Genomic DNA, 56,281 nt, shown 5'->3' on the forward strand with positions numbered 1-56,281 from the left:
CACGCGACGCGCGAAGCGAGTTCGCAAATGCAACTTGACACCTCAGATAGTCGCTCATTGCCCTGCCGGGCATTTCTCCCCGCATAGGGGCGGGGAGAAAGACGCCGTCATCGATGGTTTCGCCAATCGCCAGCGTTGCAGAATGGGCGCCGGCTTTGGGTCCAGCTCCCTTCTCCCCGTCACTATACAGTACAGTGACGGGGAGAAGGGAGCTGGCCGCAAACGCTGGCGATCCCCCTCTCCCCGTTCTTCACGGGGAGAGGGTAAGGGTGAGGGGCAGCGCCGACGGTGGCGATCGGCCTGAACAGAACTCCTCAGGCCAGCTCGACGGTCCGTTTCTCCGCGATGCTCTGCTCGGCGGCTAAAACGATGCGCAGGCTGTTGACCGCGGCATCCATCTGCTCGGTCAAATCAAGGTCCTCGCGGATGGCGCGCAGGAAGAAGGCCTGCTCGCGGTCACAAAGCTCCTGATGGCCGGGCTCGTCCTCCATGCTGACGATCTCGTCGGGCTTCGAAAAATTCTTGTCGCCGTCGACCTCAGCGTAATGGATCTTCAGCGCGTCGGTCTTGGTGTGGCGGTCGATGTCGGCGGAATCGGAAACATCCTCGGCCTCCTTGGCGCTGCTTCCCGACTGGCCGGCGACGATCGAGACGGCGCCTTTCGGGCCAACCACGTCCTTCACGAAATAAGCCGTCTCGCTCATCATCGGGCCCCAGCCGGCCTCGTACCAGCCGACGGAGCCGTCATCGAAGGTGACATGCAGGTGGCCGTAATTCTGCTTGTCGGCTTCCGCCCAGAGTTTTGCGCCGATGCCGTGCACGCGCACCGGCCTAGCGCCGGTCAGCTGGCACATGACGTCGACATAATGCACGCCGCAATCGACGATCGGGATCAGCGAGTCGATCAGGTTCTTGTGCCAGTGCCAGGCGCTGCCGCTGCTCTGCTGGTTGAGGTTGAGACGCATCACCAGCGGCTTGCCGAGCGTCTTGCCGACCTCGATGAATTTGATCCAGGACGGGTGGACGCGCAGGATGTAGCCGAGCACCAGCTTGCGGTTTTTCGCGCGCGCGGCCGCCACCACTTTCTCGGCGTCCTCGATGTTGGTGGCGAGAGGCTTTTCCATGAACACATGGCAGTTGGCGGCGATCGCTTTCAGCGCGTATTCGGCATGCGTGTTCGGCCAGCTGTTGATCGAGACGGCATCCGGCTTCGTTTCCCTCAGCGCCAGGTCGAAATCCTCGTAGAGCGGGTAACCGGCGAGTTCCTTGGGGATCTTCTTGTTGCTCTTGATGGTGCGGCTCATGATGCCGACGATCTCGAAACCGTCGGAGCGGTGATAGGCGCTGGCATGCGAGGCACCCATATTGCCCAGACCAGCCACCAGGATCCTTACTTTGTCGGCCATCTCAGCCTCCCCAATGCTCTTTGAACGGAACTGCGGGCGGCGTCCTGCGCCGCCCGATGGTCACGGCGCTCGCCTCACTTGACGGCGGAATCGAACAGGTGGGCCTTGATCTTCTCGATGTCGAGCGCGGCAAAGCCTTCCGACAATTTGGCGCCGTCGGCATCTGCCTTGACCTTGGCTTTGTCGAAGTCGTTGGCCGGGCCGATCAGATCGTTGGTGCAGACGTCCTCGGCCTTCACCGGCACGGTGATCTGGCCGATCTTCAGGATCTCGTCGAAGAAGCCCTGCCAGGACGCCATGTCATGCGAACCCCAGCCGCCGCGCTTGTCCATGTCGCCGCGGAAGACGTTGATCTGCTGCAGGATCGAGGTGGTGCCGAGCTCAGGACCAAGGTTCTTGGCCAGAGTCGGGAACTGATCGAACACGGCTTCGACCGCCGCGCGCGGATTCTGGTAGCCGAATTCGAGGCCCATCGCCCAGCCGCGTAGGTACTTTTCCAGGAAGGCTTTCTTGTCGGCATCCTCGAGATCGGCGGTGCGGACCACGAAGGTGTTGGCCGGCAACTTGGAGTTCTGCACGCCGAGCCAGTATTCGAAGTCGAGGCCCTTGGCGATCCATTCGGCGCGCAGGCCTTCCCAGGAGAGTGCTGCGTCGCCCTGGCCGCCGGCAAGCGCGGTGCCCCAGGTCGGCCAGCCGGCCTCGACATATTTCACCTTCTTGATGTCGACGCCTTGTGCTGCAAGCAGCGGATCGGTGATCGCCTGCCAGGCGGCGGAGCCGAGCAGGATGGTCTTGCCTTCGAGGTCCTTGAGGTTCTTGGTGCCTTGACCCTTGCGGAAGGCGATGCTGAACGTGTCACGCGCGCCCATGTGGAAGACGGACTTCAGCTTCATGCCGTTCTGAATGGCGAAGGAGAAGACGCCGGGCGAGGGAAAGCCCATGTCGGCCTGGCCGACATCGACGAACTTCACCGTCGCGGTTCCGTCCGACGGACCAGGCTGCATGTCGGTGGCTAGGTCGCCGAAATAGCCGGCCTTCTTCGCCGACCAATAGGGATAGTCGTCCAGCACCTCGAGCGTGCCGCGCGGCGAGATCCAGGTGAATTTTTCATAGGCCGCCGCCCTGGCTCTCAGGCCTGATGCGCCGAGCGCTGTGGCGGTCACCACGCCGGCCGCCGTCACGTGCAGGAAGTAGCGGCGGCTGATGCCCGCTCTTGCTGCTGTGTCGAATGAGCTTTCGTTGGTCATGGCATTCCCCTTTGTTGATTGCCCTTTATTGATTGCTCGCCTTCGCCCGCCTCCCGGGCGGCATCATCCTTCCGCGCTTACGTCTCCCAGCTCGCCCATTTCTTGCCGATCAGGAAGAACAGCACGTAGATCAGGATGCCGAGCGTCGACAGGATCAGCACCACCGCGAAAAACTGCGGCATCTGGATCATCGACGAATAGGAGGTGAGCCGGTTGCCGAGGCCGAAGCCGCCGCCGACCATTTCGGCGCCGACGGCGGTCAGCAGTCCGAAGATCGCGCCGATCATCAGGCCGACCAGGATCATCGGCAGCGCCATCGGCGCGCGGATCTTCCAGAACATCTGCAAGGTGCTCGCGCCATAGGAGCGGGCGAGCGCGATCTTGGCGCTATCGACGCGGCGGAAGCCGGTGGCGGCATTGATCATCACCATCGGGCCGGCAGCCAGAGCCACCGCGATGATGCGCGGCGTATAGCCGAAACCGAAGCGCAGGATGAGCAGCGGCACCAGCGCCAGCATCGGCGTGGTGACAAGGATAAGGATGTAAGGCGCGACGATCTTCTCGGCGAAGGGAAACTGCGTGATCACCGCCGCCATCACCAGGCCGACGATGGCGCCGATGGCGAAGCCTGAGACGAGCTCGACCAGCGTGTAGCCGAGATGCGGGGCTATCAGCGGGAACTCGTCGAACAGCGCGTAGACGATCGAGCTCGGCGGCGGCATGATGTATTGCGGGACGTGGAAGATGCGCAGCGCCAGCTCGATGCCGCCTATGATCACCGCGGCGACAGCGAGAATCGCCGCCACCCCGGCGCCGGACTTGATGCCGGGACCGCTGGAAAAAGCGGAAAGATTGGTGAGGCTGACATCTTGGCCGTCGCCTGATTTGGCCCCCGACTTCGTCTTTGCGAATTCCGGAATGGCGTCGCCCCCGCTCACGGCCTGATCCTCACGATTTCAGCGCTCTTGTGTTCCGGCTGTTCCGACCCCTTCGGCCGGCGCTCGCCGACGATGTCCATCTTGATGCGGTTGGTGAGGTCGAAGACTTCCCTGGTCGCCATGATCTCCAGCGAACGCGGGCGCGGGAACGGCACGCTGTATTCCTTGGCGACGCGGCCCGGCCGCGCGCTCAGCACCACCACCCGGTCGGAAAGGAAGATCGCTTCCTCTATGCTGTGGGTGATGAAGACGATGGTGGTTTTGGTGTCGAGCCAGATCTCCTCGACGAGGCGGTTCATCTCCTCGCGCGTGAAACTGTCGAGCGCGCCGAATGGCTCGTCCATCAAAAGCACGGATGGCTTCAGCGCCAGCGCACGAACGATCGCTGCGCGCTGCTGCATGCCGCCGGAGAGCTCGCGCGGGAACTTGCCGCCAAAACCGTCGAGGCCGACGCGGTGGAGCAGATGCGCGATCCAGGCGCGATCGGGCTTCTCGCCCTTGATCTCGAAGGGGAAGTTGATGTTGGCGTCGAGGTTGCGCCAGGGCAGCAGGTTCGCTTCCTGGAAGACGATGCCGATCTCGGGCCGCGGGCCGGTGATCTCCTTGCCGTCAAGCAGGATCGCGCCGCTGGTCAGGCGGTGCAGGCCTGACATCGACCATAAGAGCGTGGTCTTGCCACAGCCGGATGGGCCGACGATGGAGACGATCTCGTTGGCGCGCACATCAAGGCTGCAGCGGTCCAGGGCGAGGAGATCGCCGGAGGCCGTGTTGTAAACCTTGCTCGCTGCCTGCACGCCGAGCTTCGGCGTTCTTGCGCTGCCCGTATTCATGCTCCCCCTCGGAGACTGCGCGATGGGTTGCCGGAGGCCCCATCTGTCCGCCAAATCAGTCTGTAACTATCCTACTTTACTGTCAAGCGGCGACAAAGGGCTGACGCAATCAGGTTCAATCAGTCCTTATCTAAGCGTCTGATTTTCCGGCATTTTCTACCGGCTTGCAGTATGTGTTGCTTTCCTACATACTCACCCCGGTTGATTGTCTATGGCCAGCGGGCGGATAATCGCAAATATGGTGGGTCCAGAAACGGGCAGGGAAGGACTGGCCAATGACCGAAGCTGACAGCCAGGCGTTGCGAATTCCGGACGAGGATGACGACCGGCACGATCATGTGAGGCGCATCCCGGACATCATTTCGCAGGTGAAGGACAGCTATGCGGAGCTGCGCCCGGCCGAGCGCCGCGTCGCCGATGTCGTGCTCGATGACGTCAAATATGCCGTCGACGCTTCCAACGCCGCGCTTGCCCAGCGCGCCGGGGTCAGCGAGCCGACAGTGACCCGCTTCTGCCGCGCCATCGGCTGCGAGGGCGTTCGCGACTTCAAGCTGAAGCTGGCGCAGAGCCTGGTCGTCGGCGCGCTCTATCTCAGCACCAAGCCCCAACCCGCGAACGGCGACAGCGGCATGCCGTTCTGGAGCGCTGTGTTCGGCGAGGCGCGGCGCGCGCTGCAGGAGGCCGAACGGCAGATCGATCCAGGGCAGCTGCAGAAGGCGGCGGAGCTGATCGCCAAGGCGCGGCAGGTGACGGTGTTCGGGCTCGGCGGCAGCTCATCGGCGCTGGCTCAGGAGACGCAATATCGCCTGTTCCGCTATGGCATCACGATCAGCGCGCAATGCGATCCGTATCTGATGCGCATGACCGCTTCGACGCTGAAGCCAGGCGATCTTGTGATCGCGATCTCGGCAACTGGCCGTACCCGGGAAGTGATCGAGGCGGTGGAGCTTGCCAAGCACTACCGCGCCGACGCGATCTGCGTGACGGCGCCGGACACCGAGCTGACGCGCGTTTGCGATGTCCGGCTGACCATGGCGGTTCCGGAATATCCCGACACGCTGAAGCCGACCGCTTCGCGCTACGCTTTCCTAGCGGCGATCGACCTTTTGGCGGTGGCGACCGCATATAGGATCGACGGCCCCGCGCGCGAGACGGTGCGCCGCATAAAGTACAACGCCCAGATCCATCGGACAGGGAAGGAGATGGAGCCGCTGGGGGATTAGCAAAGTCCCTTCTGCCCTTGTGGGAGAAGGTGTCGCCGAAGGCGACGGATGAGGGGTGCTCCAGGGAACACCAACGTCTCACTCCGCTGGAACACCCCTCATCCGTCTCGGTGCTGTCGCGCCGATCTACCGCCCGGGGGCGAGCCACGGGTCTCGCCCCGTCCTTCGGACCCCACAAGGGGAGAAGGAGAAGGCGGCGCCGCGGCTTCGATAAGGAATTCGAACTAAAAAAGGGAACGGAGAAGAATGCTCGACATCGCACCATCGCAACAGGCGGCAACCTGGCTCGGCTCCTTCGGGCGGAAACTCGAGGCGGGCGACATCGAGGCGGCGGCCAACCTTTTCGTCGAGGATTGCTACTGGCGCGATCTGCTCACCTTCACATGGAACATAAAAACCATGGAGGGCCAGGCAGCGGTCCGCGAGATGCTGAAGGCGACGCTGCCCTTGGCACAGCCGTCCCATTGGCGTCTGTCCGGGGAGGCGAGCGTCGACGACGGCATCGTCGAAGCCTGGTTCGGCTTCGAGACGGCCGTGGCACGAGGCGAGGGTATCCTGCGCCTCAAGGACGGCCGCTGCCGGACGCTGTTCACGGCGATGACCGAGCTCAAGGGTTTCGAAGAGCGGAAAGGTCCAGGCCGGCCGCTCGGCATTCGCCACAAGGCCGATCCCGAGCGCGAGACCTGGGCGGAGAAAAGAGCCCGCGAGACGCACGACCTCGGCGTGCACGAGCAGCCCTATTGCCTGGTGATCGGCGGCGGCCAGGGCGGCATCATGCTCGGCGCCCGGCTGCGGCAGCTCGGCGTTCCAACTGTTATCGTCGAGAAGAACGCGCGCGCCGGCGATTCCTGGCGCAACCGCTATCGTTCGCTCGTGCTGCATGATCCGGTCTGGTACGACCATCTGCCCTACATTCCGTTCCCGGAAAACTGGCCGGTCTTCACGCCCAAGGACAAGATGGGCGACTGGCTGGAAATGTATGCCCGCGTCATGGAGTTGAACTATTGGGGCGCCACCAAATGCATCAGCGCCGCCTATGACGAGGCGGAAAAGGTCTGGACGGTGGTGGTCGACCGGGTCGGCCAACGCATCACGCTGAAGCCCAAGCACATCGTCTTTGCAACCGGCGCCTACGGACCACCGCGGCAGATTGAGCTGCCAGGCGCCGAAAGCTTCAAGGGTGAGCTACTGCATTCCAGCCAGTATTCCACCGGCGAGAAATTCCGCGGCAAACGCGTCGCGGTGATCGGCGCGGCAAGCTCGGGCCATGACGTCAGCGTCGATCTATGGGAGGCGGGCGCCAAGGTCACCATGGTGCAGCGTTCGCCTACGACGGTGGTGAGGTCCGACACGCTGATGGAGGTCGGCTTCGAGATTTTTTCCGAGAAGGCGCTGGCGCGCGGCATCACCACCGACAAGGCCGACATGATCGTCGCCTCGACGCCGTTCGCGCTGGTGCCGAAGGGCCAGCGGGCTCTCTACGATGTCATCCGCGAACGCGACGCGGATTTCTACAAGAGGCTCGGCGACAGCGGCTTTGCCATCGATTTCGGCGAGGACGAGACCGGGCTTTTGATGAAAGCCTACCGCACGGGCTCCGGCTACTACATCGATGTCGGCGCCTGCGAGCTGATCCTGAACGGCGAGATCGCGGTGAAGAGCGGCGTCGGCGTCAAGTCGCTGACAGCGAACGGCATTCTCTTCGAGGACGGCAGCGAATTGGATGTCGACGCGATCGTCTGCTGCACCGGCTACCAGTCGATGAACGAGACGGTGGCGGGAATCGTTTCCCGTGAAGTCGCCGACAAGGTCGGTCCGTGCTGGGGGCTCGGCTCCGGCGTGAAGGGCGACCCGGGTCCGTGGCAGGGCGAATTGCGCAACATGTGGAAGCCGACGGCGCAGCAGGCGCTGTGGTTCCACGGCGGCAACCTCGCGCTGTCGCGCTTCTACTCGAAACATGTGGCGCTGCAGCTCAAGGCGCGGATGGAAGGCATTGCGACGCCGGTTTACGGCGAGCCGAGCAATGCGAGACGGTGACGTTCGATCTCCCCCCCGGGGGGGAGATCGCCGGCAGGACAGAGGGAGGCGCTGTCCCGCCGGCGTCTCAAAGCTTGGGTTCCTCGCCTCCGCCAGAGCCGGGGGAGAGGTGTCCGCGAAGCGGACGGAGAGGGGGCCTTCGTAGGGCGCTCCCCTCTCCGTCTCGGCTTCGCCGAGCCACCTCTCCCCCACATTCGTGCGGGCGAGGAACCAGATCCTCAGACGTCCCGTTCCTTCGCACCCCCTCTGCCCTGCCGGGCATCTCCCCCACAAAGGGGGAGATCATCACCTCCCAAAATGCCTGGCCGCAACCTCGACATGAGTATGATGCGCATGCGCCTCGAAGCGCTCCGTCTCATTGTGGTCAGGCACCTCGTTCGGCCACCATTTGCCGCCGATAGCAATACCCTCCGACACCAGTCTCTGATCCGCAACCAGCGCAGCGCCGACCGCGTCGACAAAGGTGAAGCGGCCCGGCTTCAGCCTCAACACTGCAACATCGCCGATGCCGCCAACTTTCAGCGTGCCGAGCTCGCGCCTCGCGATCGCCTCAGCCGGGCGCTGCGTCGCCGCGCGCAGCACCTCGACCAGCGGCATGCCAAGCGCCATGAGCTTCGACATGCAGACGAGGATATCGAAGGCGGGGCCGTCGACGCAGTAGAGATGCACGTCGCTCGAGATGACGTCGGGCGCCAAGCCCTCGGCGAGCATCGCCTTCGCCACCTCGAAGTCGAAGGAGCCCATGCCGTGGCCGATGTCGAAGATGACGCCGCGCTCGCGGGCCAACCGCATGTCCGGCCGCACGGCGCCGGAGGCGAAGACCGGCGCGTTGGGAAACGGCCGGAAGCAGTGGGTGAGGATGTCGCCGCGGCGCAGTCGCGGCAGCACTTCCGAGCGGCCGGGCGGCGGCTCGTCGATATGCGCCATCAGCGGCAGGCCGACCTTGTCGGCGGCTTCGAGCGCGAGGTCGACCGGCGCGATGCCGCTGGCGCCGCCGGCATGGCGGCCGGAGCGCACCTTGACGCCGACAACGATATCGGCGTGCTCGCGCACCGCGGCCACCGTCTCGCGCGGCTCACAGAGCCGCAGGTCACTGCATTCGCCGACCGACACGGTCTTGGCGAAGCCGAATATGCCGGCGAAGGAGATGTTGACATAGGCGAGGATGCGGACTTTCGAGCGCTCGATGACATGGCGGCGAAAGCCCAGGAAATTGCCGGCGCCGGCGCTGCCGGCATCGACGAAAGTGGTGGTGCCGCTCTTGGCGGCGAGCCTGTCGGCGTCGACGCCGAGCGAGGTGCCGCCCCAATAGACGTGGCTGTGCAGGTCGACGAGGCCCGGCGTGACGATGCAGTCCCTCGCGTCGACGATCTTAGCGGCGGCCCCGGCATCGATGGCGGCGTCGATCGCGGCGATGCGGCCATCGGCGATGGCCACGTCGCGCGGCGCATCCAACCCGGAGGCCGGCTCGATCACACGGCCGCCCTTGATCAGCAGATCGAACTGCATCGGCGCCTCCCTTGTTCGTTGTGTCGCGATCAAACTGGCCGGTAGGCGACCGCTTCGATCTCGATCTTGATGTCGATCATCAGGCGGGATTCGACGGTGGTGCGAGCCGGCGGGTCATTCGGGAAATGCTTTGCATAGACCGTATTGAAGGCGCCGAAGTCGCGGGCGTCCTCGAGCCAGACGGTGGTCTTGACCACATCGTCCATGGTGCAGCCGGCCAGCGCCAGCGCGGCCTTGACGTTCTGCAGCACCTGCTCGGTCTGCTCGGCGATACCGCCCTTGACCACCAGCCCGTCGCTGCCCACCGGCACCTGGCCGGAGACATAGATGAAATCGCCGGCACGCACGGCGGGCGAGAGCGGGACATGCGATTTTCCGAAACATTGCTTGGGCAAGTGCGTCTCCTGTTGTCGACCGGACGGGACCGTTCTTATAGCCGTCTACGCGTGTCGGCGTGATCCTCATAGAGCATCTGTTGGAAAGCAACATTTTTTCGAAAATCCATGTTGCTTTATTACAAAGGCCTGAGCATCCTGCGCCTCGAAGTCGGGTCGGCAACTCGTGGCCGCCGGCGTCACCAATGAGAGAGGGAAGAACCAGCATGACCTTCGACAGGAATCCGTTTCCGCAAGGCGATGCCGACCGCCATGCGCTGTGGGAAATGCTGGTGCGGCGCGACATCGATGCCTTCCTCGGCCAGGACTGGTCGATGGTCGAGGACGACTTCATCGCCGAAGGCTTCTTCGGCATGCATGCGCATTTCCTTGCCAATGCCGATGCCTGGCGGCTGCAATTCCCGAGGCTGGAGGTCTATCGCGACGAATGGCTGCGCCAGGCCAAGGAAACCGCGGCGACGACATTCGCTGAGCCGCTGCGCGAAGCGCTGTTTCGCGTCACCAACATGCGCGACATCGACGTCGATGGCGATCGCGCGGTGCTGCACAAGAAGTTCGATGGTTCCGTCGCCAAGGCCGACGGCGGTGTCGACCGCCTCAAATGGCAGACGCTCTATTTCTGCCGCAAGGTCGGCGGCCGCTGGAAGATCGCCGGTTTCGTCGGTTATATGCCGCATCCGCTGGGAAGCTAATGCATGTCGCCAAAAAGTGCGCAGCGGTTTTGGGAGAACGACGTGCATCAAAACAAAGACTTAAAGCGCGTCGCTTGAATCCGTTTCCGCGCGACGCGCTTTAGAAACGCGAGCAAAAAAGCCTGCGGGTAATCGCTTCGGATATGCCTCCTAAGACAGGCGCGGCAACCGCTCGTCGGGCGAGCGGTGGTCGAACACGACGCCCATGGTCTTACCAACCGCGGCCATGACGATCAGTTCGATCAGATGGTCGTCGCTGTCCTCGCAGGCGGGGTCGGATCGGCGGATGGTATCGAGCATCGCCCGGGTCGAGACGGTATCGCCGGCGCGGAATTTCGAAAGCGCAGATGAAACAAGATCTTGCGCCGTCAGGTCCATGACGGGCACTTCCGAAGCGACGTTCATTGGCTTCCTCATGCCATGAACCCTCCCCAAAAGAATGATACGCCAATGGTTGGATTGCGCCAGCAAAATGGTGGTCCGACCAGTGGGATTGGCGACAGCCTGCCGCCATTGCCCCTTAAAGCGCGTCGCGCTGAAACGGAGTCGGGCGACGCGCTTTAAATCCTTGTACTACGCATGTCGTTTTGCCAAAACCGCTGCGCACTTTTGGGCGACATGCGTTAGGTGTGGAACATCGCGCCGACGGCGAAGACCCATGCTCGACGCACCGCGCTCCGGTTGCTAAGCCCCTCTCGCGCGGGGAGACTAGTCGAGTCGAGAGATGACGGTTGCAATCGAGATGGGGCAGACGACGGCAGGCGCGTCGGCGGCCCTCGACCTTGAGGAACTGCTGGCGACCCGCCTGCTGGTGCAGGGCAATTCGGGCTCCGGCAAGTCGCATCTTTTGCGGCGGCTGCTCGAACAGAGCGCGCCCTGGGTGCAGCAGACCATTATCGACCCGGAAGGCGACTTCGTCTCGCTCGGCGAACGCTACGGCCATCTGGTGATCGATGCCGAGGAGCACACCGAGCGCGGCCTGCAGGCGGCCGGCGAGCGGGCGCGTATCCACCGCGTCTCGACGGTGCTCAATCTCGAGGGACTCGACGCCGAAAACCAGATGCGGCGCGCCGCCGCCTTCCTCGGCGGCCTGTTCGAGGTCGCGCGCGACCATTGGTACCCGATGCTGGTGGTGGTGGACGAGGCGCAGCTCTTCGCGCCGGCCGCCGCCGGCGAGGTTTCGGACGAGGCGCGCAAGCTTTCGCTGGGCGCCATGACCAATCTGATGTGCCGCGGCCGCAAGCGCGGGCTTGCCGGCATCATCGCCACGCAGCGGCTGGCCAAGCTCGCCAAGAACGTCGCGGCGGAAGCCTCCAACTTCCTGATGGGCCGGACTTTCCTCGACATCGACATGGCGCGCGCTGCCGACCTGCTCGGCATGGAGCGCCGGCAGGCGGAAGCGTTTCGCGACCTGGAGCGGGGGCATTTCATGGCGCTCGGGCCGGCATTGTCGCGCCGCCCGCTAAGCCTGCGGATCGGGTCGACGGAAACGAGCCCACGCAACGGCACGCCACGGCTGATGCCGCTGCCGGAAGCGGCGCTCGAGAACGCTCGCTCGATCATCCTGGCGGCGCCGCCGCCGGAGACGGTGCGGCCGCAGCGCCGGCCCTCGCCCGATCTCCTCGATCAATTGATGGCGGCCAAGGCCGCACCACTGGACATCCGCCCGGAGCCGGCAGAGCCGCAGCCGAGCGCCGAGGATCTCGCCGAGCGGCGCGAGCGGATGGACCGCATCCTGCGCGCCATCCTGGCCGAGCCCGACGCCGGCTTCCGCGTCATCGGCGTGCTCTACCAGGAGTTCGTCGTCCGTTGCCGGATCGAAGGGCTCGCTTCGGTCGTGCCCGACCTTTCGGAGTTCCGCCGCATGCTGACGCGCGCCCGCGCCGGTGTCGGCTCCGACATGGCGGAGGATGACGCGTGGCGGGACGTTTCGGTGCGCGCCTCGCTGCTGCCTGAGGACATGCAGGGCGTGTTCATGATGATCGCGAGAGCGGCAAAGGAAGGCTGGCCCTGCCCGAGCGACGCGGCGATAGCGCGGGCCTATGGCTCGCATTCGCTGCGCCGCGCGCGGCGGCTGCTCGACTATATCGAGGAGCAAGGCCTCATCGTCTGCCAGATCGACGGCGCCGGCCGGCGCACGGTGACGCTGGTGGAACTCGCCTGGGCGACGGCGCCGGGCGATCCGAATGCAGTCGAGGACGAACAGGGCAGCTCGGCCGCCTGATGGACCTGCCAGTAGCGGACGCCGGACAGATGCGTTGACTGCCCCGATACTTTGGCTCAAACGCCCGCGATCGCCAGAAGCCAGGCCAGGATATCGAGCAACAGAAAGAGCAGCGCTATCTGCAACGCCATACGGAGCCGCTGGATAATTCGCCAGTTGCCGGCCATGTCCGCCTTGATGCGAAGGGCAAGCGCGCGATGCATGGCCGACATCGTTGCCAGCCTGTCGCCATCGACATATTGATTGAGCAGCTCCTCCGGATCGAAGCGGAATGCGTATTGGTGGTAGGGCCAAAGCATGAAGACGATCAGCCCGCCGATGCCGAACAGGAGAGCCACCGCGGTCCAGTCCCACAGCCCAAGCCCGTTGGAAAGGGCCGCACCGCCGAGCAGCGAGTTTGCGAATGCGGTGGCAAAGATAAGGCTGCCGGCGCGAGTATTCATGTTCTCCACGACGGTCTGCTGATGGGTGAGACCTCTCACCGCCTCCTGATAAATGAACGCGAGACGAGGATCGTCGTCGGCAAGATCGCTTGCGACGGTTCTGTCGGTTTCTCCGGCACTCGAACGTTTGGCCATCGGGGCTTCTCCCATGGGATTGGGACGGTTCAGATCCCTTGAGCCCAAAAGCGCCGCTTCCGCGCTTCCGCCTACCGGTCCTCGATGATCCTCAAATAGGCCGCGGTCACGAACAGTACGATAAAGCCGAAGAGAATGCGGCGGCCGCCTTCGGGCATATGCAGGATGGTGAGCAGCGTCGTCAGCACGGTGAGGATCAGCGCGCCGACGATGGTGCCGGTATAGCCGCCGCGGCCGCCGAAGATCGAGGTGCCGCCGATGACGGCCGCCGCCACCGAAGGCAGCACCAGCGGCTCGGCGAGCGACAGCGAGGGCGCTTTGATCAAGCCGATATAGAGCAGGCCGGTGATGCCGGCGAGCAGGCTGGAGATGATGTAGAGCGCCGTGATCACCTGCCAGTAGCGGACGCCGGAGAGGCGTGCCGCGCGCTCATTGTCGCCGACGGCATAGAGCAGGCGGCCGAAACCGGTGCGGTTGAGCGTGAAGACGATCAGCACCGCCACCGGCACGAACAGGAAGAGCGCGTTGGGAAAGCCGTAGGTAAGGCCAGTGCCCAGCCAGTTGAGGAAATCCGGGATCCTGGCGCCGGAGGCGATGACGGTGCGCTGATAGACCTGCAGGAAGCCGGTGCCGATCAGGCTGGTGCCGAGCGTCATGATCAGCGGATGGACGCGGAAGACGCCGACGCCGACGCCGTTGACGAGGCCGATCAGCACCGCCGGCAACATGGCGAGCAGAAAGGCTACCGCCGGATTCTGGCTGACAATCTGCGTCGCCATGATGAAGGCGCTCATCGTCGCCACCGTTCCGACCGACAGGTCGATGCCACCGGTGAGCATCGTCATGGTCTGGCAGCCGGCGAGGATCGCCAGCGGGATGGCGAACTTTGCGGTGTTGGCGATCCAGCGCTCGTTGACGATGCCGGGGCGCAGGACCTGCAGGATCGCCACCAGGATGACGAGCAGGATGATCAGCGGAATGAGCGGCCGGTCCGCCATGAAGCGCTTCAGGCGGCGGCCGAACGAGGCAGGCTGGGGCATGGTCGCGCTGCTCGTCATGGCGTTGCTCCTGCCGGGCGGCCCCGGATGGTGATGAAGGCGCCGAACATCACCACGGCGACCATGATTGCGCCCTCGATGATGGCGGTGACATTGGGGTCGATGGCGAGAAGCGTCAGGTCTGTGCGCACCAGCCTGAGCACGAAGACGGCGATGATCGGCCCGAGCAGTCCGCCCTTGCCGCCGCCGAGCGCGACGCCGCCAAGCACCACCGCCGCGACGCTGGCGAGCAGATAGGGGCCGGGGATCGGCGCGCCGATGCCGGTGCTGATGGTGAGCGAAAGTCCGCCAAGTGCTGCGAACAGGCCGGAGAGCGCGTAGGCGACGATCCTGGTGCGCGCCACCGGCACGCCGCTGCGGAAGGCGGCGAGCTCGTCGCTGCCGATGGCGTAGATGGAGAGGCCAAGCCGCGAGCTTCTCAGCGGAATCCATATGACGAAGAGGCAGACGAGGAGCAGCACCAGCGCCTTCGGAACCCAGGCGTCGGCCCAATCCGGCAGGCCGGCGATCGGCATGGTGCCGACGACGGTTGCCTTCAGCCACTCGGCGGCGGCGCCGCCGGGCGCGTCGAGCACCAGAAGCGCCGCCCCCTGCAGCACGAACAGCGTGGCCAAGGTGACGACGATATCCGGCACGCGGGTGACGACGATGAGGAGGCCGTTCAGCGCGCCAAGCACGAAGCCCATGGCGAGCACGAAGGGCACGACGAAAAATGCATATTCCTCGCTGGCGCCGTTCATCATCGAGGCGGCTGTGACGCTTGTCAGCGCCATCATGGCGGCGACCGAGAGGTCGATGCCGCCCGCGATGACGACGACGGTCTGGGCAGCCACCGCAAAACCGTAGGGCAAAACTGCCCGCGCGAGCGAGCCGAAGTCGCCGCTGCCATAACCCGGCTGGATCAGCTTGGTGATAACAAACAGGAAGATGAGCAGGGCGAGCAGGCCGGCGACCCAGCCCTGGCGGCGCAGGAAACGCATCATGACGCGGCCTCCGCATCGGGGGTGGGCCTGACATCGGCCAGAATGCCCACATCCTCCCTGGCGCCGCGCGGCAAGCCGTAGGCAGCCCGCATCAGCGCCGGCTCGTCGGCAAGCTCGACCGGGAAAGTGTCGACGACACGGCCGCCGAAGATGACGATGACGCGGTCGCAGACACGCTGCACCTCCTCCAGCTCGGATGTATAGAACAGCACCGATTTGCCGAGGCCGGCGAGCTCGCGCAGCAATTTGTAGATTTCCTGCTTGGTGCCGACATCGATGCCGCGCGTCGGGTCGAAGCAGAGGATGGTGCGGGCGTCCGCCGCGATCCAGCGGGCGATGGTCACCTTCTGCTGGTTGCCGCCGGAAAGGCGCTGCACTTCGCCCTGCGCGCGGGTATCGATCTGCAGCCGGGCAATGGCGCTGGAAACCACCATGCGTTCCCGCTGCACCCGGATCGGCCCCCATTTGCGCAGTGCCGCGCTGAAGGGCAGCGCGATGTTCTCGCGCACCGAGCGCTGCATGGCGAGCGCCTCGGTGCGGTCGCCGGGCACATAGGCAAACCCGGCGCGGATCGCGTCGCTCGGATGCGAAAATTTCACCGGCGCACCGTCGACAGCGATCGTGCCGGCGGCCGGCCGGATCGAGCCGGCAAGGGCGGCAAAAAGCTCGTCCTGGCCCTGGCCCTCGAGCGCGACGACGCCGGCCACCTCGCCATTGGCGAGATCGAAGGAGACGTCATGCAGCTTGGTGCCGAGCTGCAGGTTGCGCACCGAAAGCCGAGGATGGCTGTCCGTTCCGGCCGAAGCCTCGCCTGCCACGCGGGCCGCGGCGACGCTGGTCTTCTCGATGCGGGCGCCAAGCATCATCTCGACGATCTTTTCCTCGACGCCCGGCTCGATGTCGACGACGCCGACGGTGGCACCGTCGCGCAGCACCGTGGCGCGGTCGCAGAGCGCGGAGATCTCGACGAAACGGTGTGAGATGAAGATGACTGAGCGGCCGCTGTCGCCCTGGCGGCGCACGACCTCCAGCACCTTTTCGGCGAGGTTGGCGGGCAGCGCCGCCGTCATCTCGTCGAGCAGCAGCACATCGGGCTCGACAGCGAGCGCGCGCGCCAGGTCGAGCACGCGCAAAATAGCCAGCGGAATGTCGCGCGCGGTCTCGCGTATATCGAGGTTCGGAATGCCGAGCTCCCGCACCCAGGCGCGGAAAGGCTCGACCGGCGTGCCGGTGAGCCTGAGGTTGGAAAGGACATCGAGATCGGGAATCAGCGCCGGTTCCTGGTAGACCGGGAGCAGGCCGGCGCGGCGCGCGGCGGCCGGCGAGCGCACGTCGCGGGCCTCGCCGCGGATCAGGACGCGGCCGGCGTCGGCCCGGATGGCGCCGGTCAGGATCTTCACCAGCGTCGACTTGCCCGCGCCGTTGGCGCCCATCAGCGCATGGACCTCGCCCGGCAGCACCGACAGCGAGGCGTTGCGCAGCGCGGCGACAGCGCCGTAATTCTTCGCCACGCCGGTGGCGTCGAGGAGGGGATTGGTAGTCAAAGCGTTCTCGATCCAACGGCTCAAATTATGCGCGCCAAACCAAATGGCAAGGACGCCAGACCTTAGTCCGGCGTCCTCGCGCTCCCGTTTCAGATCAGGCGATTATTCTCCAGGGCCCTTGCAGGCGACGATCTGGTCCTTGGTGTAGGTGGTCCAGTCCGGGATCGCGATCGAGACCGGCCATTCCGGGCTGAGCGACGGATCGGCGGCCGACTTCAGCTTGGCCTTGCCTTCGTCGGTGGCGTTTTCCCAGAGCTGCGGCTCGACGAGCACGGTCTGCTGAGGCGGCTTCTTGCCGTCGAGGATCTGCAGCGCCAGCGTGACACCGGCGCCGCCGATCGAGCCGGGGTTGGTGACGGCCGCGCCGACCAGATCCTTGACCGTGTTGAGCTGGCCGACGAAGCCGGCGTTATCGGCGCCGACAACCGGCACCATCGGCGCCTGCTGCTCGACCAGCGCGTCGACGATGACGTTGTCGATGCCGGAGGTCCAGATGCCGTTGATCGGCGTGCCGGTGGCGAGGAAGGAGAGTATCTGCTGCTTGGCCTGGTCCTGCTGCCAGCCGGTGAAGACTTCCTGCGCGACCTTCACGTCGGGGAATTCGGCCAGCGCCTTCTTGAAGCCTTTGTCGCGGTCGCTGTCGGCCGAGGCGCCGGCGGCGCCGCGCATGTAGAGCACTTCGCCCTTGCCGCCCATCTGCTGGAACAGCCACTTGGCGCCGAGATAGGCATATTGTTCCTGGTTGTTGGAGATGATGTAGGCGGACGGCTCGGTCACCGCCTGGTCGACGGCGACCACGACGATGCCGGCCTTGGTGGCTTCCTCGAGGCCGGCCTTGATGCCGGCCGGATCGGCCGGGTTGACGACGATGGCGTTTACCTTGGCGCTGATCAGGTTGCGGATGTCCTCGAGCTGGCCGGCTGCGTCGGTGTTGCGGTGCGCGATATTGAGCTTCGCCACTTCGCCGGAAGCGAGGGCCTGCGCCTTCATCGCGCAGATCATCTCCTCGCGCCAGCCATTGCCCTGCACGGTGTTGGAGATGCCGATCGTGTACTTGCCCTCGGCGGACGAGACGCCCGCCGAGGCAAGCAGGGCGGCACCGGCAAGAAGCGGCGCCATGGTCAGGTATTTCTTCATTTCTGTACTCCTCCACATTGATTGTCAGTTGCAGTTCAGTTTGCAGTTCCGGGGGACCCCGATCGCGCCGGAGCCAAGCCGTTGTTGCTTCATTTGACGAAGGGGCGCAGCACATCGCGGGCCAGCAGGAAACCGCGCTTCACCTTTTCGTCGCTCCCCTCGAAGCGGCGGTCCTCATGCTCGATGATGACCGGCCCGTCATATCCGGCCCGGTAAAGGCCCGAAAAGATGCTGCTCCAGTTGATGTCGCCCAGCCCCGGCATGCGCGGCACTTGCCAGCCTATGCCAGCCGAAAGGATTCCGCGCTCGTACAAACCATCATGATCGATCATCAGGTCCTTGGCATGCACATGCAGCATGTGCGGGCCGAACTCGCGGATGAAGCGCTCCTTGTCGATCATCTGCCAGACGAGGTGCGAGGGATCGAAATTCATGCCGACGTCGCCGCCCCAGGCCTCCAGGATGCGGCGCCAGACGTAAGGCGAGTAGGCGATGTTGTGCCCGCCCGGCCATTCGTCATAGCTGAAGATCATCGGGCAGTTCTCGAAAGCGAGCTTGACGCCATGCTCGCGCGCATGAGCGATGATGGCGGGCCAGACTTTTTGCGCGGTTTCCCAGTTCGCATCCACAGTCCTCGAGGCATCGCCGCCGCAAAAAGTGTTGACGAGCGGGACACCCATGCGGCTTGCCAGCACGATCACCTTCTTCAGGTGATCGATGACCTCCTCCCGGTGCGCTTGATCGTGATGCAGGGGATTGGGGTAGAAGCCGAGGCCGGAGATGGTCAGGCTCTTGCCGGCAAGCTCGGCGGCAATGTCCTTGGCTTGCGCGGCCGAGGTGCCGGCGGCGTCGATATGGCTGGTGCCGGCATAGCGGCGGCTGGCGCCCGAAGCCTTCGGCCAGCAGGCGATCTCCAGGGCCTCGAAGCCGGCCGAGCGCGCCCATTCGGCGACTTCGCCGAGCGGCGTATCCGGAAATGGCGCCGTGAGCAGTCCAAGCTTCATGATCCCTCCCGGTTCCTAACTATGCAGATCGCGCCGGCTGCTTCAACCGCGCATCCGTTGGCCCAGCACAGACTTGTCTGACAAAGCCCATCGGGTCGTTCGAAAGCAGACCATCAAGGCCGGCGATGACATGCGCGCGGAATGTGGCGTTGGCGGCTAAAGCCGGATCGAAAATGGCGTCGATGGCGAGGATCGCGTCGGCGAGGGCTTTGCTGTCCAAACCGGCGCGGTCGGCAAGAGCAGCGATCTTTTCCGCAAACGGATCCGACACCTGCCAGGTGCGACCGAAGCGTGCGGAGGCCTTGACCAGATAGGCCATCCAGCCGGCAACGGGAACGGAGAGAAGCGCGATGCTCTTACCCTTGGCCAGGCGGTCGCGGATCGGGTTGAGCAGGCGCTGCACGATCTTCTGCGAGCCATCGGTGGCGATCTGGTGGTTGCGATGGCGGATCGCCGTGTTGGTGAGGCGCGAAAGGCTCTGCTCGACATAGGCTGCCGGCGAGATGCCGGGCACCGGCATCAGCGTCGGCAGCGTCTCTTCCATCAGCATGCGGCGGACGAAGGTTGCCAAAGACGGATCGGCAATCGCTTCGAAGCTATGCTCGAAGCCGCCGAGAACCCCAAGATAGCAAAGGGTCGTCTGGGCGCCGTTCAACACCCGCATCTTGAGAAGCTCGAAAGGGGTGACGTCATCGACGAAGGTCGCGCCGACACGATCCCAGCGCGGCACGCGGCCGGCGAAACGGTCCTCGATCACCCACTGACGGAAGCGCTCGCCGACGACGACGGCGCCGTCGCGATAGCCGAAGCGTTTTTCCACCGTGTCGATATCGGCCTCGGTCGTGGCCGGCGCGATGCGGTCGACCATGGCGGAGGGGAAGGCGACGTTGGCGGCGATCCAGTCCGCCAGCCGGTTGCCACGCCGTTCGGCGAACGCTCGCACGACATTGCCGAGGATGGTGCCATTGGTCGGGATGTTGTCGCAGGACAGCAGCGTGACCGGCCGGCCATGCGAGGCCATGCGCAACTCCAGCGCCCTTGCCAGGATGCTGGGCACACTGCGCGGCGCCTCAGGGTTGGCGAGGTCGTGGACGATGTCGGGATGATCGAGGTCGAGCGCGCCGCTCGACGGGATGTGGCAATAGCCTTTTTCGGTCACCGTCATGGTAACCATCTCGATGTCGGGCGAAGAAAGCACCTCGAGCGCCGGCGCCGCACTTTCCTGGCTGTCGACGACACGTACGATGCTGCCGATGACGCGCGCCTCGACTTCGTCGTTGTGGCGGATCAGGCGCGTGTAGAGACCGTCCTGTTGGCCGAGCGTCTGGCCAAGCAGGGGCGGGCGGATGTTGATGCCGACCAGTCCCCAATGGTCGAAATTCTTGGCCAGAAGATCGTCAGTGTACTCGGCCTGATGACAGCGGTGGAAAGCGCCGACGCCGATATGGGCGATGCCAGGCTTGAGCGCGGCACGATCGTAAGCGGGTTTGCGGACCTCGGACGGTAGGTGGTCGAGCAGGGCAGGGCGTAGGCTCCTGGCGGCACTCACCGATTTGCTCCGACCACCCACTGCTCCTGGTCAATCAGCGCGCCGGTCATCGGGCCGGCCGCGTCGGAGAGCAGGAAGACGGCGAGGTTCGCGATGTCGTCCACCGAGAACAGCCGGCCGAAGGGCTGCGCGGAATTGGCCGCGTCGAGCCAGCCTTGCCCCTGGCCGAGCGTTTCGGCCTGCATGACGCGTTCGGCCGGCGTGTCGGTCCAGCCGACATTGATGCCGTTGACCCTGATGCGGTCGAAGCGATGCGCGTTGGCGGCGTTCTTGGTCAGCGTCGCCAGCGCGCCCTTGGTGGCGGAATAGACGGCAAGCTCCGGCGAGCCGCAATGGGCATTGATCGACAGGATGTTGACGATGGCGCCGCCTTCACCGCGCTTCTTCATGTCGGCGATGGCCGCCTGCATCAGGAAGAAAGGCGCGCGGGCGTTGGCGGCGAACAATGGTTCCCAGTCGTCAAGGCTTGCGCTGACGAAAGAGGCGCGGTCGGTCAGAGCCCCTGCATTGACCAGCCCGTCGATGCGGCCGAAGCGCTCGATGCATGCCGCGGCAAGCAGCGCCGGAGTCTCCGGGTCGCCGAGATCGGCGGCGACGAAAGCGGCAGGCGTACCGATCGCCGCCAGTTCCGCCGCGACAGCGTCGCCGCGTTGCCGGTTGCGGCCAGTGATCAGCAGCCCTTCGGCGCCGGAGCGTGCGACCGTCTCGGCGATCGCACGGCCGATGCCTTGCGTCGCGCCGGTGACCAGCACCACCTTGCTGTCGAGCCGAACCTCCATTCCTCCTCCCGGAACAAAGTTTCTATTTTTTCAAATATGGAACGACAGTTCCCTTTAGTCAACCGTGCCGGTCAGCCTGTCCGGCGCGCGACGACGCCGTGGACCAAAGCCATGCCGACGGCCAGCGAGGCGGCCAGAGAGCGGAAGCCGGCGAAGTCGGACTCGACCACCTCCAGCCAGGTGTCGGAAAGTTTCACCAGCGGCGAAAAGGTGCTGTCGGTGATGGCGACGATGCATGCCCCACGCTCATGCGCGACGGCGACGAGATCGGGCGTGATCGAATTGTAGGGGCTGAAGGAGACGGCGAGCACCGCGTCGCGCGGGCTTATGCAGCCGACCTGGTCGAACGCGGTCGAGCCGACATTGTCGACCAGCACATTGCGCACGCCCTGTTGCGACAGCGTCAGCGACAGATAGGTGGTGACGGGGAAGGCACGCTTGCTGCCGATGACATAGATCAGCTCGGCTACTGCCAGCAGCTCCACCATTTTCTCGAAGCTGCCGATGTCGAAGCCGTTGCCGATGCGGCTGAGCGAGGCCTGCGAGGCGCCGACCATGCCGTTGAGGAAATGCAAGTTGCTGCTCTGTTCCTTGGCCGGCTCCTGGCCGCCTTGAGAACGACCCTCCGGCCAGGAGCCCTTGATATGCTCCTTGAACAAGCCTTGGAAATCGGAAAATCCGGCATATCCGAAGATCTGCGCGAAGCGCACCAGGGTCGAAGGCTGCACGCCGGCCTGGTCTGCCACCTGGGCGATTGTGCCGAGCGCAACGTCGCTCGGATGCTGCCATAGGAAGATGGCGACCTGCCGCAGCCGCTTCGGGAAATGCACGGTGCCGGACGAGAGCACGGCGCGCAGCTCTTCGTAGGTTTGTGGTTTCGTGTAGCCAAGTGCCGCCAGCGAACGGCTCCGTTTGCGGGGGACGCTGTCGCCGGCGCCGGCTCGGCCGGGTGAAGTTCGCGCGTTGCTCATGGAACGGGCCGGGTTTGAACTGTCGCGTATGAAGCGATCCAACATTGCGGTGGAGACCGCCAATTGTCCAAGTCGGCGCCGCCCCTCATCCGCCTGCCGGCACCTTCTCCCCGTATAGTGACGGGGAGAAGGGGGCTGGCCGAAACGCTGGCTCTCATCTTGCAACGCTGGCGATTGGCGAAACCGCTGATGAGAGCGCCCCTCTCCCCGTCCCTATACGGGGAGAGGATGCCGGCAGGCAGGGGAGGGGCAGCGCCAGCGCTAGGAAAATCGCGCAAACTCATCGAACCCTCCTTCGACAATGCCGCGCAAGGCTAGCGCGGTGTGGTCGTTTCACAAAACAAAATTTGGAAAAGCTGTTCGAAATTGGCGGAGCGCACTCTATAGTCCTGCGCGGCCAATGACAGCCATCCGGAGGAATCTAGATATGGTCTATGCAACCGCTGACGGAACCGCGCGAAAACGCCTGACGGTCGGCATGGTCGGCGGCGGCCGCAGCGCCTTCATCGGCGCGGTGCATCGGCTGGCAATGCGGCTCGACGACCAGATCTCTCTGGTGGCGGGAGCGCTGTCCTCGGATCCGGAGAATGCAGCCGCCTCGGCCGCCGAGATCGGTATCGCGCCCGAGCGCAGCTACACCGATTACCATGCCATGGCGAAAGCCGAAGCGGCGCGGCCGGACGGCATCGAGGCGGTGGTCATCGTCACGCCCAACCATCTGCATGCGCCGATCGCCACCGCCTTCCTCGAGGCCGGCATCGACGTCATCTGCGACAAGCCGCTGTCGACGACGCTAGCCGAGGCGGAAGCCCTGGTGTCGCTGACGAAAGCCAAGAAGCGCCGCTTCGTCGTGACGCTCAACAACACCGGTTACGCCATGGTGCGCCAGGCACGCGAGATGGTGGCGGCGGGCGCGCTCGGCCGCGTGGTTTCCGTGCATGGCGCCTATATCCAGGACTGGCTGACGCAGCTGATCGACGCGCAAGGGCAGAAGCAGGCCGAGTGGCGCACCGACCCGGCGCGCGCCGGGCAGTCGGCGGTCCTTGCCGACATCGGCGTGCACGCCTTCAACCTGGCGAGCTTCATCTCCGGCTTCGAGGCGGAGGCGGTCTCGGCCGACCTCTTCACCGCCGTTCCCGGACGGCGGCTCGATGACAATGCGCATGTCTTGGTGCGCTGGGCGGGCGGGGCGCGCGGCACGATCCTCGCCAGCCAGACCTCGCCAGGCCATTACAACGACCTTTCGGTGCGCATCTATGGCGAAAAGGCCGGACTCGAATGGTCGGGCACGCGGCCGGAGGAACTGCGCTTCTCGCCCTATGGCGAGGAGACCCGCACGCTGGTGCGCGGCGGCCACGGCTCGACGGCGGAAGCCCGGCGCGTCTCGCGCATGCCGGCCGCGCATCCCGAGGGCTATATCGAGGCCTTCGCCAATTTCTACCGCGACGCCGCCGACATCATCCGCGCGCATCGCTCGGGCGGAACGATCGATGCCGCGCGGGCGGCGCAGGTGCCCGACGTGGTCGACGGCGCGCGCGGCGTGAAGTTCGTGGCGGCGGCGGTGGAGTCGAATGCGGCAGGCGGCGCGTGGACGGCTGCGCGATTTGAGTGAGGGACAGTCGCACTCTTGACGGCTTGCCGAACTCGGCCTCCGATGGCCGCAAACGCAGATGAAGCTGCTTGGGTGAACCATGAAGCGCGCGCAGATCGAAGAGCAGAACCGTTACCTCCTGCGGCGCCAGCGCGAATTCCGCCAGGCCGCCGATGTCGTCACGCAGTCCTGGATGGCGTTCCCCGAGATCGAGGCGATCGCTGTCATAGGGTCAGTGGCAAAACCGCTCTGGAAGGAGGTCCCCCGGTTCAGCGAATTCCGCCGCGCGCGCGTCGAGGTCTGGCACGAGCGGCGATCTCGATCTGGCGGTGTGGATCGACTCGCAACATCGGCTCGGCGAGTTGCGCCGCGCGGGAGCCGCCTCACTGCGAAAGGCCTTCGAGGCAGGCGTGGGCATCAGCGTCGCCAACCATCAGCTCGACGTATTCCTGTTCGAGCCCGGCAGCGACCGCTACTTTGGCCGGCTCTGTTCCTTCAGCCAATGTCCGAAAGGAAAGGGAGACTGTCTGGTTCCCGGTTGCGGAGCGATACCCTTCAACAAGCGTATTTCGGATTTCCAACCTTACGCCGACCTCCTGGCACCCGTCCGCTATTCGACGCTCTACCGGCGGGATGCCGGCTTGCTGCGTTCCGCGCTCGACTTGCCGAATGTCGATGATGTCGATGGGCAAGCATACGGCGCGACAGCTCTCTCTGATCGGCTCTTACGGACGAGGCCTGGCCCTTCGGATTGATCACTCAGCATGCCCATTTGCGGCAGGGGGATCCGTCCGTCCGCGCTCGTCGCCGATCAGGGGTGAAAGCCCGTCGAGCACCAGGCTCCGGAACATGGCGTCGACCTCAGACGGCAGCAGTCCGGGCTTCCGCTCGAACCACCAGTTCAGTGCCGTAAGGAAGGCGCCGACGATGAATTGCACGACGAAGTCGCGCGGCATCGTATCGTCGTGGAGGGTGGAGGACAGTTCCTGCCGCACCATTTCCGACAGGATCAGGCGGATCTCGTTCTCCGTCACGGCGCCGCCTCGCCCGCCGATCATCGTCCGGTAGTGATCGGCATACCGGGCCGCATGCTCGAACATGGCCGTGCTGAAGCCAAGCGGATCGTCGTGTAACGCCCCGGCTCTTGCGCGCATCGCGGATTGCGCCTCCTTGAGCTCCTCCCGAAGCAGCTGGAAGCCGCTGCGCAGCAGGTCCTCCTTGCCGGTATAGTGCGCATAGAAGGTCGAGCGGCCGACATCGGCTTCATCGATGATGTCCTGCACAGAGAGCGCCTCGTAGCCCTTGCGCAGCATGAGCGTCAGAAGCGCCTGATGAAGGGCGTTGCGGGTCCGGGCGGCCCGCCGATCGATTCCGCGCGGCATGGATCACTCCTCCCTTTGCGCACCCAACCGTTTGAGCGCCTCTCCCGGTACCCTTTCCAGGACGGCAAGCCCGGATTGTCCGTTAACGGACAATCCGCCCGCATCGTCTGTCGAAAGTTCCGAACAGGATGTCCATTATCATACTTACTGTTTCGAAGCTTCACCAGTTGGGCAATCGATGTGCCGGCATTCGCCGGCTCTCGCGCTGTCGAAGAAAGGACGTGACGAACATGCACCATATGCGAAGCGAAGCGCATACCGCTGGCGCTGCAATCGGCCCGAACGCGAACAAGGGCATTGGCTTCCCGCGTCTTTATGACCTGCTCGTTCTCGTGCTGACGCGTGGGCGGGACCTGGCCTATCGCGAGGCTCTGCTCGATCTGGCCGGCCTTGGGCCGGGCTTCCAACTGCTGGACGTCGGATGCGGCACCGGCACGCAGGCGATTTCCGCCTGGCGCCGCGTGCAGCCCGGCGGATCGGTGGTCGGTGTCGACGTCTCCGAAAAGATGCTTGCCGCCGCTCGCCGCAAGGCGAGCCGGGCTGGCCTCGATATCGCGTTTCATCATGCCGATGCGGCCGAATTGCCGTTCGCGGACGGACGCTTCGATGCAGTCACTTTCACCACGGTGCTGCACATGGTGCCGGAAGCGCGACGCAGCCTTTGCCTGCGCGAGGCTGCGCGCGTTCTGCCGCCCGGCGGACGGCTGTTGCTGATCGACTATGCCGGCCCCGTCAGCGAGCGCGGACACATGTCGGCAAAGCACGGCCTGCATGGCCAGTTCGACCTGCACCGCCTCCGCGAACCGCTGGCGGCAGCCGGCTTCGAGCGCATCGAAGGCGGTCCGCTCAACTGGCTTGGCCTGCATTTCCTGCGCGGTATCAAGGTGTGAGGATTGCGGCAGCGCCGTTGGTGGCTGCAGGCATCCGACGTGAAGCTATGGCCGAACGACCTACCCCTTGATCGCCGAGCCCATGATCGAGTCGACGAAGAAGCGCTGCAGGAAGACGAATAGGATCAGCGGCGGCAGCACCGCGAGCGTTGCGCCGGCCATCACCAGGCCGGTGTTGACGGCGCCGCGGTTGTAGCTCAGCAGCCGGCTCAGGCTGATCACGATCGGATAGGCGTCGGCATTGCCCTGCAGCACGGTGAGCGGCCAGAGATAGCTGTTCCAGTGATAGACGAATGCGAACAGCGCCAGCGCCGCGATCGCCGGTGCCACGCTCGGCGCCACGATCTTGAACAGGATGAGCAACTCGGAGGCGCCGTCCATGCGCGCGGCGTCGATCAGATCGTCCGGCACGCCGGCAATGAACTGGCGCATCAGGAAGATGCCGAAGGCATTGGCGAGATTGGGCACGATGATGCCGGCGAGGCTGGCGTTCAGCCCGATCGAGCCGACCATGCGGTAGAGCGGGATCAGCGTGACGATCGGCGGCAGGAACATGGTGGCGATCAGCAGCGAAAACAGCAGCGAGCGGCCTGGAAACGAGTATTTGGCGAAGGCGTAGCCGGCCATCATGCTGGTCACCAGAATGCCGGCGGTGGTGACAGAGGCGATGACCAAGGAATTCCACATCGAGCGGCCGACATTGATGACGCCGGCGACCTTTTCGTAAGCCTCGAGCGTCGGCGTGCGCGGGATCCAGACCGGCGGCACTTGCATGGTCTCGGCCGGCGTCTTCAAGCTGGACAGCACCATCCACGCAAGCGGGAAGGCAGAGGCCACGGCGACTAGGAGCATCAGTGTTGCAAGCAGCGCTGTGCGCCCCGAGGGACGCTTGCGGGTGAGCGAATGGGTTGCCGCGCTCATTCGCTGTCCTTCCGGTTGACAAGTGAGAACAGCGCCGAGACGCAGACGATCAGCGACAGCATCAGCATCACCGCCATGGCCGAGCCCAGCCCGCCTTGCGCGCGTTCGATCCCGACGCGGCGGATATGGTAGGTCAGCACATTGGTCGAGCCGACCGGCCCGCCTTGCGTGATCAGCGCGACCGGCTCGAACACCTGCACCGCGTTGATGATGGCGATGACGGCGCTGAAGAGAAGCGTGCGCCGAAGCAAGGGCAGCGTGATGAAACGAAACTGCTCGCGTCGGTTGGCGCCGTCGAGCGTGGCCGCCTCATAGAGGCTGCCCGGGATTTGCGTCAGTCCTGCAATCGCCAGCACGGTGAAATAGCCGACCTGCTGCCAGACATTGAGGAAGACGATCGAGATCAGCGCCGAGCGCGGCGAGGAGAGCCAGGGCTGCGGGCCGATGCCGATAAGGCCGAGCAGCTGATTGAATGGGCCTTCGCTCGGCGAATAGAGTTTCGACCAGACCAGCGCCACCGCGATCATCGGCACCATGTAGGTGGAAAACAACACCGTCCTCAACGCGGTGCCGCCGGCGACGTCACGCTGATAGACCATCAGGCCGAAGACGACCGAGAGCGGCAGGATGAGGACGACCGAGAGAGCGGTGTAGACCGCGGTGTTGAACAGCGCGGTCTTGAAGTCGCGCCCGATCGAGGTCGGGCCAAAGATCTCGTGGAAATTACCAAGCCCGACGAAGCTCGCGTCGGAAAAGGGCGTCTGCGTCGACCAGTCCTGGAAGGAGAGCCAGATGGTGAGCAGCATCGGCACGAGCACGAAGACGCCGATCAATGTCACGGCGGGCGCAAGCATGATGCCCGCCGAGGCACGAAAAGTTTTGGCCATTCATCAGACCCAAAACACGCCAGGCCGGAGGGCCTGAGCTTACTTCGCCGCGCGCTCCAGGATCGACGTGGCGTCGGCCTCAGCGCTCGCCTGCGCATCCTTGGCCGAGACCTGGCCATACTGCAACGCCTCGAGCGTCTGCTGCAGGGATTCCGAGAACTCCTGGCCGCCGGGCACGACGGGGAAGGGCCGAGCGTCAGCCAGCACGCTGACATAGCCGGAGAGGAATTCGGAGCCGAGCTTGTCCTTGTGCGCCTCGATGTCGGAACTGCGCGAGGGCAGGATGCCCATCGACATCAAAATGTCGGACATGGCCGAAGCGCCGTTCTTGCCCGACTTCGGGCTGTTCAGCCAGGCGAGGAATTCCCAGGCCGCCTTCTGCTCGGCCTCGCCGGCCTTGGCGTTGACGACAGTCATCCAGGAATAGGAGATCGAATGCGGCTTGTCGCCGCTCGGGCCGACCGGGATCGGCGCGGTGGCGACGTTTGCGAACTTGTCGCCCATGCCGGTCTTGAGCGCGCTTTCCCACCAGTTGGCCATGATGATCATGCCGGTCTTGCCGGAGACGAAATTGTCGAGGAACGGACCGGTGGTGTTGGCGTCGGCCGTCGCCATCGCCGGATTGCTGGCGCCGGACTTTATCAGGTGTTCGTAGAGCGCGAAGGTCTCGCCGGCCTGGGCGCTGTCTAGCGCCGGCTTGCCATCCTTGACAAGGTTGCCGCCATTGGAGACGAGCAGCGAGGCGAAGGGATGGACCACGCCCGCCGCCCAGGAGTTGATCATGCCGAAGCCCTGCTGGCCCTTATCCTTGTCGGTCAGTTTTGCCGCGGCATCCTTGAATTCGGCCCAGGTCTTGGGCGGCGCGGCAATGCCGGCCTCCTTGAACAGTTCCTTGTTGTAGTTCAGCGCGTAGACGTCGATCTCGTTCGGAATGCCGTAGAGCGTGCCGCCGACCGAGGCGGCGCTGACGACGCCCGCCGGCCAGGCGTTCTTTACCTCATTGGCTATCGCTTCGGGCGCAGGGGCGACGAGTTTGTCCCTTGCCAGTTCCGGCAGCCACAGATCATAGATGCCGGCGATCGTTGGCCCGTCGGAGGAGCCGCCCTGTGAGCGCAGCGTGGTGAGCAAGTCGCCGAAGGGAACGGCGCGCACGGTGATGCCGACATCGGGATTGGTCTTGGAAAAATCCTTGGCCGCCGCTTCGAGCAGGGCCACCGTCTCCGGCGACCAGTGGGTCAGATAGGAGATGTTGACCGATTGCGCCCAGCCGGCGGCGGGAAGCGCAACGAGACCCGCGGCAAACGCCAGTTTCGAGATCCAGGCAGACGACATCGGCATTCCTCCACATAAGCCGCGATAAGAGCAATGACGTTATGACAAGTTTGAGCCGAGGCGCAAGCGGTTACCTTCGAACGCGCGGTCAGCGCTTGTGGATCAAGAAGCCTCGATTGTGACTCTTCGGGAAAATTTACATTTGAAATTCAAATAGATAACCTTATTCTTCCCTCTTCATTCGAGACTGCCAGATGGCCTCCATGGTTTTTGGCTCTTGCGACAAGCATCATGTCGTTATAATGACTTTATGAAAAAGCAGATGACTCTCCCGCGGCTTCGCTGCCGCGCGAGCCTCAGAAACAGAAAAAATGGGAGAACTGGCAATGAGCATGCTTTCAATCCACCGGCGCGCCGCGCTCAGCCTGATCGGCGGCCTCGCCGCCGCCTGCGCCGGCGTTTTCACGACGCTTCCGGCCCGCGCGGACAGCACGGTGACGCTGTGGAGCTGGCGCACCGAGGACGAGGCCGCGATGCGCCGCATCTTCGATGTCTTCGAGAAGAACAATCCGAGCATCGAGGTGGATATCCAGTTCACGCCTGACGCCGACTACCAGAACCGTCTGAGCACGGCGCTGCGCGGCGGCCGCGGACCCGACATCGCGCAGCTCAAGGCCTATGGCGAATTGCAGCCCTTTGTCGAAGGCGGCTATCTCGACGCGCTCGACGACAGCGTGGCGGAATTGAAGAACATGCCGGACGCAGCGCTTGGCGGCGCGCGCGGCCGTGCCGACGGCAAGCTCTATGGCGTGCCCTATTCGGTGCCGATGATGGGCGTCTTCTACAATGAGGACATTTTTGCCGCGCAAGGCATCGAGATCCCGAAGACCTACAAGGACTTCGTCGCAGCCTGCGAAAAACTCAAGGCGGCGGGCATCACGCCGATCGCCAATGGCGGTGCCAACGGCTCGGCGTGGGAGTTGGAGATCGGCGTCGGCGTCATCGGCCCGACGATCTACGGACCTGGCTTCTATGACGAGATGATGAGCGGCAAGGCGACGTTCGAGGATCCTCGCTACGTTGCGGCGCTGAAGCGTTTCGCCGAACTGAAGCCCTATTATTCCGACGGCTTCGCCGGCATCGACTACACCACCGCCACGCAGCAATTCATCGGCGGCAAGGCGGCGATGTTCTTCGGCGGCTCGTTCGAGAACGGCAGCTTCAAGTCGCAGAACCCGAAGCTGAAATTCTCGATCTTCCCGTTCCCCGCCGATGACGCCTCGACCAAACTCTACACGTCGGCCTTCTCCGACGGCTCCTATGGTCTCGTCTCGGAGAGCCAGAACAAGGAGGCGGCGACCAGGGTGCTCAACTTCATGGCCTCGGCCGAGTTCGCGCAACTCTTTGCCGACGAGCTCGGCTGGCCGCCGGCACGCACCGACGTCACCGTCAAGGATCCGGTGCTCGCCAAAATGATGGAGATGTCGAAGAATTCGACGCCCTATCTCACGCTTGTCGGCTTCCGCTGGCAGACGCCAACGGCGTCCTCGGTGATGCAGTCCGAGATCATCGACATGGTCGAGGGCAATGTCGCGCCGGAGAAGCTGGCGGCCGACATGCAGGCCGCCGTTGCCACCTGGTTCAAGCCAAAGCAGTAAGGCATTCAGCCGGCCGCGACGCGGCCGGCGCTCCATCCCGACAGAAAACAGCCGATGATCAAGCTTCGCCGCATGACCAGCCTCCAGCGCACGCAGCAGCGCATGGCCGTGCTGTTCATCCTGCCGGCTTTGGCCGTCTACGGGCTGTTCGTGCTTTACCCGCTGCTGATGTCGCTATGGGGCAGCTTCTTTGCCTGGAAGGGGCTGCGCATGCAGGAGTTCGCGGGCCTGGCGAACTTCTCGCGCCTGTTCGTCTTCCCGAGCGGCGCGCGGCTCTATGGCGCGCTCGGGCACAATGTCGTCTGGTTCTTCGGCATCATGCTGCTGCAGAACGGCCTCGGGCTCTTGTTCGCCTGGCTGCTCTTCCTGCGTGACAAGGGAGCGGCCTTCTTCCAGTCGGTGTTCTTCTTCCCCGCGGTGCTCAGCCCCGTCATCGTCGGCGCGCTGTGGCGGCTGCTTCTGGCGCCGGGCGGCATCGTCGAATGGGCGCTGAACGGCCTCGGCCTGCATCAGGCCAGCCTGACAGTGCTCGGCAACAGCCACACGGCGCTTGGCATGCTCATCGCCGTCGATGCGTGGAACTGGATGGGCCTGCCGGTGCTGATCTACACGGCTGGCTTGAGACAGATCTCCGGCCAGATCTTCGAGGCGGCGAAGCTCGACGGAGCCGGCAATACGCGCATGCTGTTTTCCATTGCGCTGCCGCTTTTGATGCCGGCGCTCGGCACGCTGACCACACTTTCCTTCATCAACACCTTCAACCAGTTCGACATCGTCTATGTGATGCAGGGCGTGCAGGGCAATCCGAGCTATTCGACCGACACGCTGGTCACCTATTTCTACCGGCTGGCCTTCGGCGCCGAGGGCGCGGTCGGCATCACCGATATAGGGCTGGCGCTGGCGCTCGGCACCATGCTGTTCCTCATCCTCAGCATCGGCACGCTTTTGATGCTGCGCTTCTTCGACAAGCGGACGATTGAGTTATGAGCGCGCTCGCTATCCCGCAGGGGCTGGCGCGGCTGCCCGGCTGGACCGTCCTTTTGCTTTGGACGGCGGCGGTGCTTTTGCCGCTCTACATCCTGGTCGTCTCCTGCTTCAAGACGACGGCCGAAATCTACGACAACCGGCTCGGCCTGCCGCAGAGCTGGGCTCTCGACAATTTCGTCCGCGCCTGGACACGCGCCGACCTCGGCCACAACTTCATCAACAGCCTGATCGTCACCGGCGGCGCGGTGATGCTTACCATCGTCGTCTCGGCGATGGCCGCGTATCCGCTCAGCCGCTACAGGCTCGGCTGGAACGCCATCATGCTGGGCCTCTTCCTTTCCGGCATCATGCTGCCGATCAGGCTCGCATCGGTGGAGCTTTTCACGCTGATGCGCAGCCTCGGTCTGCTCGATTCGCTGACCGGGCTGATCCTGGTCTATTCGGCGATCCGCATTCCCTTCGCCGTCTTCATCTTCGCCAATTTCATGCGCGTGCTGCCCTCCGAGCTAGACGAGGCGGCGCGCATGGACGGCGCCGGCGAGACGCGCATCCTGTTCCAGATCGTGCTGCCGATGGTGAAGCCGGCGGTATCGATCGTCGCCATCTTCACGGCGATCGCGGTGTGGAACGACTTCTTCTTCCCGCTGATCTTCATCTTCGACGACCGCTACAAAACGGTGCCGCTGGCGATCAGCGTCTTCGTCGGACAGTTCCGCACGGATTGGGGCCTGGTGTTCGCTTCGCTGGCGATCTCCATGGCGCCCATCCTGATCATGTATTGTGTGCTGGCGCGCCAGATTCGCGAGGGCGTCGGCGCCGGGGGAGGCATGAAATGATCGAGGACAAGGTCTATGCCGCGCGCTCGATCCTGGTCGTCGGGGCGCATGCGTTCGACGCCGAGGTGATCGCCGGGCCTCTGGCCGCGGTGGCTGCCAGGGGTGGCGCTCAGGTCACCTTCCTGCATCTCTCGATGGGCGAGCAGGGACACCCTTGCCTGATCCCGGAGCAGTATTCGGCGCAGAAGGAGGACGAGGCGGCGAAGGCTGCGGCTCGGCTTGGCGTGTCGATGCTGAGTATGAAGCTGCGCGACGCCTTCCTGCCCAACGACAACGCGACCGCTCTACAGGTCTGCGACGTCATACGCGAGGTGAAGCCGGAGGTCGTCATTACCCACTGGCATGGCAGCTGGCACAAGGACCATCGCGCCGCGGCGCACCTCACCCAGAACGGCATTTTCTTTTCGGCTCTGCCGACGCTGAAACGTGCCCATCCCGCGCATACGCCGCAGCTCTTGCTGTTCGGCGAGAATTGGGAGGACGACGAAGGTTTTCGCCCAGAGCATCTGGTCGATGTCAGCGCCGGCTTCGAGGCCTGGCACGAGGCGGTTATGGAGTATGAGCTGGCGCGCGGGCTGAGCAGCTTTCCCTATGTCGACTATTACAGCGCGCTCTACCGGCTGCGCGGCTGCCTGCGCGGCACGCGCCATGCGCAGGCTTTTGCTGCCGCCTCGCATTCCTGGAATGCCGGCAGCGGCCTGTTCGCGCCGCCTGCCGACCGGAGGCGCGACACATGACGCGGGTGCTGGCCATCGATCTCGGCGGCACCAATCTGCGGACCGCCGTCCACACAGATGATATCGCCGCGCTAACACAGCAGAGCCACCAGCCGGCGCCGGAAAACCTCGATGGTTTCGTCGCGCGCGTCCGTGCCTTTGCGGCTGCCGACAACGTCGAAGCGCTCGGGCTCGCGGTGCCGGGACTGGTCGAAGGCTCCGTCTGCCGATGGATCCCGAACCTGCCGTGGCTCGACGGCATCGATGTCGCGGCGCTGTTTCCCGACATCAGTGTCGCGATCGGCAATGACGCGCAGATCGCGCTGCTCGCCGAAGCGGCCGAAGGCGCGGCCAAGGGCATGTCCGACGCGATCCTGCTCGCGATCGGCACCGGCATCGGCTCGGCGGTGTTGGCCAACGGCCGCATCGTCGCCGGCGCGCATGGCGGCGCCTGCTCCTTCGGCTGGGCCTGCGCCGACGTCGACGACCAGGGCGAGGAGCGCAGCGGCTGGCTGGAGCGCGTGGCCTCGGGCCGCGCGCTCGATGCGCTGTCCACGCGGATCGGGCTCGCGAATGGCGGCGAATTGATCGCTGCCGGCCGGGCAGGGAACCGCGCGGCACTTACCCTGCTGGAAGAACCGGCACGCCGGCTGGGTACCGCACTCGCCGGTGCCGTCGGCCTGCTCGATCCGGGTGTGATCCTGGTGTCGGGCGGCCTGGCCGATGCGCTGGATGCGATTGCACCGCCGCTGCTTGCGGCATTACGGCGGCAACTGCCGCCGCATCTGCGCGGCATCGAATTGAGGCCTGGCGCTTTCGGCCCGCGCGCGGGTCTGGTTGGCGCAGCACTTGCCGGGCAGGCGGGGAGCGGGTGGAGACAGATCCGATGAGCGAAGCGAGCTTTCAGCAGCCGGACCGCAGGCGGCCCGAACCGCTCTGGTATCAAGTCGAGGAGGCGATCCGCGCCATCGTCAAGAGCGGCGAGTGGGCGACCGGCGACCAGATCCCGGCCGAGGACCGGCTCTGCGCGCTGTTCGGGGTCAGCCGCATCACACTGCGTCACGCGCTGCGCAATCTGGAGGAAAGCGGGCTGCTGAGGCGCGAGCATGGCCGGGGCACCTTCGTGCGTTCCACCACGCTGGTCGCCGGAACGCGCGAGCTCACCTCCTTCACCCAGGAAATGGGCAATATCGGCGTCGTCGCCGGTTCGCGACTGCTCGACTGCAGCCTGACAACGGCCAATGCCGCCGCCGCCGGCGCGCTGGAGATCGAGGAGGGCGATCCTATTGTGCGCATCCGGCGGCTCAGGCTCGGCAACAGCGAGCCGATCGGCATCCAGACGGCGCAGCTGGCAGCGGCGCGCGTGCCTGGCTTCCTCGATGCCGGCCTGCTCAAGGGCTCGCTCTACGAGGCGTTGGAGAACCAGTACGGCATCGTGCCGGTCGAGGCGCGCGAGAACTATCGCGTCGGCGCCGTCAGCGGCGCCGATGCCGAACTGCTCGATTTACCGGCTGGCAGTCCCGCTTTCGTCGTCGAGCGCATCACCATCGACGAGCGCGGCCCGTTCGAATTCACCGTCTCCGTAATGCGCGGCGACCGCTACGAGATCCGCTCGACGCTGCGCGCCGGCCGCCCGAACACCAGAAGCTGACACGATAACAGGAGTACCGAAAGTGTCCGATCTCTACATTCCCCGTCTCGCCGCCCTCATCGAACAGGCTTCGAAGGCCAATTCGGAAGCCTTCGGCCAGGCGGCGAGCCGCTTCGCCGACACGCTTGAGAAGGGCGGGCTGGTCCATCTCTACGGCTCGGGCCATTCGGTGCTGCCGGCGCAGGAGATGTTCCCGCGCTACGGCAGCTTTGTCGGCTTCAATCCACTCACCGATCCGCGCGTGATGTGGCACAACGTGCTCGGCGCCGGCGGCGTGCGCGAGCTTTTGTGGCTGGAGCGGACGGAAAAATATGCCGAGAAATTCCTCGACCATCAGCCGCTCAACAAGGGCGATTCCATCATCATCTTCGGCCATAGCGGCCGCAACTCCTCCGGCATCGATACCGCGCTCTATGCCAAGAAGCGAGGCATCTTCGTCGTCGCGGTCACCAGCAAGAACAACCTCGACAAGTCGGCCACGCATTCCTCCGGCAAACGGCTGGCGGACGCCGCCGATCTCGTCATCGACACCTGCTCGCCGATCGAGGACGCGGTCGTGCCGATCGAAGGCTGGAGCCGGCCGGTGTCGGGTTCCTCGACGGTGCTTGCCATGATCATGGCGCATGAGCTCTTGGCGCGCACGGCCGAGCAGCTGTCGAAGCGCGGCATCGAGCTGCCGGTCTTCGCTTCGCCGACCATCGCCGGCGTGACGCTGCACGACACCGACGTCATCTACGGCGTCTACCGCGAACGCATGATCGAGGCGCAGAAGAAGCACCTGCCGGCCTTCCAGGCGACGATGCGCGGGGAATGAACGGAGGGAAGCGGGAGGCCCGACCGCGCCCCTCGCTGGCCTTTGCGGCTAGAGCGTTTCACCGTTTCACGGAAACGGCGAACCGCTCTATCTCTTTGTTTTGACGCAATTCCGGACGGAAAACCGCTCACACTTTTCCTGGAATTGCTCTAGCGCTGAATCGTGCCCGCTCCCGAGTGCTTGGGCGGCACATCGTTCTCATCGGGATTGGGGACGGGTTCCTCGTCCGGCAGCCTCTCCGGATCCGGCTCGCGCATCGGCTTCGGGTCAGGAAAAGGCGGCGGCGTGGGGACCGGCGTGGGCGTCGGATCGGGATTGGGGAGAATGGCCATAAAGTGTTTTCCCTCGTTGCGCTGGCCGCCGTCGGCGTGATGCGGTTTCCGGCAACCGGATATCTGCCCGACCAGAACATGACGGATTGATCGCCGCACCTGGCGCTCACCGAGCGCCCGACTGGCGGCTGACGCTGGCAGAACGGACATGCCGGCGGATGGTTCCACATCGGTCCGGCTGCGTTTCGGCGCCGGCACGACTGAATGACGATCAAATGATTCCCGTTGCCCATTTCGGCTCTTGCCGGCGTCGTGCCGCGCCTTAGTTGCCTTGGGGGCGGGTGGATCATCTGCCGACATAGGAGGCGGCCTTGAAGCACCAAACTGTAGACCAACTCAATGCCGTTGCCGACGTTCATGCTGAAGCAGCGGTACTCTTCGCCAGTCGAGGCCAACGCCTCGAACGCTGGGCGCAACTTCTCGAGCAAAATCCCAGCCGGCGCCTCTCGGCGCTTGCGGGCACCGAATACGCCACTCCAGAAGTGCGCGAAAGAATGCGTTCCGCCGGATCGCCAATCACTGTCGCCTTCGAAGACCCGATCTTTCGTGCGCAGGGTTTGCAAGACGACACCTACGGCGAAGCGAAGCGCTTCTTCGAGCTCAGCGACTGGCAGTTGCATGAGGTCGTCTGCCATTGCCATGTCGGCGCCAATTTGCCGGCACGCTGGGCGGCGTCCCGCGTTCGCGCGGCGATCTCTCCGGGCTCAGGCATTCTCGCCTGGCTGAGATCGGTGTTCATGCACTGAGGCGATAGCCGCGGTTCGCGGAACCGCGGCTAAGTTCAATACCGGACTTTGCCGGAGGCGGAGGGGAGTTGCCTGCTCTTCCCGCCGACCGGCAGGGTTAAGCCTGGCAGCCTGGCGTCATCAGATCCGTTCAGCGTTCTGTGGAAAGCAATTCCGGACGGAAAACCGCTCACACTTTTCCTGGAATTGCTCTAGTTCTCCGGACGGCTTCAGTCAGCGATCGATCTCGCCGAACACGATATCCAGCGAGCCTATGATGGCCGCGACGTCGGCGATCATGTGCCCGCGCGACAGATAGTCCATCGCCTGGAGGTGGGCGAAGGACGGCGCGCGTATCTTGCACCGGTAGGGAACATTGCTGCCGTTCGAGACCAGATAGACACCGAACTCGCCTTTCGGGGCTTCCACCGCGGCGTAGACTTCGCCAGGCGGCACGCGATGCCCTTCGGTGTAGAGCTTGAAATGCTGGATCGTCGCTTCCATCGAGCGCTTCATGGTGGCGCGCGGCGGCGGCGTGATCTTCTGGTTGGGCGCGGCGACCGGCCCCGCGCCGTCGGCCGAACGCAGTTTCTCGAGACACTGACGCATGATCCGCACCGACTGCCGCATCTCCTCCATGCGCACGAGGTAGCGGTCGTAGCAGTCGCCGTGCTTGCCGACTGGAATGTCGAAATCCATCTCGGGATAGCACTCGTAAGGCTGCGCCTTGCGCAGATCCCAGGCCGCGCCCGAGCCGCGCACCATGGGGCCGGAGAAGCCCCAGGCCCAGGCATCGTCGAGCGAGATCATCCCGACATCGACATTGCGCTGCTTGAAGATGCGGTTGTCGGTCAGAAGGTCCTCGAGATTGTCGCAGGCCTTCAGGAACGGATCGCAGAAATCCCAGATGTCGTCGAGCAACTGCCCCGGCAGATCCTGATGCACGCCGCCGACCCGGAAATAGTTGGCGTGCATGCGGGCGCCGGACGCGCGTTCATAGAAAACCATCAGCTTCTCACGCTCGGCGAAGCCCCAGAGCGGCGGCGTCAGCGCACCGATGTCCATGGCCTGCGTGGTGACGTTGAGCAGATGCGACAGCAGTCGGCCGATCTCGCAGAACAGGACGCGGATAAGCTGCCCGCGCCGGGGAACCGGTAGTTCGAGCAGCCTCTCGGCGGCGAGACAGAAGGCATGCTCCTGGTTCATCGGCGCGACGTAGTCGAGCCGGTCGAAATAGGGCAGGGCCTGCAGATAGTTCTTGTATTCGATCAGCTTCTCGGTGCCGCGGTGGAGCAGACCGATATGCGGATCGGCACGATCGACGATCTCTCCGTCCAGTTCCAGCACCAGCCTGAGCACGCCGTGCGCCGACGGGTGTTGCGGTCCGAAGTTGAGCGTGAAGTTACGGACTGAGGTTTCGGCCATGGCCGGCCCTTCGTGGAATTTGGTTTCTTTCTGGCTGGTGCCGGTCCGGTCCACCGCGCCCCGCGGCGCCGATCATGTCGTCGTCTGGATGATCAGCGTCAGCGTGCCGTCGCCATCGATGTTGGCGGCCACGACCTGCGAGGAATTCAGTCCGTTCGCATGCAGGACCGATACCGCCTCGGGCGAGGCATCGATCGATTTCTGCAGCTTGGCCAGGTCCTTGGCAGTCGTCCTGGTGACCACGGCTTCCGCCTGCGCCTTCACTTCAGCCGGAAGATCCTCGATCGCCACCACCACGACGTTGGTGAATTTCTGGCCGGAATTGTCCTGATCGGGTTGTGCCTGCGGCTGGTCGGGCGCAGGTTGCTGTGCCGGCGGCAAGGCCTGCGGAGGCTGCGGATCGGCGTGTTGGGCTGAGGCCGGCTGTGCCAGGGCCAGCACTGAAAGCGTGAGGACCATCGTCAATGTCCGCATCGTCTTTCCTCCATGTCTCGAAGACTGACGACACAACCCCTCCGCCGGGCGATGGTTCCCGGTGAAGGGTGGCAAGTAGACGGCGAAGCTCGGCGGAGCCGGCATGGCCGTCATCCGCCGCCGAATGGAAATTTCAAACAGCCAGCACCGACAGCGCCGCCGCCTGCAGGCGCTCGAAAGCCGCAAAGCGCCTGTCGTGCCAGGCGGCTAGCGACGAGTTGGGCGAATAGACCTCGCCCACCTCCGACATCGCCGCCATGGCCGCCGGAAGGTCGGGGTGGCGGCCGGCGGCGACGGCGCCGAGCATCGCCGAGCCGAGCAGTACCGGCTCTGGAGACGTCGGCGCGTAGACCAGTTTGCCGGTGGTGTCGGCGATGAGCTGCCGCACCAGCGGGCTCTGCCCGGCGCCGCCGCTGATGGCGATCGTGTCGATATTGATGCCGCAGGCGCGCATGGCTTCGAGAATCTGCCGGGCGCCATAGCCGAGACCGCAGATGCCGGCGAGATAGAGCGCGACGAGGCTGTCGGTGCCGGTCGCCATGTCCAACCCGGCAATCAGTCCGCGCGCGTCGGGATTGGCCAAGGGGGCACGGTTGCCGAGAAATTCGGGAACGACGTGCAGTCCGCCGATGACCTTGTCCGCCCTGGCCGCGCCGCCGTGCCGCTCAGCCTCTTGCGCCAGCCACTGGCTGAGGCTCCGGCCGCTGCGCGCCGCGATTCCGGCAAGCTCGACGGCGGCAGGGTGCATGCCGACCAGGCGATCGATGGCGGCGCCGGCCGCCGACTGGCCGCCTTCGTTCAGCCACAGGCCCGGCACCATGGCGGAGAAGTAGGGGCCCCACACGCCCGGCACGAATGCCGGTTGCTCGGTCGTCGTCATGGTGCAGGCGGAGGTGCCGAAGACATAGGCCATGCGCGTCGTCACGCCGCCGGCGCCGCCGCGCGCGCCGACCGAGCCGATGCCGCCGGCATGGGCGTCGATCATGCCCGCCGCCACCGGCGTTCCAGGCGGCAGGCCAAACTCTGCCGCCGCCTCGTTCGTCAAGCCGTTGGAGAGCGCGCTCCCGGGCGCCACGATCTCGGTGCCGATCCGCGCGAATTTCTCATCCGCAAGCGCGCCAAGCCCGACTTTACGGAAATAGGCGTCGTCCCAGCGCGCCTCGTGGGCGAGATAGGTCCATTTGCAGGTCACCGTGCAGGTCGAGCGCGCCAGGCTGCCGGTCGCCCGCCAGGTCAGGAAATCGGCGAGGTCCATGAACTGCCACGCCGCGGCGAAAGTCCGCGGCATGTTCTCGGCGAGCCACAAAAGCTTCGGCGTCTCCATCTCCGGCGAGATGCTGCCGCCGACATAGTTGAGCACGTCCTCGCCGGTTTCGTTGATCCTGCGGGCCTGCTCGGTGGCGCGATGATCCATCCAGACGATGATGTTGCGCTCAGGATCGCCCGACGGGCTCACCGTCAGCGGTGCGCCGCCCGGCCCGAGGACGACAAGCGAGCAGGTCGCGTCGAAGCCGATGCCACGTACCGACTGGGCAGAAATGGCGGCGAGCGTCACGGCCTCGCGGACGGTGGCCACAACGGCGCGCCAGATGTCGTTGCTCGATTGCTCGACGATATGGCCTTCGGCATGCCAGACGGCGATGTCGGCCTTGGCGGATGCAAGGAGCGCGCCCGCTTCGTCGAAGACGCCGGCGCGCGCGCTTCCCGTGCCGATGTCGATGCCGATGAAATGGCTGCTCATGACTTCAGATCCTTCGCCCGATCCGTCCGGTTCCTATAGAGGTCATTGCTTTGCGGCGGGATGACAAGGTCGCGAACGGTGATGTTGCGCGGCCTGGTCAGCATGAACATGGCGCCACGTCTCGATGCCGCTGTTGTCGTGCCGGCCGGCTAGGCCGCTTTCGCCATGTTGATGTTGTGCAGTGTCAGCCGCCGGAAGTGCGAGGGCGTCATGCCCTTTTCGGCGAGGAACTGCCGGTTGAAGTTGGAAAGGGTGTTGTAGCCGACCTCGAAGCAGATGTTGGTGATCGAAGCCTGCTCGTCGCTCATCAGCATCTGGCAGGCCAGGTTGATGCGCAGCCGCTTCACATACTGCACCAAGGTCATGCCGGTGTGCTGGCGGAAGGAGCGGGAAAAGACGCTGGGCGACTGGCCGGCGATGGCGGCCAGGTCCGTCTCGCTGAAGGGCTGGGTGAGGTTCTCGCGCAGATAGGCAAGCGCCTTGTTGATGCCGGCCGACATGTAACCGGACGGGTCCGGCAAGTAGCTTGCGCTGGCCAGCATGCACGCGCCCTCGGCACGGCTGAGCAGGCCCATCATCATCATGAACAGCTCGATGCGGCGCACGCCTTGCGAGTTCATGATCTCTTCCATCAGGGGGCCAAGCTGCCGGCTGGTCTGCCGGCTGAACAACACCCCGCGGCGCGAGGCTTCGAGCACCGGCGTCAGGGCAGCGAGCTCGGGGAAGGTGTTGATGGCGCCGTCGATGAAGCCCTCGTTGAACTGGATGATGCGGCAGCGCAGCGGCACCGTCGCGTCCTTCGGCACATCGCTCACCCAGTTGTGCGGCAAATTGGGGCCGGTCAGCACCAGATTGCCGGGTTCGAACTCGCCGATGAAATCGCCGACGAAATAGCGCCCGCGCGTGGCGACGATGAGATGCAGCTCGTATTCCGGATGGAAATGCCAGCGCACCGTGCGAAAAGGATAGCCGTGCGACCAGGCGGTGAAAGATTCGCCCGGCCTGATCTGCACAACCTCGAGATCAGGTTTCATCGCTGTTCCTCCGTGCAAGGCCGTCAGCGCGATCGCCTCGTCGACGCGTCTCCTCCCATCGGCCTCATGCCAGCCAGACTACTGAGCCGACAAAACCGGCGCCACTATGTTCCCGTCCGATCATTGGTACTTTTTTGACTATCCTGAGCCTCCACTGAGCCGCGTCTCAAACGACGCCGCGCTCCTCGCTTCGGATGCGGAAGGCGTCGACGGCGATCGCGAGCAGGATCATCGCCCCGCCGATCATCTGGATGTAATAGGCCGACACATTGATAAGCTGCAGGCCGGTCTGGATGACGGTGATCAGCAGCGTGCCGCCGAGCATGCCGATGACGCGGCCGCGGCCGCCGAACAGCGAAACGCCGCCGATGACGGGTGCGGCCACTGCATAGAGCAGCGTCGTGCTGCCGACGGTGACGCTGACGCCGCCGAGATAGGAGGTGTAGAGGAAGCCGGCCACCCCGGCGAGGAAGCCGGAAGCGGTGAAGGCGCCGAGCCTCGCGCGCTTGACGTTGATGCCGGCGGCATTGGCCGCCCGGCGGTTGCCGCCGGTAGCGTAGAGGTTCCGCCCCCAGGCCGAATAGGCGAGCACGACATGGGCCAGGAGATAGGCGACGAAAAGGGCGATCGGCATCACCGGCCAGTTGCCGATGGTGGCGCTGCCTATGTAGCTGTAGCCTTCGTCGGCGACTACCATGGTGCGCGCCTGCGTGGCGCCGAGCACCGCGCCCTGCAGGAAAAGCCCCATCGCCAGCGTCGCGATCAGCGAATTCATGCGCAGATAGGCGACGAAATAGCCGTTGAGCAGGCCGACCAGGACTCCGGCGACGATGGTCATCAGGACGGCCAGCGTCCAGTGGACGCCGAACTGCTGCATGGCATAGGCGCCGACCATGCTCGAGAAGACGAGATTGCCGACCACCGACAGATCGATCTCGCCGATCAAAAGCGTGAAGGAGACCGCAAGCACCAGCACGCCCAGCGTGGTTGCCTGCACCAGCACATTCTGCAAATTGCCTTCCGAGAGGAAGAACGGATTGAGAAAGCCGGCGAGGATGCTGAACACCACGATCAGTATCCAGACCACATTGTCGAGAAGGAATTTCTTGCTGGCCATCTGCGAGCCTTACCTCAAAACTTTCATCGCGCCGTTCTCGCCTCGGCGATCGCGTCGATGGTTATCTCGGCGCCCCGCAAGGTGCGCGCGATACAGCCCTTGGAGAAGATCACCACGCGGTCGACGAGGCGCTGCATCTCTTCCGGATCCTGCGCCAGCAGCAGCACGCTGACGCCCTTCTTCGTCGCATCGTCGATCAGGCGGTGGATCTGTTCCTTGGCGGCGACGTCGACACCGACGGTCGGCTCGTCGAGCAGGAGCAGCTTCGGCCTGCGCTCCAGCAGCCGGCCGAGCAGCACCTTCTGCTGGTTGCCGCCCGACAATTCGCCGATCTCCTGGCCGCCGCTGCCCATGACGATATCCATGGCGCCGCGCGCCTCGCGCATGCGGCGGTTCATGCCGGCGCCGCTTACCAGCCAGCCGAGCGACCGCGGCCAGTTGCCGAGGTTGAGATTCTCCGTCACCGACATCGAGCCGACCAGGCCTTCGCCGATGCGGTCATGGGTAAGATAGGCGACGCCCGAACCGAGACTCTGCCCCGGCGAGCCGAGCCGGACTTGGCGGCCATCGATGAGGACGCTGCCGGCTTCGACGGGTAGCAGGCCGCCCAGTGCCCGCATCAGTTCCTGCGGCCCTTCGCCGAGCAGGCCGACGAGGCCGACGATCTCGCCGCGGCCGATCGTCAGGTCGATCGGCCCGCCGCCGGGGAAGGAAAGCTGGCGGAGCTCAATGGCGGTGGGGTGATCCTTGCGGCTGCGATGGAATTCGGCGACGTCGGCGCCGGTGATAACGCGCGCCATGGCATCGGCCGACAGCTCCGCCGCCTTGCCGCCGGCGGTCACCTTGCCGTCGCGCAGCACGGTGTATTCCGAGCAAAGCTGCCGCACCTCGTCATTGTGGTGCGAGATGTAGATGAAGGAGGTACCGCGTTCGGTGAGGCTCTCGACCCACTCCAGAAGATGCAGCCGTTCCGCCGCGGCAAGGCCCGCCGTCGGCTCATCGAGGATGATCAGCGAGGCCTCGGCCGCGACCGCCTTGATGATGGCGAGCCTTCGCCTGTCGCTGGCGTTGAGATCGCCGGCGCGCCGACGCGGGTCAACCGGCATGCCGTGGCTTTCGAGCTGTTGCGCCGCAAGCCGATGGAGTGCTGTCCAGTTGGTCAGGCCGAAGCGCTTCGGCAATTCAGGCAGCAGAAGGTTTTCGCCGACCGAGAGGTCCTCGAAGATCTCCGAATGCTGCGAAAGAAGATGGAGCCCGCGCCTCTTGCGCGCCGTCAGCGGCAGGGCCGATACGTCCTCGCCGTTCAACAGGATGGTGCCGCTGTCATGGCGCAAAAGGCCGGCGATGATGTTGGACAGCGTCGACTTGCCGGCGCCGTTCTTGCCGAGCAGGCCGTGGATCGCCCCTTTCGATACGGTCAGCGAGACGCCGTCCAGCACCGCAAGCGGGCCGAAGCGCTTGAAGACGTTGTCGACGGTCAGGACAGCATCGGCGCTGTCCGGCGCATGACTATCGGGCACGATCGTGCCGTCGGCGACATTCATCTGGATAACCGGTAGTTCCGAAATAGGGTGAGAACGCGACGGCGCGTTCTCACCCTTGCTGGCGGCCAATGCATGTCGCCCAAAAGTGCGCAGCGGTTTTGGGCGAACGACATGCACCAAAAACAAAGGCTTAAAGCACGTCGACTGAATCCGTTTCTGCGCGACGCGCTTTAAGATATCAGCCGGCGTTCTGCTGCATCTTCCACACCTGGGTCACCACATTGGCCCAGTGGCGCGGGTCGTCGGCATTTTCCTTGGTGAGGAAGTAGGGCGGGATGGTCAGCAGCGGACCGGAGGGGCTGTCGGCGATGGTGCCCTTCTCCCAGAAATATTTCTTGTTCTCGTAAGGTCCGATCGGAACCGGCTTGCCCTTCAGCGTGTATTCTTCCAGCAGATCGACGACGATCTCGACATAGGCGATCGGATCCTGCGCGATATCGGCGTCGATCTCGCCGGCCTTCACCCATTCCAGCGCGTTCGGCGAGGCGTCGATGCTGGTGAGGATGATATGCTTCTCGTGGCCGACCGGGAACAGCCGCTTCTGCGTTTCCAACGCCTTACGCGCATCGACGACGAAGATGTCGGTCGGCATGTGGATGGCGTCGAGGTCCGGCCGCTCGCGCAGCGTCGCCGACACCACCGCGAGCGCCTGCTCATGCTGGTTGTTCTGCGGCCGCGAGATGATCTCGATCTCGGGGTACTTGCTCTTCAGCGTGTCCTCGAAGCCGTCCTTGCGGTCGCGCAGCGCGACCGCGGTCAGCGAGCCGTAATTGTTGAGCACGCTGCCCTTCGGCGAGCCGTGTTTCTTGGTGAGCAACTCGGCGGTCTTCTCCGCCGCCATGACGCCGGACTGCTTGTTGTCGAACGTCACCGATGCGGCCACCTCGCCGCCGGTGAGCACGGTGTCGACCATGCCGAGCGGCACGCCGAGCGACTTCGCCTTCTTGCTCAGCGGGATGAGCAGTTCCGAGTCCAGCGCGTCGGAAATGAGGTAGCGCGGCTTCTGCAGGAGCAGGCTGTTCCAGTCGTTGACCTGCGCGTTGGCATCGCCGTTGGCGTCCTTGCCGACGAACTCCAGGCCGAGGCTTTCGACCTTGCGCTTCAGCGCCTCCTGCAACACGACGAAGAAGAAGAAACCGAGATAGCCGGTTTCCCAGGCCACCACCTTGGATGCCGCGCCTTGTGCCACGGCGCGCTCGCCGCCTGCCAGCAACAGGCCGCCGGCAGCGGCTGCCGCGCCCTGCAACAGCATGCGGCGGTTCATCGTAAAGCTCTTGGTCTCGCAACCCATGTCTCGCTCCCTGAAATGGTTGGAATCCTTTGCCGGCGCGGCTTTTCCACCAAGCCCGCTCGGCGGGGCATGCAGCCCCGGACATCTCCCGGGACGTCTCCTCCCCCGGCGATCCGATGTCGATTTCAGGCTAGGCGCGCGCTGTCCGGCCAGCCACCACGTTCCAGGGCGGGTGTTAGTACTTTTTTGATTCCGCTCGGGAAAACCGATACCGCGGCTGCGCCGGTACCCCGCGGAGGCAAAGGGCTGGCCCGCCAGCTCGCGGTCAGATGAGTCAAAAATGTATGGGTCGTGGAAAGCGCAACCGGTAGCCCGCGTCGCGCGCTGCGGCTATCTGTGTTCGCGAGGGGCTGCGCGCCGAAACCGAAGGGATGGAGAGAATGGAGCACTGGATCGGAACCTGGAGCGCGAGCCCGATGAATGTATGGCCGGGGGACGCCGTGCTCTACGGCTTTCACCAGCAGACGGTGCGCCAGGTGTTGCGCGTCAGCACGGGCGGCGACAGGTTGCGGTTGAGGCTTTCCAACGAATATGGCGCCTCGCCTATCCGGATCGGCGCCGCCACCGTCGCCCTTGCCGCGAAAGATGGCGCGGTCGACGCCGCGACCATTCGGCAAGTGAGGTTCGGCGGCGAGAGGCAGACCGATCTCGCGCCCGGCGCGCCGCTGCTCAGCGACGTTGTGGACCTCGCGGTTCCCGATCTCGGGCAGATCGCTATCAGCCTCTATTTCCCCGACTTCGCGCCGATCGAGACTTACCACTACGAGGCGCAGCAGACCGCCTACATCTCCGATTTCGGCAATTTCGCCGAAGCGCCAGAACTGCCCCTGCAGCAGACCTCGACCAGCCGCTATTTCCTCAGCGCCGTGCTGGTCGAGAGCGGACCGGGCAGCGGCTCGCTGGCTTGTCTCGGCGATTCCATCACCGACGGCTTCGGCTCGACCATCGACGGCAATGCCCGCTGGCCGGACCGGCTGGCGGAGCGGCTTGCAAAAAGCGGCCGGCTGTCAGGCATCGGTGTCCTCAACCAGGGGATCGGCGGCAACCGTGTGCTCGCCAGCCGCGCCCGCGGCGCCAACGCGCTCGCCCGCTTCGACCGCGACGTGCTGAGCTTTCCCAACGTCAAATGGGTTTCGGTGCTGGAAGGCATCAACGACATCGGCTGGCCGGAGACCATGCTTGCCGGAGGCCAAGAGGCTGTCGCCGCCGAAAACCTGATTTCGGCCTACCGGCAGATCATCGCGCGCGCCCGCCTCAACGGCATCAAGGTGCTGCTCGGCACGCTGCCGCCCTTCGGCGGCGCTTTCGAGGGCCTGCCGCTAAAGACCTTCTACTCTGCGTCCAAAGAGCGCGACCGGCAGGCGGTGAACGCCTGGATCAGGACATCGGGCGAAGCCGATGCCGTCGTCGATTTCGAGCGCATGCTCGCCGACCCCGCCAACCCGTCCAGGCTGCTCCGCGCCCTCGATTGCGGCGACGGCCTGCATCCGTCCGACGATGGTTATGCCGAGATGGCCAAGGCGTTCGAGATGGCCTTCGAGGGCTTGCTTGTCGCCCAGGAGGACAGGTCGGCTCCGAATTGATGGCGGAGGGAGCGCGGACGGTTCAGGTCGCTCCCGCCGCCGTGTCCGCCGCTCAGGCGGCGTATCTCGCCATCGCGGGCTGTCTCGACCACTGAGCGTACCAGGCGTCGAACAGCTTGAGCTGCTGCTCCGCATAGCCGCGCTGGCTGTCGCTCAGCGCATCGGTCTCGTTGAAATGCAGCTTGTATTCGGGGTTACCCTTGAGCACCATCATGTGCTTGAAATAGAGCACCAGGTCGGGACCTTCGTCGAAGGAGGAGAGGACGGCGAGCGCGGCGTCCAGCTCGAGCGCCAGCCGGCGCGCTTCGGCATCGCCGTTGGCGGCCGCCTGGCTGAGGCCGACGAGATGCAGCACTTCCTTGGGCAGCACATTGCCGATGCCGGTGATGGCGCCGGACGCTCCGCAATTGACGAAACCGTGGAAGACGGCGGTGTCGACGCCGATCATCAGTGCAACCTCATCGTCGCGGCTGGTGATGTTTTCCGCCGCATAGCGCAAATCCGCCGGGCCGCCGAACTCCTTGAAGCCGACAAGGTTCGGATGCTCGGCCCGCAGCGCGAAGAACAGATCGGCGCGCGTGGCAAAGCCGTAATAGGGGCTGTTGTAGATCACCGCCGGCAGATCGGGCGCGGCGGCAAGGATTGCCTTGAAGTGGTGGCGCTGTGCCATCACCGAAGGTCCGCGCGACAACACGCGCGGGATCACCATCAGGCCCCGAGCGCCGACCTTTTGCGCATGGGCGGCATGCGCCACGGCACTGGCGGTGTTGACCGCGCCGGTGCCGACGATCACCGGCACGCCGGCTTTCACCAGCCGCTCGACGCCTTCCATGCGTTGTTCGTCGGAGAGCAATGGCCAGTCGCCCATCGAGCCGCAATAGACGACCGCCGACATTCCGGCGGCGATCAGCTCGCGTCCCTTGCGCACCAGCGCGTCGAAGTCGGGGATGCGATCATTGGTGCAAGGCGTCATCAGCGCCGGCATGCAGCCGGAAAAGACATTGGCGTTCATTCGGATTCTCCTTGAGGCCGGCACGCAGATTGGTCAGTTTGTCCCGGAGTGATACTGCTTGCCAAGCAGATAGTCTTGGTCGACAGGGAGAAACAATGCGTACCAGATCCAGCATTCGCGTCGTCGGTTGCCATGCCGAGGGCGAGGTCGGCGATGTCATCGTGGGCGGGGTGCTGCCGCCGGCGGGCCGCACGATGATGGAAAAGATGATCACCATGGAACGCGATCACGACCATATAAGGCGCATGCTGATCTGTGAGCCGCGCGGCAGCGTTGCTCGGCATGTCAATCTCCTGGTTCCCTCGACGCGCGAGGATTGTGTCGCCGGCGCCATCATCATGGAACCGACGGAATACCCGCCGATGTCCGGCTCCAATACGATCTGCGTCGCCACAGTGCTGCTCGAGACCGGCATGGTGCCGATGAACGAGCCCGAGACCCGTTTCAAGCTGGACATGCCCGGCGGCGTCATCGAGGTGCGCGCCGAATGCCGCGACGGCAAATGCCTGTCGATAACCTTCCGCAACGCGCCCGCCTTCGCCGAACGCCTCGACGCCAACATCGAGGTGGAAGGGGTCGGCACCCTGAAGGTCGACATCGCCTATGGCGGCATGTTCTACGCGATCGTCGACGCGGCCGCGCTCGGCTTCTCGGTAACACCCGACGAGGCGCGCGAGCTGGCCGTCATCGGCGAGAAGGTCCGTCACGCAGCGCGCGAACAGCTCGATGTCGTGCATCCGGAATTCGACAATGTGCGCGATGTGTCGATCGTGCAGTTCGCCATGCCGTTCCAAGGGCCGGGCAACGTCACGCGCAACACCTGTATCGTGTCGCCCGGACGCTCCGACCGCAGCCCGACGGGAACCGGCACGTCGGCCCGCATGGCCGTGCTGCAAGCCCGGGGTCTGATGGGCGTCGGCGACGTTTTGATCCATGAATCGATCATCGGCTCGCGCTTCACCGGCAGAATTCTCGAACTGACTGAAATCGCCGGACACAAAGCGATCGTTCCGCAGATCACCGGCCGCGCCTGGATCACGGGCGAGCACAACTACTACCTCGATCCGATGGATCCTTATCCGCAAGGCTATGTGCTGTCGGACACGTGGGGCACGTCGACCTCGATGAAGCAATAGTGCGATCTGAGCGACGTCATGCGCATTGAAAGGATAAACATCTATACGACTGCGCTGCCGGTGAAGGGCGGCGTCTATCGCATGGCGAGCGACAATGTCGAATCGCTGGACAGCACGCTTGTCGAGATCGTCACCAATGACGGGCTGACCGGCTGGGGCGAGACCTGTCCGATCGGGCCCGTCTACCAGCCTCATCACGCATTGGGCGCTCGCGCCGCAATCGCCGAGATCGCGCCCGGGCTCATCGGGTCCGAGATCGCTTCGATCAGGCTCTTGGCAAAACGCATGGACGAGCGTCTGAACGGACATGGCTACGCCAAAGCCGCATTCGACATGGCGTTTCTCGACCTTCTCGGCCAGAGACTGGCCGTGCCGGTCTCGACGCTGTTGGGCGGGGCTTTGACCGACCGTGTGCCTGCCTATTACTCGCTGATCGTCGGTTCGCCCGAGGAAACCGCCCGCATCGCGGCCGACAAGGTCAAAGCGGGCTATCCACGCCTTCAGGTGAAAATCGGTGGCCGCGATCTCGAAGAGGACGTGGCGACCGTTCACAAGGTTTGGGAGGCGGTAGGCTACAAGGCGCGCATCGCGGTGGACGGGAACCGGGGCTTGACGGTCGCCTCCGCCATCCATCTCGACCGGCTTTGCCAGGCAATCCCCTTCGTCTTCGAGCAGCCCTGCAATACCATGGATGAAGTCGCCACGCTGAAGGGCAGGGTGACGCATCCGGTGTATCTGGACGAGAATACCGAGGACCAGAACGCGGTGCTGAGGGCTATTTCGCTGGGGATTGCCGACGGCTTCGGCTTCAAGGTCACGCGCCTCGGCGGTCTCACCAAGATGACGACGGTGCGCGACCTTTGCGCTATCCGCTCCTTACCGCACAGCTGCGACGACGCCTGGGGCGGCGACATCATCGCGGCGGCGTGTGTCCATCTGGCCGCCACGGTCGAGCCGCGCCGCATGGAGGGCGCCTGGATCGCCCAGGAATATATCGACGGGCATTTCGACCAGAAGAACCCGGTCGTTATCGAAAAGGGGCACATCGCCGTGCCGCAGCGGCCAGGCCTCGGCGTGAAGCCGGAACCCGGCATGTTAGGCAAGCCGGTGGCCACATACGGGGACTGATGAACGCGCCGGCGAACATCGACTGCGGTCAATGCTCGCGCAGCCCTTGCTGGGAGATGTCCCGTCTGATTCCGTAGGCTTGGTGGGGGTCGCCTGATTCGCGTGCTCGCGCGGCGGGTGCTTCCGTGGAGAGATCGCAATGACCGACAAGCCGGAAATCCTCGAGATGAGGCCTAAAATCACTGTGGTTGGCGTTGGCGGCGGTGGCGGAAACGCCATCAACAACATGATCACCGAGGGCTTGCAAGGCGCGGAGTTCGTCGTGGCCAATACCGACGCGCAGGCGCTCGCCATGTCGAAATCTTCGCGACTGATCCAATTGGGTGCCCATGTCACCGAAGGCCTTGGTGCCGGATCATTGCCCGACGTCGGCCGCGCTGCCGCGGAAGAGTCCATCGACGAGATCATGGATCATCTGGCGGGAACGCATATGTGTTTCGTCACCGCGGGCATGGGAGGCGGGACCGGAACGGGCGCCGCACCCGTTATTGCGCGTGCCGCACGCGATGCCGGAATTTTGACCGTGGCCGTCGTCACCAAGCCCTTCGTGTTCGAAGGCAAGCGCCGGACCCAGGCCGCCGAGGAAGGCATAGAGCGCCTTCGCGCGAGCGCCGATACCGTGATCGTCATCCCGAACCAGAACCTGTTCAGGGTCGCCGACGCCAGGACGACGTTTGCCGACGCGTTTGCGATGGCAGACCGTGTTCTCTACGCGGGCGTCGGCTGCATCACCGACCTCATCGTGAAAGAAGGCCTGATCAATCTCGACTTCGCCGACGTCAAGGCGGTGATGCGGGACATGGGGCGAGCGATGATGGGAACCGGTGAAGCCTTCGGAGAGGGCCGTGCAAAGAAGGCTGCCGAGGCCGCAATCGCCAATCCGCTGCTGGATGAGGCCTCCATGGCCGGCGCCAGGGGCGTGCTCGTATCGATCAGCGGCGGCATGGACATGACACTGTTCGAAGTCGATGAGGCCGCGACACGGATACGCGAAGAGGTCGACGCCGATGCCAACATTATCGTTGGCGCCATCTTCGACCAAGCGTTGGCTGGGAAGTTCCGGGTGTCGGTCGTCGCCACCGGTCTGCGGCAAGGCGCAAACATGATCCAACTCAACCAGATGACCGCCTGATCGACCTTCCGAGGTGGGTGTCGTAGCTAAAGATCTTGCTAACAGCCGCTTCCCTTGAGCAGGTCAGGCACCCGCCTGCTTCATAACGGAGGTCATCTGCCGCCGATCCCTACTGCCCCGGCTTGGGGGAAAGCCGATCCAGCGCGTCTCGAAGCGCAATGGCGGCATCGCCACGCTCGTCAGCGGACATCAGCTCTGGTTCAAGTTCCAGCCTGAAGTGCGGCAGCTCGGTTCGAACAGCGCGACAGGCGCCCGCTTGATTGGCCTTCAGATCGATGACGCGGTAGGTGGCGACGGGATAGGCGATCCCCTTGACCTGGACGTGCCCCATCTCCTCACAATCGATCGTGTCCTTCACTTGCGCAAACGTCTCGTAGGAAATGAGGATGGCCCCCGGTGCCGCCTCCTGTTCCAGGCGCGAGGCGAGATTCACGGCGCCGCCGATTATCGTGTAGTCCATCCGGTCCTCGCTGCCGAAGTTACCGACGGTGCAGTAGTCGGTGTGGATGCCGATGCGGCAGCGCAGCGGTGTTTCGATCCCCATGTCCCGCCAGACATCGGTAAGCTCGGTGATCCGCTTTTGCATGGCAAGCGCCATCTGTACGCAAGCCAGCGCGTCCTCGTGGACGCCGCGCGTCTCAGGGTCGCCGAAAAACATCAGGATCGCGTCGCCGACGTACTTGTCGATCGTGGCACCATGATCCGACGCGATTTTCGACATTTCCGTCAGGTAGTGATTGAGGAGCTGGGTAAGATCCTCGGACTCCATCTTGTCGGTGGTCTCGGTAAAGCCGGCGATGTCGGAGAAGCATATGGTCAGCTTCTTGCGTTGACTGGCGATTCTAACGTCTTGGCGGCCGGTGAATATCGAGCTGTACACTTGCGGCGCCAGATATTTGGCCAGCTTGCTGGAAAGCGCCTCTAGGGCCGTGGACTTCTCGGCAAGGTTCTCCTCCCTTTGCTTCAGCTCGGTGATGTCCGAATAGACGGCGACCGTGCCGCCGGCGCTGATCCGCCGCTCGCTTATCATGATCCATCGTCCGTCGCCCCGCCGCTGCACCCATGGTTCGCCGGGGTTGCGGTGCCGCCACAGGCGCTCGGCAACCCACTCATCGACCCGCCCCTCGGCATCCCTGATGTAGCCGCGCTTGGCGGATCGGCGAATGATCTCCTCGAATGCAGTGCCAGGGGCTAGCTCGGCCTCCAGACCGGCGTATAGCAGTTCGCGGTAGCGGCTATTGCTGAGGACAAGCCGGTCCTCTCTGTCATAGAGAGCGAAACCTTCGGAAATGCTTTCGATGGCATCGACTAGCCGCTGACGCGCTTCTGCAACGTCGCGCAGGTTCTTTTCCTCGACCTCGACAGCGGTATCCCGGAAGAGGCTCAGCGCCTCGGCCATGCGCCCGATTTCGTCGCTGCCCGCGGCCGGCAGCGGCGCACGAAGATCGCCGCCCGCGATCGCGAGCATGCCCTGGCTCACCGCTCCCAGACGGGCGAGAAGGCTGCGGTCGACATAGAACCAGACGACCAGAACCGAGCTCAACAGGCTGAGAAAAGCGGAGCCGAGGACAACTCCGGTGCCGTAGCGCTGGACCAACGCGGCTTCGCGACCGGAGGCAGCGATCTCGCGGTCCGCTGCTGCGACAAGACGATCGACGGCAGCGGTGAGACTGCGCGACAGCCGATTGTTTTCGGCCAGAAGCTTTTCGCCCTGCGCGAGGACCGCAAGCTCCTCCTCCCGTGCCTTCGGGATGCTGCTCTCACCATCGGTTAGTGCCTTGAACTCGTCCATCCGCTGCCGAAAACGGGTCTGCAGCTTTTCGTCGATCTCCGAGGAAGCTGTTTCCAGAGCGGCAAGCGAGCGGCGCAGCGGAAACAGGATCAACCCCAGGTCGCCCCGCGTCGGCGCGGTCGCGGCCTTCACCAGCGCGTCGTTCACCGCCGAGATCTCCAGCAGCGCCTTCTGCTGGGGGATGTAAGCCGCCATCGCCTGGACCATGTCGGCCATTGCCGCTGCGCGTCGATCGGGCGACAGCGACGTATCGGCCGCGACCGCCCGCCATTGCGGGAGCCTAGAATCCATCACCAGGATGCCGGTGGCCAGAAGGCGGTGGCTTCCGGTCGTCGTCGCGGCGAGGCGGTTCAGGAGCTCCTCCTTGCGGGCGACGACGTCGAGCCGGGCGACAACCAGAGAGTCGAGCTCCTTCAGGTTGCGCCTTAGAACAACCGCGGCTTCCTCGATCTCAGCCAAAGGCACTGTACCCAGCGTAGCATCCCTGAGGTCCGTACGCAGGGCCTCGAGGCGGGACATCTCGAGCGCGACGGCAGCCGAGACCTCGCTGTGCTGAGCCCTGCTTGTCGCCGCCAGCACCGATGGCGCGGCAGCAGCGACCCGTTCGGCCTGGCGCGACAGCTGGAGGGAGGCCAGCGCCGACGGCACCCGATCCGTGGTAATTCGGTCGACGACGTCGCCGACTTGGAGGAAGGCATAAAGCGCGGCAACGGTTGCCAGCACCGCAAGGGCGCTGATCCCGAAAAAGGCCAGCAACAGCCGACCGCGTATGCCGAGGCGTTCAAGCATCGCGGTGAGTCGGAACAATCCAGCCACACTGGTCTGCATCAGACTAGACGTCTCAGGCGGCACGCCGGCGTTCGGCGAACCCTATTCAACCGGCACGTACTCCCCGCCCCGCCAGACGTACCAAACCCAGCTCTGCCTCGTGAGGTCGCCCTTGTCGTCGAAATCGACCCGGCCAATGACGGTGTCGAATTGCTGTTCGTGCAGTGTCGCTATGACCGCCTTCGGCGCCAGCGAACCTGCCTTCGCGACCGCCTGGGCCCAGACCTGGACCGCGCAGTAGCTCAACAGCGTGTAGCCCGCGGGCTCGAAGTTCTCCGCACGGAACTGCTCCACGATCGCGGCCGCGCCGGCATTTCGCCGCGGGTCCGCCGGGAAGGTGAACAGGGTTCCCTCCGCCGCTGAGCCTGCGATCAGGGCGAATTCCTCGGTAGCCAAGGCATCTCCGGATATGAGCTGAACCGTGTAGCCACGGTCGTGTGCGGCGCGAGCGATCAGCGCAACGTCGGCATGATACCCGCCCACATACAAGGCTGAGACGCCGGCGGTCTGCAATGCAGCGACCTCGGCTGAATAGTCGTCCATCCCGGGCGTGTATGCGTCGTAAACGGCTTCAGTCACGCCCCGTTTGTTCAGCTGCTTCCTAGTCTCGTCGGCGAGACCCTTCCCATAGGTCGAATTGTCGTGAAGGATCGCAATCTTCTTGTCGCCCCAGCGATCGGCAAGGTAATTGCCAGCTATGAAACCCTGCGCGTCGTCGCGGCCAATGGTGCGGAAGACATTGCCGCGGCCCAGTTCGGTCAGCTGCGGATTGGTCGAGCCTGGCGATATTTCGACGACGCCAGCCTCCTCGTACACTTTCGATGCGGGGATCGAGGCCCCGGAGCAATAATGCCCGACGACGAACACCACCCCGTCAGCCACCAGCTTCTGGGCGGCCGCGACCGCTTGCTCGGGATCGCAGAAATCGTCGACCGAGATGAGCCTCACCTTCTGGCCGAGCACGCCGCCCGCCGCGTTGACGTCGGCCACCGCCATCTCCGCGCCGCGCTGTCCCTGCTCGCCAATCCAGGCAAGCCGTCCTGTCATCGCAGACGAGACCCCGATCAGCACTTCAGCCCTCGCGGAACTGAACATGGCCGCGAGAACGACGATCGCTATGGCGATGATACGGTGCATGTGTGCACCCCATAAGGACAGCTAGCTTACGCTAATCCCGTCAGACCCGACAGCCCCTTCGGCAAGCGCGAGTTTCTTCGTTCGCCGAGGTCGGAATCGCGCGCCAAATCCAGCCCAAACTCGACGTTGGCTGGTTGGATGTTAAGCGTCGACGCCTGTCGGTTGCAGATACTGTTCGTACTGTCGCCCTTCGTCGGGAAAAGCCGACTTTGCCTGATTGTCCCTCAGGAAGCGCTTCCCCGACGATAGGCTCTTAGGAGCATCGTGCCATGCTGAAGGAAGCTGCTAGGTGTCGGAATTGCAAAACTCTTGGACAGCTTGGCGGACTAAGTGGATTCGTAGCAGCTTGTTACACAGATCAAGGATGCAGGCGCCCATCGATTCTGCCAAATACTTGAAAAGATTACGTTATCAGGAAATTAATGGCGGAGAGAGCGGGATTCGAACCCGCGTTACGGTTTCCCGTAAACACACTTTCCAGGCGTGCGCCTTCAACCACTCGGCCACCTCTCCGTCTTTGCATGGCGCGCCGGCCGGTTTCGCCGCGCGGGTTGGGGAGATGCACCTCCCCCGGGAAGTCCTCGACGGACTATTTGGGGTGCCTTCAACCGGCGGGCAACCCTTTCCCGGCACCTCTAGCCGTCTAGGCAAAACAGGCGCGGGGCTCATCTAGTCGATCCTAAGGCGAATGCCAAGCCATAAAGGCGGTGCAAAGGCTTTTGCCGTGGATGGCTCGAAGGCGGGCTCGATAAAGCGCTGCCGACCTTCGAATGATGTGCACAGGGCGGGCCGCAGCCTCTGCCGCGCTTGACTTCGATCTTTGCCACCTGTCGACTGACTGAAATATTCGGTTTTGCGCAATCGCGGATGGAAAACCGCTGCGCGCGTTTTGGGCTTTGCAAGGGGCATCGTCCTGACATGACATCGATCGACCAGGAACCCGCGGGCCGGCCGGACAGCGGGCTTACCCTCATCCCGGTGGCGTGGCTGATCGTCGTCATGGGCCTGTCGGCCTACGGCCTGATCTCGAGCTGGCGGCTGATCGGCGACTTCAACCTGCCGGAAAGCGTGTTCTTCCTGATCTATGGCGGTCTCGCCGGCGGCCTCGTCACCATTTTGTGGGGGCTTTACCTGCTTAGCC

At 64.4% G+C, this 56,281-nt stretch carries 50 protein-coding genes, 1 tRNA gene and 1 pseudogene (1 of these 52 cut by a window edge); 20 read left to right on the forward strand and 32 right to left on the reverse strand.

The features are described 5' to 3' along the window. Positions 1 to 314 precede the first annotated feature (314 nt). From RFM40_RS00005 to RFM40_RS00020, 4 genes are all read right to left on the reverse strand, one after another. Entirely contained in the window at positions 315 to 1,406 is a 1,092-nt protein-coding gene (locus tag RFM40_RS00005; protein ID WP_320228465.1) for a Gfo/Idh/MocA family protein, read from the reverse strand. Between the two features lie 74 nt (positions 1,407 to 1,480). Continuing rightward, entirely contained in the window at positions 1,481 to 2,653 is a 1,173-nt protein-coding gene (locus RFM40_RS00010) for an ABC transporter substrate-binding protein (protein WP_320228466.1), read from the reverse strand. A 77-nt stretch (positions 2,654 to 2,730) separates the two neighbouring features. Then, on the reverse strand, positions 2,731 to 3,591 hold the full coding sequence (locus tag RFM40_RS00015; protein ID WP_320228467.1) for an ABC transporter permease: 861 nt from the start codon (positions 3,589 to 3,591) through the stop codon (positions 2,731 to 2,733). Next, positions 3,588 to 4,421, reverse strand: coding sequence for an ABC transporter ATP-binding protein (locus RFM40_RS00020; RefSeq protein ID WP_320228468.1), 834 nt, complete (start codon positions 4,419 to 4,421; stop codon positions 3,588 to 3,590). Before RFM40_RS00020 ends, RFM40_RS00015 begins: the two co-directional genes overlap by 4 nt. 275 nt (positions 4,422 to 4,696) lie before the next feature. Between RFM40_RS00020 and RFM40_RS00025 the strand changes: the two genes are divergently transcribed. Next, a complete protein-coding gene (locus tag RFM40_RS00025; RefSeq protein WP_320228469.1) occupies positions 4,697 to 5,644 on the forward strand; it encodes a MurR/RpiR family transcriptional regulator in 948 nt (315 codons plus the stop codon). Between the two features lie 246 nt (positions 5,645 to 5,890). Then, positions 5,891 to 7,681 (forward strand): NAD(P)/FAD-dependent oxidoreductase, encoded by a 1,791-nt coding sequence (locus RFM40_RS00030; protein WP_320228470.1) that lies wholly within the window; start codon positions 5,891 to 5,893, stop codon positions 7,679 to 7,681. A gap of 285 nt (positions 7,682 to 7,966) precedes the next feature. Here RFM40_RS00030 and RFM40_RS00035 read toward each other — a convergent pair whose 3' ends face one another. Then, positions 7,967 to 9,190: an amidohydrolase/deacetylase family metallohydrolase gene (locus RFM40_RS00035; protein WP_320228471.1), complete on the reverse strand. Its 1,224-nt coding sequence runs from the start codon at positions 9,188 to 9,190 to the stop codon at positions 7,967 to 7,969. A gap of 29 nt (positions 9,191 to 9,219) precedes the next feature. Beyond that, the gene (locus RFM40_RS00040) at positions 9,220 to 9,585 is read right to left on the reverse strand and encodes a RidA family protein (protein WP_320228472.1); all 366 of its coding nucleotides are present in this window, start codon (positions 9,583 to 9,585) and stop codon (positions 9,220 to 9,222) included. Between the two features lie 206 nt (positions 9,586 to 9,791). On the opposite strand from RFM40_RS00040, the gene RFM40_RS00045 reads away from it, so the two are divergent. Beyond that, on the forward strand, positions 9,792 to 10,277 hold the full coding sequence (locus RFM40_RS00045; RefSeq protein WP_320228473.1) for a hypothetical protein: 486 nt from the start codon (positions 9,792 to 9,794) through the stop codon (positions 10,275 to 10,277). A 150-nt stretch (positions 10,278 to 10,427) separates the two neighbouring features. On the opposite strand, the gene RFM40_RS00050 is transcribed toward RFM40_RS00045, so the two are convergent. Then, positions 10,428 to 10,682 (reverse strand): hypothetical protein, encoded by a 255-nt coding sequence (locus RFM40_RS00050; RefSeq protein WP_320228474.1) that lies wholly within the window; start codon positions 10,680 to 10,682, stop codon positions 10,428 to 10,430. 319 nt (positions 10,683 to 11,001) lie between these two features. Here RFM40_RS00050 and RFM40_RS00055 point away from each other — a divergent pair, with 319 nt between their 5' ends. Then, the gene (locus tag RFM40_RS00055) at positions 11,002 to 12,501 is read left to right on the forward strand and encodes an ATP-binding protein (protein WP_320228475.1); all 1,500 of its coding nucleotides are present in this window, start codon (positions 11,002 to 11,004) and stop codon (positions 12,499 to 12,501) included. 56 nt (positions 12,502 to 12,557) lie between these two features. Here RFM40_RS00055 and RFM40_RS00060 read toward each other — a convergent pair whose 3' ends face one another. The 9 genes from RFM40_RS00060 to RFM40_RS00100 form a co-directional block, all read right to left on the reverse strand. Further along, the gene (locus RFM40_RS00060; RefSeq protein WP_320228476.1) at positions 12,558 to 13,079 is read right to left on the reverse strand and encodes a hypothetical protein; all 522 of its coding nucleotides are present in this window, start codon (positions 13,077 to 13,079) and stop codon (positions 12,558 to 12,560) included. A gap of 71 nt (positions 13,080 to 13,150) precedes the next feature. Next, positions 13,151 to 14,137: an ABC transporter permease gene (locus tag RFM40_RS00065; protein ID WP_320228477.1), complete on the reverse strand. Its 987-nt coding sequence runs from the start codon at positions 14,135 to 14,137 to the stop codon at positions 13,151 to 13,153. Further along, positions 14,134 to 15,120, reverse strand: coding sequence for an ABC transporter permease (locus tag RFM40_RS00070; protein WP_320228478.1), 987 nt, complete (start codon positions 15,118 to 15,120; stop codon positions 14,134 to 14,136). The genes RFM40_RS00065 and RFM40_RS00070 overlap by 4 nt, the downstream gene beginning before the upstream one ends. Next, positions 15,117 to 16,664: a sugar ABC transporter ATP-binding protein gene (locus RFM40_RS00075; RefSeq protein WP_320228479.1), complete on the reverse strand. Its 1,548-nt coding sequence runs from the start codon at positions 16,662 to 16,664 to the stop codon at positions 15,117 to 15,119. Before RFM40_RS00075 ends, RFM40_RS00070 begins: the two co-directional genes overlap by 4 nt. A 102-nt stretch (positions 16,665 to 16,766) precedes the next feature. Beyond that, the gene (locus tag RFM40_RS00080) at positions 16,767 to 17,801 is read right to left on the reverse strand and encodes an ABC transporter substrate-binding protein (RefSeq protein WP_320228480.1); all 1,035 of its coding nucleotides are present in this window, start codon (positions 17,799 to 17,801) and stop codon (positions 16,767 to 16,769) included. Positions 17,802 to 17,890: 89 nt separating this feature from the next. Further along, the gene (locus RFM40_RS00085; protein ID WP_320228481.1) at positions 17,891 to 18,805 is read right to left on the reverse strand and encodes a sugar phosphate isomerase/epimerase family protein; all 915 of its coding nucleotides are present in this window, start codon (positions 18,803 to 18,805) and stop codon (positions 17,891 to 17,893) included. Positions 18,806 to 18,824: 19 nt separating this feature from the next. After that, on the reverse strand, positions 18,825 to 20,354 hold the full coding sequence (locus RFM40_RS00090; protein WP_320228482.1) for a mannitol dehydrogenase family protein: 1,530 nt from the start codon (positions 20,352 to 20,354) through the stop codon (positions 18,825 to 18,827). Further along, positions 20,351 to 21,133 (reverse strand): SDR family oxidoreductase, encoded by a 783-nt coding sequence (locus tag RFM40_RS00095; RefSeq protein WP_320228483.1) that lies wholly within the window; start codon positions 21,131 to 21,133, stop codon positions 20,351 to 20,353. Before RFM40_RS00095 ends, RFM40_RS00090 begins: the two co-directional genes overlap by 4 nt. Before the next feature lie 71 nt (positions 21,134 to 21,204). Continuing rightward, the gene (locus RFM40_RS00100; RefSeq protein WP_320228484.1) at positions 21,205 to 22,104 is read right to left on the reverse strand and encodes a MurR/RpiR family transcriptional regulator; all 900 of its coding nucleotides are present in this window, start codon (positions 22,102 to 22,104) and stop codon (positions 21,205 to 21,207) included. Positions 22,105 to 22,531: 427 nt separating this feature from the next. On the opposite strand from RFM40_RS00100, the gene RFM40_RS00105 reads away from it, so the two are divergent. After that, the gene (locus RFM40_RS00105; RefSeq protein WP_320228485.1) at positions 22,532 to 23,716 is read left to right on the forward strand and encodes a Gfo/Idh/MocA family protein; all 1,185 of its coding nucleotides are present in this window, start codon (positions 22,532 to 22,534) and stop codon (positions 23,714 to 23,716) included. Between the two features lie 79 nt (positions 23,717 to 23,795). Beyond that, positions 23,796 to 24,375: pseudogene (locus RFM40_RS00110) on the forward strand (hypothetical protein); the annotation flags it as partial. 75 nt (positions 24,376 to 24,450) lie between these two features. Here RFM40_RS00110 and RFM40_RS00115 read toward each other — a convergent pair. Then, entirely contained in the window at positions 24,451 to 25,077 is a 627-nt protein-coding gene (locus RFM40_RS00115) for a TetR/AcrR family transcriptional regulator (protein ID WP_320228486.1), read from the reverse strand. 230 nt (positions 25,078 to 25,307) lie between these two features. Here RFM40_RS00115 and RFM40_RS00120 point away from each other — a divergent pair, with 230 nt between their 5' ends. Continuing rightward, positions 25,308 to 25,967: a class I SAM-dependent methyltransferase gene (locus tag RFM40_RS00120; RefSeq protein ID WP_320228487.1), complete on the forward strand. Its 660-nt coding sequence runs from the start codon at positions 25,308 to 25,310 to the stop codon at positions 25,965 to 25,967. Between the two features lie 60 nt (positions 25,968 to 26,027). On the opposite strand, the gene RFM40_RS00125 is transcribed toward RFM40_RS00120, so the two are convergent. Genes RFM40_RS00125 through RFM40_RS00135 form a run of 3 tightly spaced genes read right to left on the reverse strand, consistent with a single transcriptional unit; the run spans position 26,028 to position 29,107 of the window. Then, a complete protein-coding gene (locus tag RFM40_RS00125) occupies positions 26,028 to 26,888 on the reverse strand; it encodes a carbohydrate ABC transporter permease (protein WP_320228488.1) in 861 nt (286 codons plus the stop codon). Next, entirely contained in the window at positions 26,885 to 27,775 is an 891-nt protein-coding gene (locus RFM40_RS00130) for a carbohydrate ABC transporter permease (RefSeq protein ID WP_320228489.1), read from the reverse strand. Before RFM40_RS00130 ends, RFM40_RS00125 begins: the two co-directional genes overlap by 4 nt. Positions 27,776 to 27,814: 39 nt before the next feature. Beyond that, positions 27,815 to 29,107, reverse strand: coding sequence for an ABC transporter substrate-binding protein (locus tag RFM40_RS00135; RefSeq protein WP_320228490.1), 1,293 nt, complete (start codon positions 29,105 to 29,107; stop codon positions 27,815 to 27,817). A 326-nt stretch (positions 29,108 to 29,433) separates the two neighbouring features. On the opposite strand from RFM40_RS00135, the gene RFM40_RS00140 reads away from it, so the two are divergent. From RFM40_RS00140 to RFM40_RS00170, 7 genes are read left to right on the forward strand one after another with little or no spacing between them, the layout of a single operon-like run. Further along, positions 29,434 to 30,705: an extracellular solute-binding protein gene (locus tag RFM40_RS00140; protein ID WP_320228491.1), complete on the forward strand. Its 1,272-nt coding sequence runs from the start codon at positions 29,434 to 29,436 to the stop codon at positions 30,703 to 30,705. A gap of 54 nt (positions 30,706 to 30,759) precedes the next feature. After that, positions 30,760 to 31,692, forward strand: a complete 933-nt coding sequence (locus RFM40_RS00145) for a carbohydrate ABC transporter permease (RefSeq protein ID WP_320228492.1) — start codon at positions 30,760 to 30,762, stop codon at positions 31,690 to 31,692. After that, the gene (locus RFM40_RS00150; protein WP_320228493.1) at positions 31,689 to 32,528 is read left to right on the forward strand and encodes a carbohydrate ABC transporter permease; all 840 of its coding nucleotides are present in this window, start codon (positions 31,689 to 31,691) and stop codon (positions 32,526 to 32,528) included. Before RFM40_RS00145 ends, RFM40_RS00150 begins: the two co-directional genes overlap by 4 nt. Then, complete coding sequence (locus RFM40_RS00155; protein ID WP_320228494.1) at positions 32,525 to 33,265, forward strand: PIG-L deacetylase family protein; 741 nt, start codon at positions 32,525 to 32,527, stop codon at positions 33,263 to 33,265. Before RFM40_RS00150 ends, RFM40_RS00155 begins: the two co-directional genes overlap by 4 nt. Next, positions 33,262 to 34,134, forward strand: coding sequence for an ROK family protein (locus tag RFM40_RS00160; RefSeq protein ID WP_320228495.1), 873 nt, complete (start codon positions 33,262 to 33,264; stop codon positions 34,132 to 34,134). The genes RFM40_RS00155 and RFM40_RS00160 overlap by 4 nt, the downstream gene beginning before the upstream one ends. Then, positions 34,131 to 34,895 carry a GntR family transcriptional regulator gene (locus RFM40_RS00165; protein WP_320228496.1) on the forward strand — a complete coding sequence of 255 codons (765 nt, stop codon included), beginning with the start codon at positions 34,131 to 34,133 and terminating at the stop codon, positions 34,893 to 34,895. The genes RFM40_RS00160 and RFM40_RS00165 overlap by 4 nt, the downstream gene beginning before the upstream one ends. Before the next feature lie 22 nt (positions 34,896 to 34,917). Next, positions 34,918 to 35,709, forward strand: coding sequence for an SIS domain-containing protein (locus tag RFM40_RS00170; RefSeq protein ID WP_320228497.1), 792 nt, complete (start codon positions 34,918 to 34,920; stop codon positions 35,707 to 35,709). Positions 35,710 to 35,858: 149 nt separating this feature from the next. Here RFM40_RS00170 and RFM40_RS33685 read toward each other — a convergent pair whose 3' ends face one another. Next, positions 35,859 to 36,191 (reverse strand): hypothetical protein, encoded by a 333-nt coding sequence (locus tag RFM40_RS33685; RefSeq protein ID WP_430691625.1) that lies wholly within the window; start codon positions 36,189 to 36,191, stop codon positions 35,859 to 35,861. A 161-nt stretch (positions 36,192 to 36,352) separates the two neighbouring features. Between RFM40_RS33685 and RFM40_RS00180 the strand changes: the two genes are divergently transcribed. Continuing rightward, positions 36,353 to 36,787: a hypothetical protein gene (locus RFM40_RS00180; protein ID WP_320221925.1), complete on the forward strand. Its 435-nt coding sequence runs from the start codon at positions 36,353 to 36,355 to the stop codon at positions 36,785 to 36,787. Between the two features lie 213 nt (positions 36,788 to 37,000). Here RFM40_RS00180 and RFM40_RS00185 read toward each other — a convergent pair whose 3' ends face one another. From RFM40_RS00185 to RFM40_RS00215, 7 genes are all read right to left on the reverse strand, one after another. After that, positions 37,001 to 38,191: an NADH-quinone oxidoreductase subunit D gene (locus tag RFM40_RS00185; RefSeq protein WP_320228498.1), complete on the reverse strand. Its 1,191-nt coding sequence runs from the start codon at positions 38,189 to 38,191 to the stop codon at positions 37,001 to 37,003. A 72-nt stretch (positions 38,192 to 38,263) separates the two neighbouring features. Then, positions 38,264 to 38,665, reverse strand: coding sequence for a hypothetical protein (locus RFM40_RS00190; protein WP_320228499.1), 402 nt, complete (start codon positions 38,663 to 38,665; stop codon positions 38,264 to 38,266). A 133-nt stretch (positions 38,666 to 38,798) separates the two neighbouring features. Beyond that, entirely contained in the window at positions 38,799 to 40,406 is a 1,608-nt protein-coding gene (locus tag RFM40_RS00195) for an FGGY-family carbohydrate kinase (RefSeq protein ID WP_320276957.1), read from the reverse strand. A 149-nt stretch (positions 40,407 to 40,555) separates the two neighbouring features. Beyond that, positions 40,556 to 41,440, reverse strand: a complete 885-nt coding sequence (locus RFM40_RS00200; RefSeq protein ID WP_320228501.1) for an AraC family transcriptional regulator — start codon at positions 41,438 to 41,440, stop codon at positions 40,556 to 40,558. A gap of 166 nt (positions 41,441 to 41,606) precedes the next feature. Beyond that, on the reverse strand, positions 41,607 to 42,557 hold the full coding sequence (locus tag RFM40_RS00205; RefSeq protein WP_320228502.1) for an ABC transporter permease: 951 nt from the start codon (positions 42,555 to 42,557) through the stop codon (positions 41,607 to 41,609). A gap of 23 nt (positions 42,558 to 42,580) precedes the next feature. After that, positions 42,581 to 44,101, reverse strand: a complete 1,521-nt coding sequence (locus tag RFM40_RS00210) for a sugar ABC transporter ATP-binding protein (protein ID WP_320228503.1) — start codon at positions 44,099 to 44,101, stop codon at positions 42,581 to 42,583. 178 nt (positions 44,102 to 44,279) lie between these two features. Then, positions 44,280 to 45,392, reverse strand: a complete 1,113-nt coding sequence (locus tag RFM40_RS00215; RefSeq protein ID WP_320228504.1) for a sugar ABC transporter substrate-binding protein — start codon at positions 45,390 to 45,392, stop codon at positions 44,280 to 44,282. Positions 45,393 to 45,808: 416 nt separating this feature from the next. On the opposite strand from RFM40_RS00215, the gene RFM40_RS00220 reads away from it, so the two are divergent. Then, complete coding sequence (locus RFM40_RS00220) at positions 45,809 to 46,975, forward strand: SGNH/GDSL hydrolase family protein (RefSeq protein WP_320276958.1); 1,167 nt, start codon at positions 45,809 to 45,811, stop codon at positions 46,973 to 46,975. A gap of 52 nt (positions 46,976 to 47,027) precedes the next feature. Here RFM40_RS00220 and RFM40_RS00225 read toward each other — a convergent pair whose 3' ends face one another. After that, positions 47,028 to 47,987, reverse strand: a complete 960-nt coding sequence (locus RFM40_RS00225; protein WP_320228506.1) for a dihydrodipicolinate synthase family protein — start codon at positions 47,985 to 47,987, stop codon at positions 47,028 to 47,030. A gap of 95 nt (positions 47,988 to 48,082) precedes the next feature. Here RFM40_RS00225 and RFM40_RS00230 point away from each other — a divergent pair, with 95 nt between their 5' ends. From RFM40_RS00230 to ftsZ, 3 genes are all read left to right on the forward strand, one after another. Further along, on the forward strand, positions 48,083 to 49,123 hold the full coding sequence (locus tag RFM40_RS00230; RefSeq protein ID WP_320228507.1) for a proline racemase family protein: 1,041 nt from the start codon (positions 48,083 to 48,085) through the stop codon (positions 49,121 to 49,123). An 18-nt stretch (positions 49,124 to 49,141) separates the two neighbouring features. After that, positions 49,142 to 50,251, forward strand: coding sequence for a mandelate racemase/muconate lactonizing enzyme family protein (locus tag RFM40_RS00235; protein WP_320228508.1), 1,110 nt, complete (start codon positions 49,142 to 49,144; stop codon positions 50,249 to 50,251). A gap of 139 nt (positions 50,252 to 50,390) precedes the next feature. Next, positions 50,391 to 51,383, forward strand: a complete 993-nt coding sequence (gene ftsZ, locus RFM40_RS00240) for a cell division protein FtsZ (RefSeq protein WP_430691626.1) — start codon at positions 50,391 to 50,393, stop codon at positions 51,381 to 51,383. A 109-nt stretch (positions 51,384 to 51,492) separates the two neighbouring features. On the opposite strand, the gene RFM40_RS00245 is transcribed toward ftsZ, so the two are convergent. The 3 genes from RFM40_RS00245 to RFM40_RS00255 form a co-directional block, all read right to left on the reverse strand. After that, the gene (locus tag RFM40_RS00245; protein ID WP_320277044.1) at positions 51,493 to 53,964 is read right to left on the reverse strand and encodes an adenylate/guanylate cyclase domain-containing protein; all 2,472 of its coding nucleotides are present in this window, start codon (positions 53,962 to 53,964) and stop codon (positions 51,493 to 51,495) included. An 81-nt stretch (positions 53,965 to 54,045) separates the two neighbouring features. Beyond that, on the reverse strand, positions 54,046 to 55,140 hold the full coding sequence (locus tag RFM40_RS00250) for a branched-chain amino acid ABC transporter substrate-binding protein (protein WP_320228509.1): 1,095 nt from the start codon (positions 55,138 to 55,140) through the stop codon (positions 54,046 to 54,048). Between the two features lie 423 nt (positions 55,141 to 55,563). Then, positions 55,564 to 55,653 (reverse strand) — tRNA-Ser (locus tag RFM40_RS00255). A 405-nt stretch (positions 55,654 to 56,058) separates the two neighbouring features. On the opposite strand from RFM40_RS00255, the gene RFM40_RS00260 reads away from it, so the two are divergent. Beyond that, positions 56,059 to 56,281, forward strand: the start of a protein-coding gene (locus tag RFM40_RS00260; RefSeq protein WP_320228088.1) for a hypothetical protein. The gene runs 479 nt beyond the window's last position; only the first 223 of its 702 coding nucleotides appear in the window; it begins with the start codon at positions 56,059 to 56,061; its stop codon lies beyond the right edge, outside the window.

Origin of the sequence: Mesorhizobium captivum, from assembly GCF_033977165.1 — a bacterium.
Lineage (GTDB): Bacteria > Pseudomonadota > Alphaproteobacteria > Rhizobiales > Rhizobiaceae > Mesorhizobium > Mesorhizobium captivum.

What these genes read in the sequence shown, in the direction of transcription:
- RFM40_RS00005 (WP_320228465.1), bottom strand. Translation starts at nt 1,406, where the DNA reads ATGGCCGACAAAGTAAGGATCCTGGTGGCTGGTCTGGGCAATATGGGT.
- RFM40_RS00010 (WP_320228466.1), bottom strand. Translation starts at nt 2,653, where the DNA reads ATGACCAACGAAAGCTCATTCGACACAGCAGCAAGAGCGGGCATCAGC.
- RFM40_RS00020 (WP_320228468.1), bottom strand. Translation starts at nt 4,421, where the DNA reads ATGAATACGGGCAGCGCAAGAACGCCGAAGCTCGGCGTGCAGGCAGCG.
- RFM40_RS00025 (WP_320228469.1), top strand. Translation starts at nt 4,697, where the DNA reads ATGACCGAAGCTGACAGCCAGGCGTTGCGAATTCCGGACGAGGATGAC.
- RFM40_RS00030 (WP_320228470.1), top strand. Translation starts at nt 5,891, where the DNA reads ATGCTCGACATCGCACCATCGCAACAGGCGGCAACCTGGCTCGGCTCC.
- RFM40_RS00035 (WP_320228471.1), bottom strand. Translation starts at nt 9,190, where the DNA reads ATGCAGTTCGATCTGCTGATCAAGGGCGGCCGTGTGATCGAGCCGGCC.
- RFM40_RS00045 (WP_320228473.1), top strand. Translation starts at nt 9,792, where the DNA reads ATGACCTTCGACAGGAATCCGTTTCCGCAAGGCGATGCCGACCGCCAT.
- RFM40_RS00050 (WP_320228474.1), bottom strand. Translation starts at nt 10,682, where the DNA reads ATGAACGTCGCTTCGGAAGTGCCCGTCATGGACCTGACGGCGCAAGAT.
- RFM40_RS00055 (WP_320228475.1), top strand. Translation starts at nt 11,002, where the DNA reads ATGACGGTTGCAATCGAGATGGGGCAGACGACGGCAGGCGCGTCGGCG.
- RFM40_RS00060 (WP_320228476.1), bottom strand. Translation starts at nt 13,079, where the DNA reads ATGGCCAAACGTTCGAGTGCCGGAGAAACCGACAGAACCGTCGCAAGC.
- RFM40_RS00065 (WP_320228477.1), bottom strand. Translation starts at nt 14,137, where the DNA reads ATGACGAGCAGCGCGACCATGCCCCAGCCTGCCTCGTTCGGCCGCCGC.
- RFM40_RS00070 (WP_320228478.1), bottom strand. Translation starts at nt 15,120, where the DNA reads ATGATGCGTTTCCTGCGCCGCCAGGGCTGGGTCGCCGGCCTGCTCGCC.
- RFM40_RS00080 (WP_320228480.1), bottom strand. Translation starts at nt 17,801, where the DNA reads ATGAAGAAATACCTGACCATGGCGCCGCTTCTTGCCGGTGCCGCCCTG.
- RFM40_RS00085 (WP_320228481.1), bottom strand. Translation starts at nt 18,805, where the DNA reads ATGAAGCTTGGACTGCTCACGGCGCCATTTCCGGATACGCCGCTCGGC.
- RFM40_RS00095 (WP_320228483.1), bottom strand. Translation starts at nt 21,133, where the DNA reads ATGGAGGTTCGGCTCGACAGCAAGGTGGTGCTGGTCACCGGCGCGACG.
- RFM40_RS00100 (WP_320228484.1), bottom strand. Translation starts at nt 22,104, where the DNA reads ATGAGCAACGCGCGAACTTCACCCGGCCGAGCCGGCGCCGGCGACAGC.
- RFM40_RS00105 (WP_320228485.1), top strand. Translation starts at nt 22,532, where the DNA reads ATGGTCTATGCAACCGCTGACGGAACCGCGCGAAAACGCCTGACGGTC.
- RFM40_RS00115 (WP_320228486.1), bottom strand. Translation starts at nt 25,077, where the DNA reads ATGCCGCGCGGAATCGATCGGCGGGCCGCCCGGACCCGCAACGCCCTT.
- RFM40_RS00120 (WP_320228487.1), top strand. Translation starts at nt 25,308, where the DNA reads ATGCACCATATGCGAAGCGAAGCGCATACCGCTGGCGCTGCAATCGGC.
- RFM40_RS00125 (WP_320228488.1), bottom strand. Translation starts at nt 26,888, where the DNA reads ATGAGCGCGGCAACCCATTCGCTCACCCGCAAGCGTCCCTCGGGGCGC.
- RFM40_RS00130 (WP_320228489.1), bottom strand. Translation starts at nt 27,775, where the DNA reads ATGGCCAAAACTTTTCGTGCCTCGGCGGGCATCATGCTTGCGCCCGCC.
- RFM40_RS00135 (WP_320228490.1), bottom strand. Translation starts at nt 29,107, where the DNA reads ATGTCGTCTGCCTGGATCTCGAAACTGGCGTTTGCCGCGGGTCTCGTT.
- RFM40_RS00140 (WP_320228491.1), top strand. Translation starts at nt 29,434, where the DNA reads ATGAGCATGCTTTCAATCCACCGGCGCGCCGCGCTCAGCCTGATCGGC.
- RFM40_RS00145 (WP_320228492.1), top strand. Translation starts at nt 30,760, where the DNA reads ATGATCAAGCTTCGCCGCATGACCAGCCTCCAGCGCACGCAGCAGCGC.
- RFM40_RS00150 (WP_320228493.1), top strand. Translation starts at nt 31,689, where the DNA reads ATGAGCGCGCTCGCTATCCCGCAGGGGCTGGCGCGGCTGCCCGGCTGG.
- RFM40_RS00155 (WP_320228494.1), top strand. Translation starts at nt 32,525, where the DNA reads ATGATCGAGGACAAGGTCTATGCCGCGCGCTCGATCCTGGTCGTCGGG.
- RFM40_RS00160 (WP_320228495.1), top strand. Translation starts at nt 33,262, where the DNA reads ATGACGCGGGTGCTGGCCATCGATCTCGGCGGCACCAATCTGCGGACC.
- RFM40_RS00165 (WP_320228496.1), top strand. Translation starts at nt 34,131, where the DNA reads ATGAGCGAAGCGAGCTTTCAGCAGCCGGACCGCAGGCGGCCCGAACCG.
- RFM40_RS33685 (WP_430691625.1), bottom strand. Translation starts at nt 36,191, where the DNA reads ATGTCCGTTCTGCCAGCGTCAGCCGCCAGTCGGGCGCTCGGTGAGCGC.
- RFM40_RS00185 (WP_320228498.1), bottom strand. Translation starts at nt 38,191, where the DNA reads ATGGCCGAAACCTCAGTCCGTAACTTCACGCTCAACTTCGGACCGCAA.
- RFM40_RS00190 (WP_320228499.1), bottom strand. Translation starts at nt 38,665, where the DNA reads ATGCGGACATTGACGATGGTCCTCACGCTTTCAGTGCTGGCCCTGGCA.
- RFM40_RS00195 (WP_320276957.1), bottom strand. Translation starts at nt 40,406, where the DNA reads ATGAGCAGCCATTTCATCGGCATCGACATCGGCACGGGAAGCGCGCGC.
- RFM40_RS00200 (WP_320228501.1), bottom strand. Translation starts at nt 41,440, where the DNA reads ATGAAACCTGATCTCGAGGTTGTGCAGATCAGGCCGGGCGAATCTTTC.
- RFM40_RS00205 (WP_320228502.1), bottom strand. Translation starts at nt 42,557, where the DNA reads ATGGCCAGCAAGAAATTCCTTCTCGACAATGTGGTCTGGATACTGATC.
- RFM40_RS00210 (WP_320228503.1), bottom strand. Translation starts at nt 44,101, where the DNA reads ATGAATGTCGCCGACGGCACGATCGTGCCCGATAGTCATGCGCCGGAC.
- RFM40_RS00215 (WP_320228504.1), bottom strand. Translation starts at nt 45,392, where the DNA reads ATGGGTTGCGAGACCAAGAGCTTTACGATGAACCGCCGCATGCTGTTG.
- RFM40_RS00220 (WP_320276958.1), top strand. Translation starts at nt 45,809, where the DNA reads ATGAATGTATGGCCGGGGGACGCCGTGCTCTACGGCTTTCACCAGCAG.
- RFM40_RS00225 (WP_320228506.1), bottom strand. Translation starts at nt 47,987, where the DNA reads ATGAACGCCAATGTCTTTTCCGGCTGCATGCCGGCGCTGATGACGCCT.
- RFM40_RS00230 (WP_320228507.1), top strand. Translation starts at nt 48,083, where the DNA reads ATGCGTACCAGATCCAGCATTCGCGTCGTCGGTTGCCATGCCGAGGGC.
- RFM40_RS00235 (WP_320228508.1), top strand. Translation starts at nt 49,142, where the DNA reads ATGCGCATTGAAAGGATAAACATCTATACGACTGCGCTGCCGGTGAAG.
- ftsZ (WP_430691626.1), top strand. Translation starts at nt 50,391, where the DNA reads ATGACCGACAAGCCGGAAATCCTCGAGATGAGGCCTAAAATCACTGTG.
- RFM40_RS00245 (WP_320277044.1), bottom strand. Translation starts at nt 53,964, where the DNA reads ATGCTTGAACGCCTCGGCATACGCGGTCGGCTGTTGCTGGCCTTTTTC.
- RFM40_RS00250 (WP_320228509.1), bottom strand. Translation starts at nt 55,140, where the DNA reads ATGCACCGTATCATCGCCATAGCGATCGTCGTTCTCGCGGCCATGTTC.